A 57,671-nucleotide genomic window follows, 5' to 3' on the forward strand; every position below is an offset into this window, starting at 1 on the left:
GCGGGCCAGTTGGGCCAGTAACTCCCTGTGGGCCGGTTGGACCTGTATCTCCTTGTGGACCGGTTGGACCAATGTCTCCTTGTGAACCCATTGGACCGGTGTCTCCCTGTGGACCGGTTGGACCCGTTGCTCCTTGCAGACCAGTAGCTCCCTGCGGACCTATTGGACCCGTATCTCCTTGCGGGCCAGTTGGACCGGTTGCTCCCGTCGGACCTGTCACTCCCCTCGGACCTGTTGGCCCCGTTGGACCCATTGGCCCAGGGCAGCCCCTCGGCCCCATGCCCCCCAGCGGACCCGTTGGACCCGTTGGGCCCTGGCAGCCTCTGGGCCCCTGCATACCTGTTTCACCTTTTGGACCAGGACACCCCGTATTCCCTTTGGGACCTGTTGGGCCTGTAGGACCAACGGAACAGCAGCCACGGTTACATCTGCAGCTTTTCTCTGAACAATCCTGTTTTGTCAGCGCCGGGTTGTTTCCATAACTATCGCTGGCATTCTCCATATTATGACACCCCTTCTAAAAATCCCTAAAGGAACATATTCTAATGTCAGCAATAATACGCTCCATTTTTTAAGGAACATTTGATTTTTGTGCGGCAGAAACGATGTTAAAGTTGCTTTTTAGCCGTTCATTATCGGGAGCATATTGAAGAGCACTTTTTGCATGTTCCAGGGATTCCTTTGGCATACCCAGCCAATAAGCAGCTATGGAGCAAAAGTCATCCGGAGTATAATCCCAGGAATATCCCATATTGACAAAGGTCCTTGATTTCTCCTTGATCTTCAAAGCCTCTTTTGTCAAAAAATATGTCATTGCCCAGTCTTTTAATTCATAGCACATTTTAGAGAACTCCACATAGGGATCACGAATATCCGGTACTTCAGCAATCGCTTTATAATACCAGGCGTATGCCCCTTTTGAATCTCCTATTTTATAGCAGGATTTTGCAATCCAGCGCATTGCGGCACATCGTTCGTCTTTCCATACAGCAGCCGGCAAATCAAGATATTCCTTAAGTGTATCAATGCATTTTTGCCACTGGCTCTTATACATGTATTCTCTTCCAAGATAGTACCGCATCCTCTCATCCTCCGGATCCTCCTTCACAGCAAGCTCCAAGAGGGGAAGATAGGAACCCCGGGATTTTTGAATGTCCGGGTAATGGCTGAGAATCATTCCTTCGATGTATATGGTTTTAACGGGCAGATTGCCCGTATATTGGATAAATTCGTGAACAGGGCATTTCCAGCGGAAGCCTTGCCGGCTATGCACCTTAAAGTAATAAAATTGAATGTCAGGAGTACCGTCTTCCTTAAGACTCCAGTTATAAAGGTATCTTCCCATTCCTGCGGTCTGTCTGGAACTTCCCGGACCTTGATTAAGCCACGCTTCCTCCAGCTTCTTACGCCAGCCTGGCTCAAACAATTCATCTAAGTCCGTACAGACGCAGATGTCTACATCCTCCGGGACATGATCCAGGGAAATATTCCGCGCCACATCAAATCTCCAGGGCTTTACTATGTCCACATATACAACCGCGCCCCGCTCTTTCAACTTTTCAACAGTTCCATCATCCGAACCGGTATCAGTGACCACAATCAGGTCCGCCTCACTCATAGAGTCCATCCACTTATCTACAAACTGAACTTCGTTTTTACAAATGGCATAAACACAGATTTTTAGTCTCATGAGGATCCCTCCGCTTTTTTCTGTTTTTTGATCCTGTCCTCAATCATAAGCATGTTATTTTGCAGCCTTTTGTTGGATGGGTCCAGCCCCAAGGCTTTCCGGGCATAGTCCCTGGCTTTCTCATACATCCCCATGTTATAAGCACCGATGGCGCCGTAATCATACAAAGCAAATCCCCAGCATTCCTGTTCTACCAGATAGCTGCCTGAATTTCCCTTGATCGATAATCCTTTTTCTGCCATGCGTAGGACAGGGGCCAGTTTTTTTCCTTATAGGCTGATTTTACCAGTGCCAGATATGGTTCTCTGGCATCCGGGCATTCCGCCAAAGCACGGAAGAGCCATGATCTGGCTTCTTTCATATTTCCCTTCTCTTCATAGCATTGGGCTATAAAGCGCATGGAGGCACTTCGCTCCTCGTTCCATCTGCCGTTGGCAGGGAAAGATGTCTCTTCAGTGTTTCAATTCCCTTGTCATAATTTTTATGATATATATATTCTCTTCCAAGCCAGAACATAGACCTGTCATCAAGCGGATTCTCCTCAACTGATAATTCCAGAAGGGGAAGATACTGGCTTCTTGGCTTTGATAAATCCGGATAATGATTGAGAACGATTCCCTGAATCCATGCAGTTTGTTCCGGACCAGCACCGCTGTATTCCAGGACCTCATGAACCGGATGTACCCAGCGGTAGCCATGCCGGATGTGGATCTTTTCCATAGGATACTGTTTTTGGGGAGTGCCGTCAGGATTACAGGCAAATGTAAATAAGTATCGTGCACGGGTATATTCCGGCTTCCATAGGTCTTCCAGCTTTTGTCTCCAGCCTGGCTCAAAGACCTCATCCAAGTCATTCGAAACGCAGATGTCCGCATCCTCGGGGACATGGCTTAATGCCACATTGCGGGCCGTGTCAAACCGCCATGGCGATATGGTCTCTTCATAAACAATGGCTCCTCTTTCCCGAAGCCTTTCAACCGTATGATCGGTTGAACCTGTATCCGTCACAATGACGGCATCCGCTTCGGATACGGCATCCATCCAGCGGTCTACAAACTGCTCTTCGTTTTTACTGATTGCATATACACAAATTTTATATTTGTTCACTTCCACCGACTCCTTTAGACATTTTTATTCGCTATATTTATTCTACTAAATTCAGTATATGCATCCTGCAGCTTATCTTGTGAAGAAGGGAGGCTGCATCACTGCATCCCCCCCTAAGTAATTGTTTTTAATGATTCGTCTGACCATAGGTCTTGAATTTCTCCATCACTTCTTTCATCTGTTCCCCATTTAAGATAACAGGGTTTCCCAGACACATTGCTTTATATTGGACTTCTGCCAGAAACTCCAGATTGCACGCAAGCCCATAGGCGCTCTTAAGATCGCTGCCGCATACAATCTGTCCATGATTTCCAAGCAGTACTGCTTTGCCTTTTCCACAATACTTTATCGATTCCTCAGCCAGCTTCACCGTTCCGAATGTGTGATACGGCACGCACGGCACTTCGGCAGTGCCGGCATCACCTATGACGTAATGAACTGCCTTTACAGGCAGATTTAAAGCCGCCAGGACTGTACAATACATGGAATGGGAATGAACCACTGCGCGGGCTTCCGGTTTATCTCTGTAAAAAACCGAGTGAAGTGCCCACTCGCTGGATGGTTTACGGCTTCCATCAACGATATTAGCTTCCAGATCCGTAATCACCACGTCTTCCGGGTGAAGGTCCATATAATTTATTCCGGAAGGCGTAATAGCCATCAATTTTTTTTCTTCATTATAAATACTTAAATTACCACTTGTTCCCGGCGAAAGTTTCTCCTGGCTCATTCTCTTTCCATATTCAACAATCAATTCTCTTTCATCTTGTAATAACATTTTCATCCTCCTTAAATCAGCCCTCTCCCCGGTCTTTCTAAACTTTATGCCAAGCGGATATTCGCAATCCGCGACCCTGCTTACTCACAGCGTGCCCCGCTCCGCCGGGCATAACTGAATAGCAGCTATTGCTGCTTGTCAGGCGGGACTTATACTCCACCTGACTGGGGCAAGTCCCCACCCACCACTTAATAACCTCGTGTTCCCGCTTCTAAGGGGCGGGAACACTGGGTCACACTGTGCTTTTTGCACTTGCAGTGGGGGACTTACTTGATTTGGTTAAAATATGCGTTTAAATTCAACGGAGCAAAAATCCCCTTGTCCGTTACCACACCATCACAAAGCTTGGGCGGAGTAATATCAAAAGCCGGATAATACCCCTTCACACCCGGCATAGTGACCCTGGTTCCCATGGCTTCCAGAACCTGTTCCGGATCGCGTTCTTCGATCCTGACCGTATCTATGGTCTTATGAGCTTCATTAGGCTCTCCTGTCACATAATAAGGGATTCCCCAGTAATTTGCCATAAGTGCCATTTGAAATGTGCCCACCTTGTTGACTACATAACCATCCATGGTAATAACATCCGCAGCAGAAGTAAATACGTCAACCTTTTTTTCCTTCATAGCATATCCGGGCATATTATCAGACACAACCGTTACATCAAACCCCATATCACAGGCAACGCTGGCTGTCAAGCGCGCTCCCTGAAAATACGGACGTGTCTCTGCACATATCATTTTAATTTCATTCCCTCTGTTACGGCATTCCCGAAGTGCTGTTCCAATGACTGTTTCTGCAAAACAGATGGTCATAACCGTTCCATTTTGGGGAATCTGGTCGGCCAGATAAGAACCCACCTTACAGTATTTCAGATAGTTATTGTTTATATAATGAAACGCATACTCCTGCATGGCATCCACAAGCTTCTGCCCGGTTTCTCCTCCCCGGACTTTCTCCCTTACGATTGCCATGGCTCCATCCGTGATTTTCACCATAGCTTTCACGGTTGTCGGACGGGCATGAGAAAGCGTATAAGCAGCATGTTCCATATATTCTTCCACATCTGCCTGCCGCTCTTCATAACTTCATAAGCAGCAAGTGCCATTCCCATGGCAGCCGCAGTATAAGGCCTGCACTCTGGGTAACCATATCTGCAATGGCCTGAGCCACCTCTTCATGCTTTCTGCACACTACATATTCTGTTCTCACCGGATAAATACGCCGGTCTAATATGCGCACCATCCCGTCTTCATACCATGCAACATTTTCATAGCGCAGCATAAATGCCAAGCCTTCGTCTCCTCTTTTCATTACTTTCTCCTTTCTACTGCCAGTAAGGTCATCCTGCCAACAAAAACGCCGCAAAGGTTACATCTTTCCACTTACCTGATGTTCAATGATTTCATGAAACCGATGGGCAATTTCCTTTCCCTGTGAAAGCTTTTCCCGCTGCTTAATCAGAACTATACCGGTTAAAATCAAGGCCCTCTCTATTTCAATTCGTTTTTCCGCATTTTCCACGCCGCTTACTTCCTCTACCTTCGAATCTCCCACAACGCGGCGGATTATTTCCGTGCCTGCATATCCCAGGGTGTCAGCCATTATCTTACGAATATAATGATCTTTAAAACCGGAATTCCTGTACATATCAAACGAAACAACCTCATCATACTTTTTTTCCTATTTTATCCCTTACCATATCGTAGCACTGGATGATCGTTTCTTCAATCCACTTTAAAAATTCGCTATTTTCCGGTTCAAGATAAGCCCTGTTCGTCCATGCGAAGAAAAGGTTGCCAATCACATTTCCAATGTCATAACCCATAGGACCATAAAACGCAAATTCCGGGTCAATGACTTTTGTTCCTTCATTATTTACAAAAATCGAGCCTGAATGAAGATCCCCATGAATCAATGCCTGAGCATGGTTCATAAAGTCATCCCGTAATTTTCCCACCTCTCCCTTTAATTCCTCATCAGAATACAGGCAGGATTCCACAAACACTTCATTTCCCGGTGTAACAATATTGCAGTTGCGTCCTTTTAAGTCATAATAAGGCTGAGTAAAAACAAGATCCTCCGAAATATCACACAATTCCACATTGGTAAACAATTTAACCCATTCCTTTTTTAACCCTCTGTCCATAACAAGGTCCGTTGTAGGAAGCAGTGTATCCACCAAAAATGAAGAAATATCTTCTGCCAGGCGGGGAAATGTTTTCCCTAAAAGCATTTCTTTGCGAAGATTTTTATAAGCAGAAATATCTTCCATGGACAAAGCACACATAATTTCATCATACCGATAGACCCTGGGCACATAATCAGGTGCCAGTTTGCCTTGTATTTTCAGTATTTCCGCTTCTATTTTATTACGGTGTAAATCCAGGGGACGGCCTGATGCCCTTAACACCTTATCTGCCTGTTTAATAACCAGGGAACGGCCTGTGGCTTTCTCAGATACCCGAAAAACATAATTAATATTGCCATCGCCAATCTCAGACACTGTAAGCTCTGCTTCCGGTCCAAAAAAACAAATAACCTCCGCCGCATACTTCTTAACGTCTTCAAGCTTCATTAAAAAAATGTTCCGTATATTTTGTATTCATCCCTATTCTCCTCGTAAATTATTTGCTGCTGCCAAATTTTTGGGAAACCCGGTTACAATAAACAGCACACCAAAAACAAGCATCAGCAGGCAGTACCATACATATGGCATGATGGCGGTAGGACTGATCCCTGCCAGGCCACCTGCCACCAGCAGCTGTCCTGCATAAGGAAGCAAACCATTAAAAGCAGAAGAAAACAGGTCCAGAATACTGGCTACACGGCGGCGGTCGATTCCCTGGGCATCCGCAATATTCCTTGCAATCGGACCGGCAGCGATAATTGAAATTGTATTGTTGGTTGTTGATATATCAAGCAGTGAAACCAATGCCGCAATGCTCAGCTCCCCGCCACGGGCGCTTTTTGTTTTTTTCGTCAACTTCTCCAGCAGATAATCAATACCGCCGAAATACTTCATCAGCGCCACCATGCCTCCAACCAATACCGCAATCAAGGACATATCTTCCATCCATGTCATACCTTCATGCAGAATGCCAAGAGATTGTAAGAGGGTAAAATCACCATGCATCATGCCAATAACAAGGCCGCTTAAAATGCCCAGGCCCATAACCGGAATAACATTCATACCACTTAAAGATAAAACAATGATAACCGCATAAGGAACAATATTAATAACATTGAAATCATATACCTGGGCTGCAATTTCCCTCCCCATGGGAACTAAACTCAATAAGATCAGGTTAATAATGACAGCAGGAAGTACCATAAGGAAATTAGCCCTGAACTTGTCCTTCATGCTGACCTCCTGGGTACGGGTGGCAGCAATTGTAGTATCAGAAATAAAAGATAAATTGTCGCCGAACATAGCGCTTCCAACTACTACACCGCCGATAAGCGCAACGTTGACGCCTGTTTTTGCAGCAAGGTCAATCGCCACTGGCATCAGAGCCGAAACAGTTCCCATGGAAGTTCCCATGGAAAAGCTTAAGATACAGCCTATCAAAAACAATCCGGGAAGCAGCATTCTAGTCGGCAATATGGTAAGGCCGATGTTTACGATGGAATCCACAGCATGCATATTATTTGCCACACTGTAAAATGCGCCGGCAAGAAGGAAAATGATCACCATCAAAATCAGAGTATCATCTCCCCCGCCTTTGCAGAATATGGTAACCTTATCTGTAAAGCTTACCTTTTCTTCCCCTGGATTCTGCAGAAGAAATGCCACAAAACATGCGATGGAAATACCAATCATGAGCGGCATATTATCAAAACTGCCGGAGACAAAACCTGTAGCCAGATACAGCGACAAAAATACAATTAGTGGCATCAGACCTATAAAACTTCCTTTTTTCTTTTCAGACATAACTTTTCCTCCTACATATTAATGATTGTCAACTTTATGCGTACGCTTTTTCCGACCAGCCTTCCCATACATTTCCTCAAATCCAGGCGTATATTTTCCACACCTGATAAAAAGACCGTTTTTGTGTGGGATGTTGCTTGTCTCTCTTAAGATACATCACAAAACCACATATGTCAATAATATTTGCATATATTTTTTTATTATAAATCTATTTTTTTATACATTTTGTCATTAAACTACCTCAACGCCTCTCAAAACGTAGCTTAACACCTCACAACATTTCAAAAAAACCACATTTTACTTGCCTTCTGTTTGTATAGATGCTATAATGAAAAAATGATAACAAACTTTATGTTGCGTTTTTTACAAGGGCATAGCCCTCTATCAAAAAAAAGACCGGAGATTAATATGTTTAAAATTGAGCGACAAGCTTATATCGAAAATGAATTAAAGAAAAATAAAAGCGTTCTTATTTCTGATTTATGTCAGGCTCTTGACTGCAGCATGGAAACCATACGGCGGGATTTAAAAGAATTGGAAGCAGCAGGAAAAGCACAGCGCATTTACGGAGGAGCTTTTCTTCCAGAAGAAAATGATTTAGGAGTTCCCGCCAAATTAAGGGAAACCTTTTTTCCGATGGAAAAGCGGCAAATGGCAGAGCATGCTCTCAGCTTTATTTCAAAAGGAGATGTCATCATGCTGGATGCCAGCACTACCTGCTTAAAGCTTTCCCAGGCAATTCTGGAAGCAGATCTTCCCATTACCATTATCACCAATTCCTTAAGAATATGTTATATTTTTAATGAGCAGCCCAATGCTGCCCCGCGCATCATCTGCTTAGGAGGAGAACTTCATGCAAAGACGAACTCCTTCATCGGCTATAAAACTACCAATGAGCTTAACGAATACATTGCAGACAAGTCTTTTATAAGCTGCCCTGCCATCGACATGACCTTCGGACTGACCGATAACAATCTGGCATCAGCATGGTGCGGAAAGGGATGATCGATCACTCCAGAAAACGCTTTTTGATTGCCGACCATACCAAGTTCAGCAGCAATGCCTCTGTTTTGATCGCCGGCCTGTCGGTGGTAGACACAATCATTACAGACAAGCCTCTGCCGCCAACATGGGAAGCCGAATGCATAAACAAAAAAATTCATTTAGAGTATTTGTAAGTTGCCTATCAAAAAGGAGACTGATTATGCAAAACTTCAATTATCATAACCCGGCAAAAATTATTTTTGGCAAAGATTCCGAAAAAGAAGTCCAAGCTCTGCTTCACGATTTAAACGTTCATTCGCTCCTGCTTGTTTACAGCGGCGATTTCATCAAGACCCTGGGTATCTTTGACACGGTCAAAGATGCCTGCGAAAAAGAAAACATCGTGTTTTTTGAAAACGGATCGGTTGTTCCAAATCCAAAAATAGAACTGGTCCGCCAGCTTACCGCCCTTGGAAAAGAGAAAAATATCGACTTTATCCTTGCAGTAGGAGGAGGCAGCTCTATTGATACAGCAAAAGCCGTGGCCACAGGCATCCCATATGACGGAGATGTCTGGGATTTTTTTCGAAGGAAAGGCCCCTCTTCGTACTGCTCTTCCTATGGGCGTTATCAGCACCCTTCCTTCAAGCGGGAGCGAAACTTCCAACTGTTCCATTATTTCAAACGGACTTCACAAGCTTGGAATTGAAAGTGACGTCATCATTCCACGCTTTTCCATTATGAATCCTGCCTTTACTTTAACCCTTCCGCCTTATCAGACAAGCTGCGGAATCGCAGATATTTTGTCACATCTGCTGGAACGGTATTTTACCAACGTCCCCTTTGTAGATACCACGGATTTTCTGATTGAAGGAGCGGTACAGGCCCTTTTATTAAACGGAGAACGCTTAATGTCCCATCCGGATGACTATCATGCACGGGCCGAGATTCAGTGGCTCGCCTCCATTGCCCATAACAATCTTCTGGATACCGGGCGGGTGGCTGACTGGGGTTCCCACCGCATCGAACACGAAATAAGCGCTCAATACGGCATTACACACGGAGAAGGAATGGCAGTGGTGCTTCTGGCATGGTTAAAATACATGGAAAAAGTAAAGCCGGAAAAACCGGCACAACTTGCAAACCGTATTTTCCACACAGATTACCATGACCATTCCATGTCCGAAATGGCCATGATACTCCGCCGCCGTTTAATGGAATTTTTCGGAATTCTCAATTTAAGAACCTCCCTGACAGAGATGGGAATTAACAGTGAACATTTTGAAGAAATGGCGGACCGGGCGACTTCAAACGGTACAATCGGCCATTATGTTCCTCTGGGGAAAGAGCAGGTAATGGAAATCTTAGAGCTGGCGAAATAAAAAAATGAAAGCCAGAAAATATGATTTCCATGTAGAGTAACTTAGAATAAGTAAAGAAAAAAAGCCGGCATGATGCCGGCTACGGACTGCAGATAAGGTCAATTTTCGGATATAGCACTGAATATAGGTTATAAATATTCAGTGCTATATTTTTAATATTATCTTCGCTTTGTTTTATATACCAATTCAATATCTCTTTGAAACAAATACTTATATGCATATAGTAAAAAAACCGGTTGCAAAATCAATGTCCAGCCATATGAACCGGTTATTTTGATAATCTATTCAATAATCTTCTTTGTTTTCCTTATTAAAATAATATTCACAATCAGCGTACAGTTTAAAAGTTCTTTCCAGTTCATCCATCATGGCTGTACCGTATCCCTTTATGCTTCCCGTAATGATGATTTTTCCATCTTCCTGGAGCACATACACCGCCCTATCAATGATAGCTTTTTATCCATTCATCAGAATAGTCACAAAGAAAAAAATCAACGGCCCCTTGGGAATAATAATCAGGTGCACCGTTGAAGGCTTCTAACATAAATAAATTTACAGTTTGGCAAGTCTGACTCTGGATTTGGCTCATAAACCGACCTGCAAATTGAATTTTAGGGATCTTGGGCATTTCATAATGAAAATATAGATTTAATATCTCTCCATAACCTTTTAGAAATAATATTGATGATCAATTCTTCTATCGCCGAAATGCTTGCAATAAAACAAACCAAAATGATCGCTGTATATAATCCTAACCAAATATAGAGAAGGGGGAAACAAAATAAAACGATCCCCGCTGCCTTATTCCCATACGTATGTAAAAAGGCCAGCTGCCTGTATCGTATAAAACCAATCCCTAAGGATGCCAGGCGTATAACGGCAATCATAATTATCCAGCATATGCTCCACAAAGGCATTTTAAAGCTGGGAACAAATATGGATAACAAAACCGCAATCATAAATGCATCTGCAATGCTATCCAGAATCTGACCCTTTTTGCTTACCACATTCATCTTCCGCGCAATCATACCGTCCAAAACATCACTGATACCACATAAAAAGTATATAATAAAAAAAATTGTCCTGAAAATGGTTTAATGACCAATAAAACCAAAGTTCCTAACATTCTTGTTATGGTAATCAAGTTGGGAATGTTCTTCATTTGAACCTCCAGCGCTTTAATAAATAGAAGATTCCCTGCCGTATAAAGCCGGCAAAGCACCGGCTTTTCTGACAGTCCATTGCGGCGTTTTCAACCTTTACTCAGCATCCACTCCATATACCAGTTCATAGATTTCTCTCTTATATGGCTTAAATTCATCTTCCGCCATGAGCTTTCCATAACTCATAATCAACAGGGGAATGGCCTTGTCCCCAGGCTTTAAGGGCATTTGCTCATAGTAAAAGGAATTGGAGTGAAATCCCAGCCTTTCATAAAATCTTTCCCTGCTTCTGGTCATGGGATTCTTCTCAGTGATTGGTTCTATTTCCAGAAACACAGGCTTTTCTGACTCTTCCACAATCTCTTCCACCAGCTGTTTTCCATATCCCTTTCCCCTGCATACTTCCGTTGTGGCCAAATGCTCCATAAAACACAGGTTGGAAGATCCCAGTATCCCAGAAAGGCCACAATTTTTTCGTCCTCCTCTATTACCCGGACTTTATAACAGGGATTGCCGAAAACCCTTTTCTGATCGTCTTTTGTACGGCGCTCAATATCAGGAAATGATTCCTTATAAATCCGGTATATTTCCTCAAAACGGGTCTGCGGGTTCTTTAATAACATAATATCAATCTCCTAATCTTTTATCTATAATTGTTTCTTTCTTTAAGTGTAACACTTTCTGCGAAAAGAAGCAATGAAAAAGCCTGCTCCTTCTTACCAGAGCAGGCTGCTTTTCATTTTATTTAATGGTAATTCTGCCCTGACCTGTGAGATTCACATAATCAGCACCTACATTGCCGCCTAAATTGCTGCGGATGTAAGTGGAAAGTAAATCTACATCAGTCATGACATCATCCCGGATTACCTTGCTTCCCTTAAACATGGTCATGCCATCACCGCCAGACTTTAACATGTAATTATGAGAGGCTACGGTATAAGTCTTATTCACGTCAAGAGGAGCGCCGCCTACCATGATATCGGATACCCGGTATGCTCCATTTACCTTCACAAAATTATCTTTTTCATCCACCTGGACATTGGAGGTCTTGGAGGTATCGATGGTATAGGTAAGACCGGATACCTGCAGGAAACCGCCGTTCTCCTTCGGGCAGTTCCGGGAAGCCATTTCAAGGGCATCCTTGATCTGCTGGCCGGTTACCTCTGCAACGCATCCCATATTGCCAAATGGGAATACAGTAAGGGTATCATTGTAGGTAATGTTGCCGGCCTTAATGTTGGCTCTGATGCCGCCGCCATTGGAAAGGCCGATCTCTGCTCCAAGAACATAGCGGTATGCATCTGCAGATAGATCACCAAGGTTTGTCTCTGCGCTTCTGACCGCACGGTTTCCGGTCGCCGGATCATTGACCGTAAGTTCCACATCCGTATGGCCGATCACAGTCTTTAATGTCTCATTGTACTGAGCCTGGATTTCCTTAATAAACTTGTCTGTATCATAGTCAATGGCTTTTCCGTCAGCTGTGACAGCACTCTTTCCAGGAATCACCAGTTGGATACCAACAGCCAGGACATTGGGGTCCTTGATCTTGTCTCTGTTTGCTTCATAGATTTCATTCCAGCGGTTATAGGAGCCTAATTCCCTCTTTGCGATCCGGCTTAAAGAATCTCCATTCTTTACTGTATAAGCGCTGGTACCTGCTCCTGCCGGAACCTGGGTAACCAGTTCACTGGAAATCGTTCCATTTGTGTGAAGTGTCAGCTTTCCGATGTTCTTTAACTTTGTACCTGTCTGGGTAAGAAGCACATCCTGGCCATCCTTATTCTTTATGTACTTTCCATATTCCTCATGGGAATGGCCGTCGATTAATGCATCAATGCCTGTGGTATTCTTAATTACATTGTCAGAGGTCCAGCGGTCTGTTGTCCCGTTTTCGCCCAGATGGCCTACCAGGATTACATAATTAGCCCCTTCCGCTTTTGCACTGTTTACAGCTGACTGAATCTGGTTATAGAGTTTTTGTCCATTTTCATCTTCACAAAAACCGTATATGTAATTTCCGTTTCCATCCTGGAAATAAGCTGGTGTGGATTTGGTAAAGCTTTCCGGTGTGGTAGCACCCACAAACGCAACCTTGGTATCTCCATATGTAAACATCTTATAGGGAGCAAATACCGTGGAGCCAGTCCTTAAATCCATAAAATTGCTGGAATAGTAGCCGCAGCTTAACTTACCTGCCAGTTCCAGAAAACGGGGCATCCCATAATCATACTCATGGTTGCCCGGCACTGCAAAGTCATAACCGACCTTATTCATAATGTCGATCAGATATCCTCCGTCCGACAGCGTTCCAATAGGCGCGCCCTGAATGGCATCTCCTGCATCAACCAGCGTCACATAAGGTGTCTGGGCCTGCATCTCTTTCTTATAAAGAGCCAGTCCCGCATATCCTATGTTGCCGTCTACGCCGCAGTGGACATCGTTGGTGTAGAGAACCACAATATCCCGGTCTGCAGCCAGAGAGGAAAAGGATATGCCGGTTGTCAGGGAGAGGACCATGAGCAGTGCCAGCCATAATGACAGAAACCTTCTTGTCTTACTTCCTTTCATTTTTAAAACCCTCCTTTTAAAAAGTACATTTTCCTCTATTATATCAGATAAATGTAAAAATAGTATATAATTTTCTTGATTTCTTCAAATTATTTATTACTTTTCACAGGTTTCTTATTAATATGGAAATTGTAAACGTAAAAAAAGGGATGCCCTCTCCGCCTTAAGCTGACACTTTTGGCAGAGGGGCATCCCTCATGGCTCAATTATTCTTTTTCTTCACTGATTTCTATACCCAGTTCTACAAGCTGCTTGGAATCTACGGTTGAAGGCGCCTCTGTCATCAGGCAGGAAGCATCTTTTACCTTGGGGAATGCGATTACATCCCGGATGCTGTCTGCACCTACCATCAGCATGACCACACGGTCCAGACCGTAAGCAAGTCCTGCGTGAGGAGGAACTCCATATTTAAACGCCTCTAAAAGGAAGCCGAACTGATCCTGAGCCTGTTCCTTTGTAAAGCCCAGTACTTCAAACATCTTGGACTGGATATCACTCTGATGGATACGGACAGAACCTCCGCCAAGCTCCGTACCATTTAACACGATGTCATATGCTTTTGCACGGACCGCGCCAGGATCGCTGTCAATAAGCGCCCAGTCTTCATCCATTGGCATGGTAAATGGGTGGTGCATTGCAGTAAAACGGCCCTGTTCTTCGGAATACTCAAGCAGCGGGAATTCCGTTACCCATAAGAACTTAAAGTCATCCTTTTTCAGAAGATCAAGCTGTCTTGCCAGCTCCAGTCTTAAGCTGCCTAATACGTCAAATACCACTTTATCCCGGTCAGCCGCAAATAAAAGTAAGTCTCCCGGCTTTGCTCCATTGCTTCTGCCAGAGCGTGAAGTTCTTCCTCTGTCATGAATTTAGCAAAGGAGCATTTATAGGTTCCGTCTTCATTGACAGCTAAATAAGCCAGACCCTTTGCACCAAAGCCCTTTGCATATTCCACCAGGGCGTCGATTTTCTTACGAGGCATGGCTCCCTGTCCTTCGGCATTGATACCCCGGACAGAACCGCCGTTTTCAAGCGCGCCCTTGAACACTGCAAATTCTGTATCCTTTACTACATCGGAAACATTTTTAAGCTCCATTCCAAAACGCATATCCGGCTTGTCGGAACCAAAGCGGTCCATGGCTTCTCTCCAGGTCATTCTCGTAATTGGAAGCTGGATATCAAACCCACAGATTTCCTTAAATAATTTCTTTAACAGCCTTTCATTGACTTCCAGCACATCCTCCACATCCACAAAGGACAGCTCCATATCGATCTGGGTAAATTCCGGCTGTCTGTCGGCACGGAGGTCCTCGTCACGGTAGCATCTTGCCAGCTGGAAATAACGGTCATAACCGGAACACATCAGCAGCTGCTTAAAAAGCTGGGGAGATTGGGGAAGTGCATAGAAAGAGCCTGGGTGGACACGGCTTGGAACCAGATAGTCCCGGGCGCCTTCCGGTGTGCTCTTAATAAGGGTCGGTGTTTCGATCTCCAAAAAGCCTTCTTCTGCCAAAAATGCCCTTGTTAAGGTGGCAACCTGGCTTCTCACCCTGATGTTCTTCTGGATATCCGGTCTTCTAAGATCCAGGAAACGGTATTTTAATCTCAGTTCTTCCTTTGTCTTGCTGTTCTCTTCGATTGGGAAGGGAGGTGTTTCGGATTCGGAAAGGATCCTTAAGCTCTTTGCCCGCACTTCAATGGCACCTGTGGCCAGGTTCTCATTAACGCCTCCTGCCCTTGTCTCCACTTCGCCGGTCACTGCAATGACAAACTCGCTTCTTAATTTTTCAGCCTTTGCAAAGCTCTCAGCACCGCAATCGCTTTCCTCAAAAATGATCTGCAGAATTCCGGAACGGTCTCTTAAATCAACAAAAATGATTCCTCCCTTATTTCTGCTTTTCTGTACCCAGCCCATAATCGTTACTTCACTGCCTACATTGGCTTTTGTAACCTCTGTGCATCTATGGGATCTTTTTAAGCCTAACATTGACTCTGCCATAATTTCCTCTTTCCTGCCCCAAGCTTTCCGGCATATAACTATGCCCTTAGGGCGTTCCTCCTGATATATTTACTAAAGTGTATTGCTTATCGAACTTCCTTGTAAAACTCTTTAAACAGCGTATAACCTTCCTTCTGAAGGCTTTCTTTCTGGAATTTCTTATTTTTATTCATCTGGGAAACCAGAACGGTCACACCCTTTGCCCGTTCTTCCATTGCCTCTTTGACAGCTTCGTTCATCACATCATCACCGGCACCCTTTTCGATTAAAAAGGCAACCTTTTCTTCCTTTCCGGGAACTGTAAAGCCCTCATCCATCAGGATGGTGATGATCCGCTCAAATCCAATGGAAAAACCGCAGGCAGGCGTATCCATGCCTGTGAATTTGCCGATCATCTTATCGTAGCGGCCGCCGCCTCCTACGGAGCCGGGAAAACCATCTACCTGGATTTCAAAAATGGTTCCGGTATAGTAAGACATTCCTCTCACCAGGGTTGGATCAAATACGATGTGAAACTGGCTGGTGGTAATCTGGCTCACACTGTCAATAATAGCCGCCAGGTTTTCTGCCTGTTCCTGATCCATCGCCTCCTTTAAGGTGGTGCCCAGACTGCGCACTCCGGCAGCATCGGGTGTTACCGATTCAAAAAGGGATAGATATTTCCTAATTTTTTCTTCATCATAACCTGCTTCTGCCAGTTCCTTTGCCACGCCCTCCATACCGATCTTGTCCATCTTATCCAGAATGATGAACACCTGGTCATAAGCTTCTTCCGGGAAGCCGCAGAAGGCAGCCATTCCCTTTAAGATATTCCGGTCATTGATTCTTACGGTATATCCTTTAAATCCAATCTTTCCCAGTAAGGTTGTGGTAGCCAGGATAAGCTCGATCTCTGCAAGTCTGGTGGAATCTCCCAGTATGTCGATGTCGCACTGGACAAACTGTCTGAAACGTCCTTTCTGGGGACGGTCCGCCCTCCATACGCTTCCCATCTGAAGGGATTTAAAGGGAGCGGTCAGGGACGCAGCGTTATTGGAATAATATCTGGATAAGGGAACGGTCAGGTCATACCGGAGACCGCTGTCAACCAGATCATTTTCCGCCTGTGCTGTCTCCAGATTTAACTTTTCTCCCCGTTTCATGATCTTGAAAATCAGCTTTTCATTATCTCCGCCCTGTTTGCTGGTCAGGTTCTCGATGTGCTCCACACAGGGAGTCTCGATGGAATGAAAGCCGAAGCCTCCATAGGTTTCACGTATCTGGTTCATCACATATTCCCGTACCTGCATCTCGGCGGGAAGAATATCCTTCATTCCGGTAACCGGTTTCTTTTTTTAATGCCATTTCGTTCACTCCGTTATTTTCTTAATTTTATAGGGAAATACCCTGCGGGTATATAGGAAACACCCTTTAAGTATACCTTTATGCCCAAAAAGCATGGGCAGGACTTATGAAATCATGCCTCTATTGTAAATTACATTTCTAATTTTGCAAGCATTTTTTTCTTTTCTTTCCAGCATTTCATCGATTCTGGTGATATACTGTTCCACATCTTTGACATTTTCCACCCGTTCCAGACGGTTCTCTGACGGGAACACCACCTTTGTGGTGGTTCCTGCCCCACAGGCCATAATGGTCTGCTTTTCTTCCATAATTAAAATATTATAGATACAGGCTTTGCCTGGAAGGGAATAGCCCACGTTTTCAAAATTACCGGCCATGTTTTTCTGGCGGTAAAGGTAATACGGCTCCTGTCCCATGCTCCTTGCATAGGAGGCGGTTAAATCTATCATTTCCTGGGTATTGGTGATCTTTAAATCCCCGTATTTTTCCTTAAACATGTTAAGGCGGGCCGCACGTTTGATGGCAAGGGAATGAACGGTAATGCCATCCGGCCCAAGAGCCTTTATTTCCTCCATGGTACGGGTCACATCTTCCATGTCCTCTTCCGGCAGCCCGATGATTAAGTCCATGTTGATGTTGTCAAAGCCCAAAGACCTTGCCATAAAATACCGGTCCTTTACCATGTCCACGGTATGGCGGCGGCCGATGATGTCCAGGGTTTCCTGCTTCATGGTCTGGGGATTGATGGATATACGGGTCACACCGTGGTCTTTTAGAACCTGAAGCTTTTCCATGGTAATGCTGTCCGGGCGTCCGGCCTCCACGGTAAATTCCTTGACCCCGGTAAAATCAAAGGTCGCTTTCAGCCTGGTTATCAGCTTATCCAGATGAAGGGCGGAAAGGGAGGTCGGAGTACCTCCGCCGATATAGACCGTATCCAGGGTCCTTCCTGCCATTTTCTTTGCCGTATAATCCATTTCCTTAAATAAAGCTTCCAGATACTGTTCCATGCGTTTTTCCCATTGTCCTATGGGAAAAGAAGTAAAGGAGCAGTAAAGACAGGTGGTAGGGCAGAATGGAATGCCTACATACAAGCTGTAACCGTGACTGTAATCAATGGCGGAAATGAGTTCCATCTCCCGCCCGGCAATTTCCAGGCTTAAATCTATTTTTCCGTCACTGGTCAAATAGGTATCCTTCATGTATCTGCGGACGTCCCCGTCCGTATATCCTTCCAAAAGCTTTGTCATGGCTATTTTGGTTGGCCGGATTCCCGTTAAAGTCCCCCAGGGAAGTTCTTTCCCCGTAAGCTCCTTAACCATGACATAAAGCATCCGTTTGATCCGGTTCTTGGTTTCAAAACGGTCGGTAAAATCCACTTTTGTGGAGGAAGAGCTTTGAGTCTCCTTCTCAAAATCCTGGATCATCAGCTCAAAGACAGATTCCCCCGTCCTGCCCCGGACAAGAAGACGGTACGTCTCTTCTGGGCTTTCCTTGTGGACAAAGCCCTCTCCCGGATAAAACGCCATCAACAGCTCCCGGATATCCTGCTCAAAGGACTGGTCGTCTAATATTAATCCTATCATGTGTTTTCCTCATTTTCGTCCATGTTTTTTTGGACATACAGGGATACCCGCAGGGTGTTTCCTCATTTTCGCCCATGCGTTTTAATACTTCCTATCCTCTGTATGATGCCACCGGATTATATACTTTTTCATGGCCAATGGTGGTCGCCTCGCCATGGCCCGGATAAACAAGAATATGGTCAGGCAGGACAAAAAGCCGTTCCTTTATGGAGCTTAAGATCATGGACTGGTTTCCCGTAGGAAAGTCTGTTCTTCCCAAAGACTCCAAAAAGAGGGTATCCCCGCTTATAAGGATGTTTTCCGACTCGATCAGGTAGCAGACCGAACCAGAGGTATGGCCTGGGGTAAACAAAACCTGAAAGGTCATTCCTGCAAGAGAGAGGATGGCTCCATCCTCCTCATATCTGTCTGCATGAACCGCATAAGCCTTGCCAAAAGAAGAAGACAAATTGACGGACGGATCTGCCAGCATTTCTTTTTCCTTTTCCCCGGCATAAATTTTTATCTCAGGAAATGCCTCTTTTAAATCTTTCACAGCTAAAATATGGTCAAAATGCCCATGGGTCAGTAAAATCGCCTCAGGAACCAGTGAAAGCTCCCGGCACACCTCCAGGATATGTGCTCCGTCTGCGCCCGGATCCACGATCACTGCCTTTTTAAGGGACTCCCGGTATATGACATAGCAGTTGGTTCCAATCTGGCCCACAGGAAAGGTCTTTATTCTGAAATCACTCATGTTCTTATCTCCTAACTGAAATTATCTTTATGTAACTCTGGTACAAGCATATCCACCGGGCTCACAGCTGGCGCAAAAAGAGAAAACTGCGTTATCCCGCAGTCCTCTCAATGTCTATGACTCCTTCGATTTGTCTCAGCTTGTCAACCAGCTTCCTCAGCTCTTCCACGCCATGAGTATCAAAGGTCATGGTAATGGTGGCCTTGCCCTGCTTGTTGGTTCTGGAGTTCATGGAGGTGATATCGATCTGCCTCTCTGTAAACACCTTGGATATGTCCACAAACATTCCGATCCGGTTATTGGCAAATATCTTGATTTCCGCGGAATACCGTTCCTTGGTGTCCTCGCCCTCTGCTTCCTGCCATTCTGCGTCAATGAGACGGTTCCGTTCGTCCTCCGGCAGGTTTAAGACGTTGACACAATCTGTCCTGTGGATGGAAATCCCACGTCCGCGGGTCACAAAGCCTACGATCTCATCTCCCGGCACAGGGCTGCAGCACTTGGAAAAGCGGACCGCAAGGTCGTGAATTCCCTTTACCACGATACCGCTGCCGGAGCGCCTCTTGACCGGCAGCCTGTTGCCCATATCCTCTATGTCATTTAAAATACTGTTATCCGTAACGTCCTTCTTAAGCTTCTTATTCCGCTCATCCACCATCTTATTGATGACCTGGCCCTCTTTTAAGCCCCCGTGTCCGATGGAGGCAAGAACGGATTCCCAGTCGCGGAACGCATAGCGCTTCATGACCTTTTCCTGGTATTCCGGCTTGCTGATCTCAGAATAATTGATTCCCTTTGTCTTACAGTAGCGGTCCACCATTTCCTTGCCGCGAAGGATGTTATCTTCTTTCAGTTCTGTTTTAAACCACTGGTTGATCTTGTTCTTGGCCTGAGTGCTTTTCACGATGTTCAGCCAGTCCCGGCTGGGCCCCCTGCTGTTCTGGGAAGTGATGATCTCCACCTGGTCGCCGTTTTCAATCACATATTCAATGTTTACCAGTTTTCCATTGACCCTGGCTCCCACCATCTTGTTGCCTACCGCACTGTGTATGGAGTATGCAAAATCAATGGGCGTGGAGCCGGCAGGAAGATTCTTCACATCCCCTGAGGGGGTAAAGCAGTAAACACTGTCGGAGAATAAATCCAGATCTCCCTTTACCATGTTTAAGAATTCCTTGTTATCGGACATGTCCTTCTGCCATTCCAGGATCTGGCGCAGCCAGCTCAGCTTCTCTTCCTCTTTGCCTGCTGCCACTTGTCCGCTTCCGCTCTCCTTATACTTCCAGTGAGCAGCAATTCCGTATTCTGCGGTACGGTGCATATCATAAGTACGGATCTGGATCTCAAAGGGCTGCCCATTGTTTCCGATCAGAGTGGTATGAAGGGACTGGTACATATTGGGCTTTGGCATTGCGATATAATCCTTGAAACGGCCGGGAATAGGCTTATACATCTCATGGATCACTCCAAGGGCAGCATAGCAGTCCTTTACGCTTTCAACGATAATACGCACTGCAAACAGGTCATAAATCTGGTCCAGAGTCTTGTTCTGGTTCACCATCTTCTTATAGATACTGAAAAAAATGCTTCACCCGTCCATCTACCCTGGCTTCAATGCCGCCGGTCCTTAAATGTTCCTGTACCTCATCTACAATGCTCTTTACAAAGGTTTCCCTGGCATCCTTTTTTTAAAGATATTTTCTCAGCCAGCTCATAATATATCTCCGGCTGCAGATATCGTAAGGACAGATCATCAAGCTCGATCTTTATTTTGGAAATACCTAGGCGGTGGGCAATGGGAGCATAGATTTCCATGGTCTCCTTTGCCTTTTCCTTCTGTTTTTCCGGTTTCATGTACTGAAGCGTCCGCATGTTATGAAGGCGGTCCGCCAGCTTGATGATGATGACGCGGATATCCTTTGCCATAGCCAAAAACATTTTCCTTAAGTTTTCAGCCTGGATCTCCATCTTATCCATGGACCAGGATATCTGGGTCAGTTTGGTGACGCCATCCACTAAAAGGGCCACCTCTTCCCCAAATTCCGCCTTCAGCTCATCTAAGGACATGATGGTGTCCTCTACCACATCATGAAGGATCCCTGCGGCAATGGTTTCTTTATCCATCTCTAAGTCAGCCAGTATAATGGCAACACAAAGAGGGTGAATGATATACGGTTCACCCGATTTGCGTCTTTGGTCCTTATGCGCTTCATCCGCAATACGATATGCCTTTTCTATCATGGTGATATCATCGGAAGGGTGATATCTCCTTATGCTGTGGACCAGCTCTTCATAAAGCACATCCGGGCTGGTGAAATCAGCCGGAGCCTCCAGATCCACATCCACCTTCCGCTTCTCCGGACATTCGTTTTCCAAAGCCGCCAAATTATTCTTTTCCATTATTGGACTATCTGCCATATGCCGTCACCCTTTTGTAGCATTCCTGGTTTTCACCTATTTTTAAACGTAGTTATCATTCATTATAATTATTATTGTCGAAAAATGCAAATATTTTTTTCTTTCTCTCCTTCTTCAAGGAAAGCTCCTTCCAGTGCATACCGGTTCATCTGCCTTAAATCCGCCTCTGTAAATCCCATGTGTTTCTTAATAAGCTCAGCTTCTTTTTCCAGTGTGGTATCTGAAACAGTCATGTTATCCGTATTGTAGGTAACCCGGATTCCCCTGTCATAAAAGGCCTTTAAAGGATGCTCCTTAATGGATGGAACAGCCCTTGTCTGAAGGTTGCTGATCACACACATCTCTAAGGTAATCTTTTCCTTTTTTAGAAGGTCCATACATGCTTCCGACTTGATTGCGGCACATCCGTGTCCAATTCTTTTTGCTCCGTAATGAACCGCTTTTATGATATTTTCATAATCGCCGCACTCTCCTGCGTGTATGGTAAAGGGAACGCCGTTTCTGCCGGCCTTCTTAAATAAAGGCTCGAAATGCTCCATGGGGATCATCCCTTCCGGTCCTGCAAGGTCCACCCCAACAACGCCCTTCCCAAGATAAGCCCTGGCAATCTCAAAGGTTTCCTCATTTTCCCGGTCAGGCCCGTTTACCATGGCACAAAGAAGGACTCCTGCCTTTAAAGGAGATTTGCCTGCTCCCTTATTCACCCCTCTTATTACCGCTTCTACTGCCCGTTCCATTGTCAGGCCCTTATTTCTATGAAGCTGGGGTGCAAAGCGGATCTCACTGAGGATAAGGCCCTGGGAGGCCAGCCGCTCTGTTAAATAAAAGGCTGCCAGCTCCAGAGCTTCTTCCGTCTGAAGCAGCTGTCCCGGTAAGTCAAAGCACTTTAAATAATCCACAAGGCTCTCACAATTTTCTCCTGCTACCAGGCTTTTTCTTCCGCCCTGTCCTTCAAAATCATATCCGATCTGCTCGGCAAGCAGCCTTACCGTATCAATGGTCAAGGAGCCGTCCAAATGCAGATGGAGGTCTGTTTCCAGTAGTTTCATAACGATTCCTCCTTTAGTCAATAAAAATATCTTACCATATTACGGGAAAAGTAACAATTATTCTTTGAGCAGACTATTTTACTATCCTGCTCAAAATGAAGAACTTTCATGAAAAAAACGTGCCCCATTAAAAAAAGGGCACGCAAACCATACGTTAAAAAGGAGATCACCATGTCATCCATCTGGATGCCATATGCGGTTCCATGGAATTCCCCCTTTTACAGTCTCACTTCTTAAACAATGGCACAACCGCCTCAAAGGATTGTATGCTGTATTCATATGCCGCTATTTTATCAACCCCATCCCCGACTTCGTCCAGGTCATAGGGATTACGGAACGCTGCCATAACCATGGGTATCTTTAATTTTTCCAGTTCTTTTGCAAGGGAACTCTGTCCACGGTTTAAATGTCCATTGTAGGTGCCGAGCACAAGATTTGTATATTTCTTACTTCTTACTTTTTCCAGTATTTCGTTTATTTCTCCGGAATCCGGATCTATGGAAAAAGAATATGCATCTCCTCCAAACCTTTTCTGCATAAATGCGGCAAACAGCAGATCATCCATTAAGCGGCTGGAGGCCAAAGTGGAACGATAGGCATAACAGCTTAAAAATACAGGATTTTTTCCCAGCAGATGGCCATACCCTCTTTTCCGGTTTGTAAACCGTATGCTGTCGCGAAAGAGTGACTTTACAAACTGCTCCGGTTCTTTTCCTGATTTTTTTCCCGTATCTACATTGGGTGAAGCATGCCTTTTCTTGTATGCAAGGATCCGCTCCACAGCATCGTCTATCCGGGATATGGGAATCTCGCCGGATTCCACTGCTTTTTCTATTTCCCTTGCCGCTTCCGCCGCAAGGCCTGCCGTATGGGAAATGAATATTAAATCAACGCCTGCCATAATGGCCTTTTTCGCTCCGAAAGCAGTACCAAAATATTCTTTGATGGCATTCATCTCCAGGCAATCCGAAATCACCAGTCCCTGAAAGCCCAGCTTTTTTTCTCAGTATTCCCTGAATCATGGTCTCTGACATGGTTACCGGCAAATTTTCCTTTTCGATTCTTGGAAACAGTATGTGAGCAAGAGTTACCGCCGGAGCTCCCCTCCGGAAAGCTTCTTTAAACGGAATCAGTTCCTCCTTTTCCAGTTCTTCATAGGATTTTCCGATACAGGGCAGGGAAAGATGGGAATCCACCGCCGTATCCCCATGTCCCGGAAAATGCTTTACCGAACACATGATTCCGGAATCCAGATACCCTTTCACCATTTCACAGCCGTATTCGGTTACTATTGCGCTGTTTGGGCCAAAGCTTCGCACTCCGATCACCGGATTATCCGGATTGTTATTAATATCCAGAACCGGAGCCAGATTGAAATTGATCCCCAGCTCTCTTAATTCCTGCCCCGTAAGCAGTGCCGCCTCATATGCATTTTCCTTATCTCCGGTCTGTGCAAGGGCCATTGCTCCTGGTATGTTGACCGATCCTTCCGGAAGTCTTCTTACAACTCCCCCCTCCTGGTCAATGGTGATAAAGGCATATTCTCCGGTTTCTTCTTTTACCAGCTTTTGAATGGAATCACAAAGTACCCTCAGCTGATCCCTGCTTTCAATATTATGGGAAAACAATATAACGTTCCCTACTTTATACTCTCTTACCAGCCCTATCATTTCTTCACTTAATTCCCCGGCTGGAAAGCCTGCCACCATCATCTGTCCGATCTTCTGTTTTAATGTCATTTCCATCATACTCACATCACCCCTTTCAGCCATAAATGTGATATGCCTTTTTGCGTTCTGAAAACGCTTTTGAATCCCTTTCAAAACCAGCCAGCAATTCTTCCTTTGAAACTATTTTCTCTGTAAGCTGGTCTGAGCCGAACAAAAGATCTTCCATTGGTCTGGTGCTTCCCTCATAAGGATCAAGAAAAGCAAAGCGGTCTTCATAAATGGTCCTTATTGCATCAAGAAGCTCCAGGCCGCAGACCGTGGACCGGAAGGCCCGGCTGTCCGTAACGTGGATATGGATTCCTTCGCAGGCTTCTCCCTTAAATTTTGAAAAATACGGAGTAAAATAAGCGGTCGAAAACAACACACCGGGAAGCTTTTTCTCTGTCATATGCTTCACAAGCCTGCCTGCATTTATAAATGGCGCACCGATTATTTCAAAAGGCGCTGCAGTTCCCCTTCCTTCCGAAATATTTGTTCCTTCAAAAAGACAGGCTCCTGCATACACCAGTGCTGTCTCATATTTTGGCATTCCCGGACTTGGCATCACCCACACATGGCCTGTTTCCGGATGCATGGTATGCCTGCTTAAGCCTTCACAGGGAATTATTGTCAGCCGGCAGCCAAGGTTTTTCTCCGCATTTACCATTAGGGCCAGTTCTCCCACTGTAAGCCCATAGCGCATACACAGAGGATATGCCCCTACAAAGCTTTCAAACCCGGGCTTTAAGCAGTTTCCCTCCACCAGATCTCCCAGAGGATTATAGCGGTCCAGGATAATAAGCTCCTTTTCAAACCTTGCGCACTCTTCCAGTGCATAGATCATCGTTGATATAAAGGTGTAATATCTGACCCCCAGATCCTGAATATCATATACAACGGCATCTACCAGATCTAACATTTCCCTGGTCAGCCTCTTTGAATTTCTCCGGTACAGGCTATATACCGGCAATCCGGTATCCGGGTCCATGTAATCCTCAACATCTCCGCCTGCTCCTATATTTCCCCTGACTCCGTGCTCCGGACCAAACAGGGCTGTCAGCCGGTATTTTTTTATGAAGTATGTCGATGGTAGAATTTAAATACCTGTCAACGCCTGAAATAGAAGTGATCAGGCCCAGACGTTTCCCGTCTAAGACCTTATGCCAGCGGTCCACACAATCGATCCCGTTTTTTTACCATAATCTGCCTCCTGCCGGATTAAACGGATATGCCTGCATATCCAGTTAATCACTGCCATCCATACGATTATCGAAGTGGTTTTACACTTCCGATAATATAACCTTTTTTTGTTCCTGATCCAAATCAAATGCCTCCGCATACCCGGTTCTTGCCAGACAGCCGTTTACCCTCATGAGATGCTCATAATACTCTTTATAGGGAAATGAAGGGCTGTGTACGGCAAACCAATGGGTGTCAATGGCCTTTTTCCACAGTTCAAATCCTTCTTTTGAGACTTCCAGATAAATATATTTTTCAAAGCCAGCCGAATCTTCCCAGTTTTCCGCATAATAGGGTCCTTTTGCGAAATGAGCGCTGTTTTTCCTCTCAAGCCCGGAAAGTCCTGCAAAAAACTGGGCATCCTTTACGATCCTGTGGGTTGTTTCATGATCCTTATGGATGCTGTTCTTCCAATGGGTCAGCAATGCAGCGGGCCGGTATTGGCGGATTATATCACAGAGCCGAAACCTCACCTCATCATTATCCGGCAATTCTCCATCTGTGTAAGGAAATATCACAGCCTCCCCTCCAAGCATTTCGGCAAAGGAATGGGCTTCCTTTTCCTTTTGTATTCTGTATTCTTCCACCGGCATACCTGGCGGATTGCCTCTTTCCCCGCCGGTCAATGCTACGGTAACGATCTGACAGCCTTTTAATGCCATGGTCGCCAGAAATCCGCCGCTTGTCAGCTCTGCATCCCCCACATGACCGCCTATTGCCATGATGCACTTTCTTTCCCCGTTCATCGGTCCTTCCATTCCTTCCTCATATCCGCCCAGGTCCTTACAATACGGAATCCTGCGGCTTCATAAACATTTCTTGCGGGATTATTTTCCCCGGTAAAAAGACTCATAAAATCTGCGCCCTTTTCCTTCAGGCTTATGCATAGCCTGCAAAACAGGACCGTTGATATCTTTTTCCCCCGGTAATCAGGATCCACGCCGATTCCGCAAAAAAATCCCCTCCCGCTTTTTTCCACATCCAAAGGCCCTGTAAAGCCGATCACTTTGCCATTGTGTGCTGCGATCAGAATGGGGCGGCGGTTTTCTTTCTTTGCCGTTTCTCCCAGAATATCTCTTTCCCACAAAGGATTATGGAACTTATGTATCATTTCCTCCATGCCGTAATGCCTGTCAGAATCATAGACTTCTATTGTAATGCCCTCTTTTTCCAGTCCTTCTATGAGGTCTGCTGCAAAATCCGGCACCAGATAATTATCAAGGTCCAGATAATAGCTGTTCTGCATCGCATAATCACGGTACCTGCAATTTTTAAAGAAAAGATAGGCATTGCTCCCCACATCCACTCCCGGAGCATTGGGATGATCCGCCTTCTCTTTCCCTGGAATATACCAGGAAAACGCCATGGGATTAAAGAAAACAATTTCGATCCTTGAAACTTTGCTTTCCTTCCGGAGTCTGTCTTCCAGACAGGCAAGCATTGTTTTTCCGATTCCCTGGCCCTGCATTTCTTTTTTTACAACAATCATGGATAGATAAGCCCTGTCCTCGCCCCTTAAGAAGCAGCCGGATGCAAATCCCCAGCCATGCTCCTCCAGAATGGCGATCTTATGTACCTCATCTGCCTGGTCTTCCATAAAAAATCTACAAAAGGCACTCTGGTTTTCAAATGGCCGGAACAATACTTCTTTTGCCTTGACCGCATCTTCAAACAATTCATAGGCAATTCCTGCATTCTCTTTGTTCAGATCCAAAAATTTCATACAAATCACTCCTTATGGCCGAAGAACTGAGGCAGGTATTCTTTATGGGCTTCCAACAGCTCATGAAGCACGGCCTTTGCTTCTTTCTGGGAACCACCAGGGGATTGATCATAAGGGCCAGCAGGGCCTTCTGAGGGCTTCCTGTTACCGCCGCCTGGCAGCCTGCTATTTCAAAGGATTTGATCTGCTGCAAAAGACCGTTGACCGTCCACGGCAGTTCCACGCCATTTACCGGAACCGGCCCTTCCTTTGTGATCCTGCAGCTTACTTCCACGATCTCCTGGTCCTTGAAATTTTTTATGGCACCTCTGTTTACGGTGTTTACCACCTGAATATCTCCCTTGTCATTATAAATGGAATGGATCAGATTGCATGCCGAATCACTGTAATGGGCACCGCCCCGCTGTGACAGCAATTCCGGTTTTTCATTCAATTCCGGATCCTGATACAGCTCAAACAGCTTTTTTTCCACCTGTTCCACAAGTTCTGCCCTGGTCTCATGTTTTTCATATTTTTCCAGGGCTTCTTCCAGATAATCTTTTGCCATATAGTAATATCTGTGATAGGAGCATGGCAGCACTCCAAGCTCTTTTACAAAATCATTGTCCCAGGTGACTGCCTTTATGTTCTTCACAGTGCCGCCTTCCCCCCAATGGCTGATCACGTCTTCCGTCATGTCCTTTCCAGCCGCCTCCACTCTGGTCACGTAAACCATATGATTTAAGCCGCCCATGGTGACTTTCACCTCTTCCATGGACTTGCCAAGCTGATCCGCCACTGCCTTATGCATGCCGTAGGGTATGTTGCACAGTCCGATGAACCTCCGAAAGCTGCTGTATCGGTTCAATCCCTCCATGACCATGCCCACCGGGTTTGTAAAGTTGATCAGCCATGCTTCCGGGCACAGCTCCTCCATGTCTTTACAGATATCCAACAGGACCGGTATGGTTCTCATCCCTTTGAACAGACCGCCTGCACCATTGGTTTCCTGGCCAAGAAGCCCGTGCTTTAAGGGGATTCTTTCGTCCTTCACTCTGGCCTGGAGCAGTCCGACCCGCAGCTGGGTAACGACAAAATCAGCTCCGAAAAGAGCCTTTCTCCGGTCCAGGGTTGTATGAATTTCCATTGGAACTCCTGCTTTTTTTACCATGCGCTTTGCAAATTCAGCTACAATCCGTAATTTCTCCCCGCCCTCCGGGATGTCCACCAGCCATAGTTCCTCCACAGGCAGTGATTCGTACCGTTTTAAAAATCCGTCCACCAGCTCCGGTGTGTAACTGGACCCTCCTCCGATTGCCACGATTTTCACACCTTTTTTTCATGACTGAACGCCTCCTTCTTTGCTTTGCAGCAATAAATACAGGGCTCCGATTCTCCCTGCCATGTTTCCCTGCTCACAGGCCTCTATGGCCGTATACGGTTCCAAGTGGGGATACAGGGTATATACCGCTTCTTTCATATCCCTTATAAATATCTTATTTTCACTGATTCCCCCGCCGATCAGAAGTATCTGGGGATCCACCGTGACAGCAAAGTTGCCGATCACCATTGCACCCTTGTAAAGCCATTCCCGGTATATCCGGTTAATATCCGGGTGGTCCAGATGGTTGAAAATATACGCTCCGTCCACTTCCCTGCCAAGGATTTCCGATACCTTTCTCACCAGAAGAGAGGTCGCTCCTGCCCCTTCTGCCACCGGCTTTTTGTCCGCTTCCCGAAGACCTACTCTGGTAAACCCCACCTCACCGGATTTAAAGTGGCTGCCCCGGTGTAATTCCCGGTTTATAATGATGGCACCGCCGATCCCGGTTCCAAAGGTGACCATACAAATATCCTCATATCCCCTTCCTGCTCCCCGGACCATTTCTCCCAATGCAGCACAATTGCTGTCATTTTCAAGCACTGCGGGAATCGGATATTTCCTGTTTATCTCTTCGTTTAAACGATACGCCCTGAAATTGGCTCCAACACTGAAATCCGTATTTTCTCCTGTCACCGGATGGATAAAGCCGCCCATACAGATTGCAGCGCCGCTTATGTGATCCACATAGGTTTCCACGATCTCCATGAACTGCCGGAGAAACCTGGCCGGCTGTTTTTCCGTTGGCACGCTTCCTTCATGAAGAACCCGGTATTCCGGATCCATAAGGCTGTACTTTATGTAAGTACCTCCTATATCAATTGCCAGGTATTGTTTCATATCCGTTCCTTTCTCCTGTCTCCCGTAATATGATCCTGACGGCTCCCTGGGCAGCTCTCCCCTCATCTTCATGATTTCCAGCCGGGGAAATCTTTTTTTCGCATTTTCACAGAACAGGTGGTATATCTCATTATTTTTCATCAATACACTTCCGCTCACCACCAGGGAGACCGGAAAATCAAAATGAATCAGTACGGCTCCGGCCAGCTCCGCCAGGTCCCTGGCACAATACTCCAAAATCTCAATGGAGGCCTGATCCTTTTCCCTGATCCCTTCTTCTAACAGAGGAGCCAGGGCAGCGATCTCTTTTTTTGCTTCTCCCGGGCTTATACAGCCAGGTGATTAGATCTTCCACGGAACCCGCATTAAGAAAACGGAATGCTTTTTCCTTTAATACGGTCTGGCCCGCTCTGCCATCTTCTGCCCTCACCACTGCTTTTAATATATCTCTTCCAATGGCATAGGCACTTCCGGCGTCATCGATGATGTGGCCGTAGCCGCCGGCCCGGAACTTAACCCCGGATTCATTGACCCCGCAGCAGATGGAACCGGTCCCGGCAATTAAAATGACGCCGGCAGGTTCCTCCAGAGCGCCTGCCAGGGCTGTTTCATGGTCTCCCACCAGCCTGATCACTCCCTGCATCCCCTGTTCTTTTAAATTGCGGGTCAGCAGTTCTGCCGTATCCCGGTTGCTGATTCCGGCGGCGCCAATGCAGATCCCTCTGCAGTCACTCATATTCAAGCCTGACTTTTCCAGTTCTGCCTTTAACTCTGCCAAGGTATTTTCCGCTGCTTCCCGGGACTGTCCATTGATGTTTAAAGGCCCTAACCGGAATGTTGCCATAAGACTGCCATCAAGTCCGGCAGCCATTGCGGTGGTGGCGGTCCCGCCCCATCCATTCCTATCACAAATAGTTCTTTCAACTTATTTCCTCCATTCTTCCTTCTCTTATCCCTTCACCGCACCAACCGTTACTCCTTCCAGAAAATATTTCTGCAAGGCAAAGAACAGAATAAACATAGGCAATGCTGAGATGGTTGCACCTGCCATCATGGGTGAAAAGTAAGTGGTATTTGCAAAACTGAAATTTTTAAGCCCCACCTGAATGGTCTGCATCTGCTCATTGTTGCATACCAGAAACGGCCAGAAAAAGGTGTTCCAGTTGCCCATAAAGGTCATGATCGCCATAACCGATAAAATTGTTTTTGAAATAGGCATGACTATTTTTATCAGGATCTGAAACTGATTGCAGCCTTCTGTTCTTGCCGCTTCCAGAATGGAGGTGGGAAGAGAGGAAAAGAACTGCTTTGCCATAAATACGTTATAGCAGGTGACCAGAGACGGCACGATCAATGCGGTATAAGTATCTGTCAGCTTCAGTACATTGGCTACCAGTATGTAAAGCGGAACCTGTGTGACCTGATAGGGCACCATCATCGCAAACAGCAGCAGGAAAAATAATATTTTACTTCCGGGAAATCTTATTTTGGCAAAGGCATACCCTGCCATTCCGGCAAAAACCACATTGCTTAATGTGACGGTACTAGCAACGATCATGGAATTTACGATCCACCGGAATGAGCTTTTGCTGAATCCAAAAAAAGAATTTATAGGAATCCAATGTATAATATTTGGGGATCAGAGTATAACTGGCTGCCCCAATCTCATTTGGCGCCCCAAAGGAAGAGATAATCATGTAATAAATCGGAAACAGGGTCAGAAGACCTAAGATAAGCAGGATGGCTGTCATTATCACAGTTCTGAACACTAATTTATATTTTTGATCGTTTCCATATTGTCTGAATAAACCATACCAGCCTCCTAATACTCTACGTCTGCAGCCATTACCTTAAACTGGAAAACTGCAAAGACCGCGATGATTCCTGCTAATAATAACGCCTGGGCACATGCCTCCCCATAATTAAAATATTTGAAAGCATTGTTAAATATCAATAATCCCACCATGGTAGTTGCATTATCCGGCCCGCCCCCTGTCATTAAATACGACGTCTGAAATGCCTGAAATGCATTGATCACTCCTGTTATGGTGAGAAAAACAGTGGTCGGCTTGACCATAGGCCATACAACGTATTTGATTCTCTGTATAAAAGTCGCTCCATCAATATTGGCAACCTCATAATAGGTGGGGTCAATCCCAAGCAATGCGGCCACATAAATAATAACGGTAGAACCGATGCCTGAGAATATCGTCATAATGATCAGTGACAGCATGGCCGTTTGAGAACTGCCCAGCCAGTTCTGATTCTGGATCCCAAATGACCGGATCACGGAATTTAACAGACCGCTTGGCAGAGGATCAAATATCCATTTCCATACAAAGGAGAGGGCCACTCCCGATGCAATCCCGGGCAGATAAAATACTGCTTTAAAAAAATGACTGGCTCCTTTTCTTAAAGGGTACCAGAAGAATAGAGATGATGAACGCCACAAGGATGGAGACGGGTACCGTTACGGCCGTATACACCACAGTGTTCCAGATGGATTTAAAGAAAAGTCCGTTTTTTTTAATGTGTTACTGTAATTGGCTAATCCCACAAACTCCGTTTTTAAAGGCTTATAAGTCTGAAAGCTTACAATCGCTGCCTGTACAACCGGATATAACGTAAAAATAATAAATGACAAAATGGGCACGAGCACGAAGGCATACCCCCATTTGGCGTCATTGTTTAATCGTTTTCTTTTCTTTGCTGCTTGCATACTCATTACCCGCTCCCTTCTTTGCTAAAAACATAATGACCCTGCAGATAAAAATGGGCATTGGCACCTGTTACGATTACCAATGCCCGAAAAATCATGAGATCCTATGGACCTTATTTCCCATTAATCCATGACACAGCCTTCCTCGCCAAAAGCTTCCACTGCAGCCTTTTTAATGGCTTCATGCATCTCCTCCGGAGTAATTTCTCCAGCTAACAACCCCTGGAATTTTGGCAGAATGACCTCTTCCTCAATTTTTATGGCCTTTGCCCCTAAATCAGCCGGAATGTCGGGTCTGGCTTCCGCAACCTGGGTGGCAAGATTTTTAACTGCTTTTGTATTATTCTCGTTTTTGCCTTCCATGGGAGGAAGGGCTGCAAATGCTTCCTCTCCGGATTTGCAGATGGGGCTGATATAAAGTTCCTGACAGGTTTCTGCCGCTCTTTTTCCGCTTGCCAGGAAATAGGCAGCCTTTGCCACGTTCTTTAAATGCTCCGGACTTGGTTCATCCTTTCCGCGGAAGCACACATATCCATCTACCGCTCCCTGAGCCTGCTGGATATTTCCCTGGAACGTAGGAACCGGCAATACAATGTATTCCACCTCCTGGCTTCCTTCTACTGCACTTCCGTCATTTGCAGCCAGCTTTTTATTATTATCCGTAGCAGACTTTTCAAAAACTGACAGTCCCTTGCCGGTGATCATGGTCTGCCCGGTCAAGAACATGTTCCATCGTTTCCCCGCATCAACGGAGCTTAGTTCTTTCGGCATGGAGCCATCATCGATTAAGGCTCTGATGTCTTTTAAGAAGGGAACCAGCTGACTGCTGGTGTATGTATATTTCAAATCCTTATTAAAGGCAGAAGGCATACCTGCATTTTTTTACAAAGATCGAAAAATAATCCTTTGCCGCTACGCCTGAGCAAGCAAAAACAAAGCCGTACCGGGAATAGCTGTCTCCGTCCTTTACAACGCCCTTTTTGATGGCCTCCCGAAATTCTTCATAGGTCCAGCCATTTTCCTGGATTCCCTTCCAGTCGATTCCTGCTTCCTCCAGCATGGCTTTGTTTCCGCCGATCGCCTGTACCTCCACATAGGCAGGGAATCCATAAAGCCCGTCGCCGTTTTTGAAATAGTTTATAATGTCCGTGTTGTAATCTTCTATCATTTCCTTATCCGCATATTGGGAAATGTCCACCAGCATTTCCGTGTCCAGATATTTCGTGACACCGTTAGAACCGATGAATGCGATATCCGGCGGAGATCCGGCGTTTACCTGAACATCCAGCTTTTGCGTAATGTCTTCCCAGCTTGCCGTTGTGATCTGCAGCTCCATGTCAGGATTGGCTTCGTTGAATTCCTTTGCATATTCCACCAGTTTATCCTGATAGGATGCAGAAACAGGCGGCAGCAATGCCTTAACAATGTCTTTTTCATTGTTCTGCTCTACCGCAGTCCCCTTTGCGGCAGTTCCGCAGCCAGCCAGTGTACTGGCCATGATGGCTGCTGTCAATAGTACGGATAGTTTTCTTTTTTTCATGTTTTCCCTCCATTATTTTTATATCTGCTCTATGGCATAACGCACATGTCCACGTGCCTTTGCCAGCTTCTCCCTCGCCTCCTGTGCCCTGCATCCCGATAAAATGGATACAATCGCCGTCTTTGCATGGCCGTCTGCACAAGCCAGTGCTTCCTGCGCCTCATTCCTGCTGCATCCAGTGGCCTCCATTACAATGTTTTCCGCCCTTTTTATCAGCTTTGTATTTGTCTGTACCACATCCACCATCAGGTTCTGATATGCCTTTCCTGTTCCCACCATGCTTGCAGTGGATATCATATTACAGACCATTTTTTTCTGCCGTACCTGCCTTTAGCCTGGTAGATCCGGTCAGGATTTCCGGGCCCACCACCAGTTCAACGGTAATCTCCGCTGTTTCAGCCATAGCGGAGCCGGTGTTGCATACAATGGCAGCCGTCCTGCATCCGGTTTTTCCTGCATACCGCAGTCCACCTAATACATAAGGCGTCCTGCCGCTTGCGGCAATGCCGATCACCACATCATCTGCTGTGAGATGAATGTTTCTTAAATCCTCCTCTCCCAGGGTTTCGCTGTCTTCCGCACCTTCCACGGCTTTTATAAAAGCACTTTTTCCGCCCGCAATCAGCCCGACCACTTTTTCCGGTTCCACTCCAAAGGTTGGCGGACATTCTGCCGCATCTAAGAGTCCCAGCCTTCCGCTTGTACCGGCTCCCATATAGATCAGCCGGCCCGCTCCTTCAAAGCTTTTCGTGCACCATTCCACGATCCGGGCGATTTTCTCTATCTGGGTCTTTACTGCCTGAATTACCTTTTCGTCTTCTTCATTCATAATACGGATTAAATCCAGAGGGGGCATTTCATCCAGATTCATGGTCTTTGGATTTCTGGCTTCCGTTACCATATTAGACAGATCAATCATCCGTATCCTCCTTCCTAAGATATACTTCTCTTTTTCATGTATATCTTATTTGTTTTTCCCTTCCCTCCCGAGTTGATTTTATGATACATTTTGTGAATTTTTTTGTCAACGAATCTCCATTATTATGAAATTTCGTTTCATTATTTGAAATAAACCACCAAATAACGCCATTATTTTTAATTTTTTTTATGCATTTTTTTCTAATTTTTATTTCATTTATGCATTTTTATTACTGCAATCTGTTCCAATATCTTTTTCCATTACTAACATATCTGTTTTATCCGGATTTTGATCCACTATAAGCAATCACTGCCTCTGCTTTATCACTCCCATATTACAAAAAGGCAGGTCAGAAAGTCTGCAAATATAAGACATTTCTGACCTGCAAAAACAACAAGTTCTCAGGCAGTTACAGCCGTGCTTTTAGCAGGGACCATTTGTATTACCTGATTTGTACTAATCCATCCACGATCCACTCTCCATTTTCATTGACAGTGTATCCGTCTGGGGTGACGGCACTCTTAAGCATTGCGCCATATTTGTATTGCGTTGCATGAATATCCGGATTTAAGTAGTAACATTTTCCGTTGATCCATTTCCATCCGCTAACCATAGCGCCGAATGAGCCATCATGATTTTCGCTCATGTAGTACCAGCTGCCATCTCCATCCAGATACCAGCCTGAAATCATATACCCTTCTGTGTCGAAACGATACCAGGATACCTGGCCATTAAACAAACACTGATACCATTCATTTTTCGCATATGTTCCATCTTTTTTAACAGCCTGCCAGCCTCTGGCATTCTGTTTCCAGTTTACATAGTACTTTGTAAACGTGCTGCCGGAATCTCTATCTCTGTCTGAGCCGTTTGGACGGTCTGGTTTTTCGGGGATTTCCGGTTTTTCAGGAATTTCTGGTTTTTCGGGAATTTCTGGTTTTTCAGGATTGTCTGGTTCTTCTGTAAGCTTCACATCGTCTCTGTCGCGAACTCGTATACGTGCTACAGAATCCACAGAGTCACCTATGACAGTTCTGGATGAAAGTCCTACTGCAGACATATATGCACCGATTTCCAGATCCTTTATCACCTTATCCTTTGTAATATATCCGTCGATAAATATTCTTGCAGGCTTACCTGACTGATCCTGCAGCATAATCGTTTCTACCAGGTCATTTGGTGCATCAATGGAAATAACCTTGCCGCTTACAGTGACTAAACTGCCCAGGTTTTTGCCCTCATATGCTTCTTTCGTAGTTTCCTTAACAGGCTCTGGAAGTTCCCTTATATTCGTATCAGTTACCATAATCTTTTCTACTGCCAGCTGTCTCTCTCCCTGATAAGAAGAAGTTTTTCCAAATACCCTGATGGTCTGGCCCGCTCTTATATCGCCGGAAACAGGGAAAAGATTAATTCCGCCAGTCTTATCCTGCATATAGATGCTATCGAAGAAGGCAGTCTCTTTATCATAACCGGAAGCGTTTGATGTAGCTATTCCTTCGATTACAAACCGCTCGCCCTCACCGGCCGCCTGCACTTCCTTAATAGGAGTGATCTGCAGTTGATTCGTCTTATCTAACAAATTCTGCATAATCTGGTAGTTGCTGTAATCATTGGTGGCCGCGCTGTCAAATGTCAGCTGGAAATTGCTCATGGTCGAACATCCCGATAAATATAGTGTAGATGATTCACCATCGCTGAAGTAAAGCTCCTGAGTAGCTGCCAATACAAATTTGCCATCTAATTTCGTCAATGCGTCTCCTGATAATCCTACGCCGTCTTTATCCAGGCTTTTCGTATCTTTCGGTGCGTATACCAGAACTGCTGCACCTGAAGGAAGCATTGCGCTGTCACTGACTGGATTTCCATCTTTATCCATTGCATAAATATCCGCATTGCCATAGGTATTAAATTTAAGCCCTGTATCCACTCCGGCCATATATGGGTTCCGCTTATTATAATCGGTGCCCAGGATACCAATTACTCTGCCGTCATTGCTGGAATCGCACTGTAACTCATCATCGGCAAAACGGAATGCACTTCCAAGAGTTTCCAGAATCTTGTTCTGCTGAGCCGACATATGATCCTCTGCCTTAGACTCATCACCTTTGAAACCATCATATGCCTCATAGGTATCGCTCCAGCACAGACCATAATCGTCTTGCCGCCCTTTTCAGCAAAATCTCTGACTGCCTCCAGCTCATCCTCTGTATAGTTCTTATAATCCTCCCGCAGCTTCGTACCATCACGTCTGGAAGGCGCATTTAACAAAAGTCCAACATATTTGTCGTCCTTTAAAGCGGCTATCAGTTCCTGGCTGGTGTTAAGCGTGACCGTTCTGATATTGTAATCCCCCGCTAAGGTGGTGAAATTCCCCATACTGTCCTTATAGTTTCCATTCACATATTCATTATAGTGACTGGCGTCTATAGCAAAATATTTCATCTTCGAGCTGTCACGTACTTCTATTTCCAGAGCAAAGCTGAATGTCTTTTTTTCTCCTTCCAGTTCCATTTGGGCAGTGACTTCTATTTCATTTACTCCTACTTTATCAAGCATAAACTGTTTGTTTACAGTGTAAGTTCCAAATGACTTCAAACTCACGTTCAGATCTTCGCTTTCAAGGACCTTATCACCAGCTTTAAATGTCAGCCTGGTAAGTGTGGCATCTGATTCTTCATTATTGAAAGCTGAGACTGTAAACTTCACCGGTTCTCCTGTCACTGGTACTTCTGTATCACAAGTGAAGGAAGATATGCCTGCCTTTGCAGCGGAACCATACCATACAGGAGCTGTTACGGCGATATTTTTATCCGCCTGAGTCACACGTATGTAATAATATCCTTTCTTTGCAGGAAGCTCAAATGTGAACTCTCCGCTATTTCCAGTGCCTTCTTTTTTTTGCTGCGATTGCGCCGCCATTTGTCACCACTTCTACACTTTTAATAACATCGGACGGATCCGGATCATCTACGCTTACAGAAATATTCAGCGTTTTCACATCATCTGACACATCCAGGATACTTCCCATAAGCTCATCATTTAAAGTATACATAATATTTAAGTTCTTATCTTCTGTGGCGTATACACGCATGTCTTTAATTGCATTTAAAATCCCTGTCTCTGACAAATCATCTGTGAGGACGACTGTCCTGGCCGTATTGGCATTGCCCCAACGCCCTTTATGGTTATCCTGATTATTGGCGGGCGCTAAATGCCAGCCTTATCCAGTGCTTTCGTATATTCATTGTAGCTTGGGAAATATCCGCCTGAACCGATGGATCCTTCGCCATTGCCTACTTCTACTAAGACCATTTTAGCGTCTCTGGCCGGTGTATAGTATGCAAAATCTGAAAATGTACCAAAGGTCTTGCCCGGGTGGTTGAACTGTGAAAGATTCGCCAACGGGTCTGGATTCGCAGTCAGAATGTCATAGTATGCCTTCATGCCTGCATCATTTTTCTTGTCATTGAGCGTGGTATTATTTCGGCTTACCAGTCCTGATGAGCCAAATGTGTTGATGTGGCCGGGCCCGCCGGACCAGGTCATCTCGAAACCGGATAACGCTTTTCTGGAACTGGTTTCGTTAAACGCTGCGGTCTGCTCCCTGTATTCCTCCCATATCGCCCTGCTGGCAGGTGTCATAAGAGCCGGGTCATTAAGTGCCTCTTTTGGATTGGGTGCATCTTTTGTATCAAAATAGTTGGAATGATCTGTAAAGGATACAAATTGCACATTGTCTTCTTCCGGTATACTGGCAAGATAATTAAGACCATCTTTGACAGACCCGGAACCATCCGAATAATTCGTGTGTCCATGAAGCTGTCCGAAATACGCGGAAAAAGAGGACTTGCCTATGGTAAATTTCCAATTCTCGGTATGAGACACTTTGTCTTCCCGAATAACCGTCACCTGTGCGTTATAATTGCCGTCTTCCAGCACCTTGGGTGAAAAAGCATAGGTTGCGCTGTCAGCGGCTGTCTCTTTGAGATTCATAGCCTGGCCTGTATAAATGGCAGTGCCATCTGCCTTATTGAGAGTGAGGCTCACCGATGGGTTATTTCCGGTATTAGTCAGTCTGATGGAAATTTCAGGCGCTTTCACGTCTCCTGTTGCTTTATTCCTATCAGGAGTAACCGCCAGTACCTGCGGCTTGTCATTGATAACGATAGGAACAATTCCACTCTCTGCTTCGAGACCCGTTTTATCTTTTGCTTTGAATTTTATGTATAAGGCCTGCTGACCCTTAGCAAAATTTTCTGCCGGAATAACAGCCTCATAGTTGTTCGTATCCCGATTAAATGTCATGGACAGTGACTTGCCAAGCGCCCCCTCTGAGGGACCGAAAAGAACCTCCACACTTGCCACGCCCACATTGTCCCTGACCTGGACGGATATAGGATATTCCTGGTCCGGCCTTGCATCAATATAGGTGCCTAAGGTAATGACCGGTGGTTTGGTGTCATTTTTCACAAAATAGACTGGAAAACCATTTTTCTCTTCTGTACCGGTGTATAGCTGAATCGTCTGGTTAAATCTGCCTATCATGGCAGTCAGATCCACTGTTTCTCCTTCTTCGACGCCTTCCGGATACGGAGCTGCCTGATAAATATTAATCGTACCGGTTGCATCAGTTACAGGTGTACTGGCTGATGTATTGAGCTTGCCAAGTTTGACATCCTCTATCAGTACAACTCTGTTAATAAGTCCGCTTTTCTCTATATCAGCGGTATTTGCCATGGCTTTTATCTGATTGATGGTATACTTCACAGGCTGTATCGATGCCTCATCCTGCTTAGCAGCGACCTTTGCTTTATCTTTCGAGGATGTTATCTGAGGCATACCATAGCGGATCTGGTAATCTCCCGTGATTTCCAGTATATCACCGATCCTGGCGTCATCCGGCGCCGCTCCATAAATATAGATACTGTACTGGCTGCCATCTATCTCGGACTGGAGCACCGGATTTCCGTATGTAGTGGCCAGATATGACAATTCCCCTGTAACAGTCACATCTTTCGTGTTCTGTCCCAGCGCCAGCACGTCTTTAATCGTCATCACTTCACCGGCTTCACGGACTGTATAGGAGAACTCAGCGATTTCACTCTTCTCCAGCCCTTCCTTAACTGCACGCACATAGTATGTAACCGGCTCATCAATCACCAGCTTGTCATTGTTTGAATATGTTATCCATTCTTCGGCAGTCTTAGACTCCGTATTATACTCTATCTCAGCATCTGATGTTGCCGTAGAGAATGTAAGCTGCGTACCTTTCAGTACCAGTCCGGCTGACGGCGATGCAGCAGGCATCTTGCATTTCGTTTCTTCCGGCTCAGTTCCGCCGCCTTCCTCATAGGAACTGTTGTGCGCCTCAGGCTTTCCGATCTTAAAATCGGCGTAGTTATTGTCCGTATCCACTGACGGGTCCCTGCGGATAGCGGCGGTGGAATTTGACATTGCATCAGTGGGTTTGGTCTCATACTCCTGAGCTGTGTTGTTAATTCCTACCAGGTCAACGAAATTCTCATCAACTTTACTTGTCAGCTTCTCACTGCTCTTAGACAATGCCGCTGCCCCTTCTTTTGCAGCCATTGCGATATTACCTACAGCGTCGGGTTCCGGAAGTTCTGGCGCATTATCTTTATTCTCCCCATCTGCTTCCTTTATCAGATAGTAACCGCCAGCTTTGATCGTACCTGAAAGTTTCGTTAAGTCCTTGCCGTCATAGGTGCTGAACGATTTCTTAGCCAGCCACTGCACTGACCACCCATCCAGGCTCACATCTTCATCCGTGGGGTTGTACAGTTCAATAAAATCGCTCTTATATACAGCGCCGCTATTGCCTCCGCCACCGTATACCTGGCTGATCACTACGTGGTATGCCAGACCGCTGTCTCTGAGTTCGGGCTTATCTTCTTCCATATCCGTAACACTGGCTTCCTCTTTCGCATCGCCCATATTGGCCGTATCTTCCTTATTGCCTGCATCTCCCTTATTGCCTGTATCTCCCTTATCTCCCGTATCGCCCGTATCTTCTTCCATCTTTCCGGGAATGTCTGCATCCGTGTCCTTGTCCGCCTCACTGGGGCTGGCTCTATCCCCTCCCCTGCTGGAACGTTCTGCCTCATACATCTTTGGCGGGTTAAAGTCTGCCTCAATCGCAAAACCAGGTACGACTGACATATTCAGGCACATGGCGACTGACAGAAACAGACTTAACAGCTTCCTTGAGTTCATAATTTCTTTTTTTCTCCTTCCATTTTTGATGGTATCACTTAATTAAATCTTATTATTACCAACTGGAAAAATCACCAAAATCAGATATACTTTCAAAGTAAAATATGTGAAAATCGTCACTGTTTTTTTCTATGCTTTTTATGTTCTTCATCAACCTGCATGACCACTCTTTCCTCCGCATTTGTCCTGCTGCACATAAACGCGCTTAAAAATGCTACCAATGGCACAGTCATTACAATACCTATAGTACCTGAGATACCCTGTATAATCTCCAGCGCCATCATGTCACTGTTAAATATCTGCAAATATGGATAATTAAAGATTCTGAACAGTACCAGCATATTAAGTGCCGAACCAGCAAATGCCAATATCAGCGTGTTAGCCATAGTACCCATGGCATCCCTGCCTATATTAATACCCGACTGAATCAGCTTTTGTCTGTTTAGTTCCGGATTCAACTGATGCACCTCAAATACTGCAGACGTAATAGTCATAGCCACATCCATAACTGCGCCAAGTGCTGCTATGAGTACGGCACTGATAAGTAATCCGCTGATATTCAGGCTTGTCCCACCTGTACGGAGAATTAATTCTTCCGCCTCCGACATATTAAAACCGTTTATCGGCGTAGCGAGTGCCGTGAGAGCTGCGGCGGCCCCTGCTATGGCTACGCCGCCCACGCACCCAATGGTTGCACAGAACGTTTTCATGGATAAGCCATTTAACAGTACCAGTGAAACTGCTGTGGTTACGGCTGCTATGACAATGGATGACAAGATCGGATTGATGCCATGCCTGATCATGGGGATGAGCAAAAACCAGATACCCACAATAGTAAATGCAAGCCCCAGTATAGCGGCTATCCCTTTTCTTCCTCCGAATACAGCTAAAGACAGCACAAATACCACCGTCAGTCCAAGCAATGCCGGACCCCTGTTATAATTGGATATGGATGCTATGTATGAAAGCCCATTGGCATCTATATCCATTCTGACGATTACCTTCGTACCTGCTTTTAAGTCCACATTATTGTATACACTCATATAATTGACTGCCGGCAATATCTTACCTCTGTCCTCACCGCTGTCTATCTGTATATAGACTTCCTGCACTCCTATGCGCAGCCCCTCTGTCCACTCTTCTGCTTTCGCCTCGTCACTGATGAGTTTAGTCACATGTGCCTTGGCAAATCTTAACTGGCTTGCCGCTGTTGGTACTTCTCCTGGCAGCGGTTTATTGATCCATATGAGAATTGTTATAAATACCACGCAGAAAAGGAATGTGGCTAAAAGTTTTACGCAGAATGTTTTCTTATTTTTCATTTTTAAAGTACTCCTTTCTGCGAAAGGCATCAATGTGGTTATGAACTGCGCCCTTCGTCCTGTTTATTTTTATTATACTTAAGCTGCAATGTTACACACTGCAGAACCCGTGAAGGCGATGGCATGTACAAAACCATTCGCAAATGCTGCTTTGGAAGCGTTAAACTTGTTAAAAAACAGAATATAACATTCTATATTATTATATTGCGTTATTAATCACTTAAGTACTACTTATGAATAAAAATGATTGGTATAAATACTATGTGGTACTTACATTCCCATTTTGAATGTGATAAACGGTTAATATCCATATGGATTAACCTCCAATAATATAATTTATGCGGTTTTGGACCCAGATCATTATGTCATTGGAAGTTTTTTTCCTGAAGTTAAAGCTGCCGTGGTCACGCCTGCATACCAGGCAGTTCATGGAAAATCGCCATACAAAAAAAAGCAGGCCAGAAAGTCTGTAAATATAAGACTTTTCTGACCTGCAAAGACAGCAGATTCTGAGGCTGTTACAGCCGTGCTTTTAACAGCATTTAAGATATTTAGATTAAACTCAATAAAAAATGAATTAATGATGTTGCAGGGAAGGATCCCCTTCTTTCTCAGTACAACGCCTGCTGCCACTACCAGGAGAAACAGCAGCGCCTGAAAGTTTAGAAGGCGATTAAAGTCCAGTCTGACTCTCTTCTTTGGATTTCATATATTCATCCATGGCCAGAGCCACTGTCTTTGAATAGGCAACTGCTTCTACTACGGTTCTTGCTCCCAGAACCACATCTCCGGAAGCAAATATGCCCGGAATGGTTGTCTGGCCTTTTTCATCTGTCATCAAAAGCCCGTTCTGGCTGGCCAGCAAGCCCTTGGTGGTATTCACCAGCTTGCTCTTCGGCCCCTGGCTGATGGAAATGATGGTGGAATCTGCAAAAATCTGTTCCCGGTCTTCATCAATTCCGATCTGGTTTCCTTCCCCATCATACCGGATATTTTCAAACACCGGACCATCATCCGTAATCTCCACGATCTGTTTCCCAAACTGGAAGTCAGCCCCGTCAAGCTTTGCATAGGCTGTTTCGTGATCGCTGGCATTGCTGGATAAACCTCTGGCATAAAGGGTCACCTTCCTGGCTCCGTGGCGGATCACGGTCCTTGCCACATCCATGGCAGAATTCCCAACGCCAATGATGGCAACCGTCTCTCCCAGATCATAGGCATCGGGATTAGCAAGATAATCGATGGCATAATGGACATTTCCCAGGGATTCCCCTTTTACGCCCAGGGTTTTCGGCCTCCAGACTCCGGTTCCGATAAAGATGCTCTGATAGCCGTCACGGATCAGATCCTTGATTTCCAGGGCTGTTCCAATGGCCGTATTGGGGCGGATCTTCACCCCGATTTCCAGAAGCTTCTTTTTGTAGCGCTCTAAAATGGTCTTTGGAAGCCGGAACTCCGGTATCCCGTACTGGAGAACGCCTCCCACCTTATCCTTGGCATCGAAAATTGTCACGCTGTAGCCTTCCTTGGTCAAAAGAAAGGCAATGGTGATCCCGGCCGGACCTGCGCCGATTACTGCCACCTTCTTCCCGTTTTTCGGCTTTAACTCCACCTTCATCTTGTTAAAAATGGTATCAGAGATATAATTTTCTATGCTGCTGATATGCACCGGCTGCCCCTTTCTGCCCAGTATGCAATGGCCTTCGCACTGACTTTCATGATTGCATACAAGGGAACAAACCAGGGACATGGGATTGTTTTCAAACAACATTTCTCCTGCTTTATTTAAACCGCCTTCTTTAAAGGCCGTGATCATCTGGGGGATAGGGGTATGGACGGGACAGCCCTGCCGGCACAGGGGCTTCTTACAGTTTAAGCATCTGTTTGCTTCATCAATTACGTGAACAGCCATAATTTATCTTCCTCTCTTTTTCTGTGACATGATTTACTGAAGTATTTTATCTCTCAATAATTCTATATTTGCATATTGTATACAGTTTTATTTTTATTTTTCACATCATATCACACTCAAAATAATAAAATCAATAGCCAGCTTTTATGTACAGAAAAAAATAAATTTCGTCAAAAATATATCGAATTATGGTTGTTTTCCATTTCCATAAATAAAAAAAGAATCCGGAGGATATGGGCGGAAGAATATCTCCAAACACCGCTATCCCGGATTCTCTGTTTTAATAATTATTTTCCTTCGTAAGTAATCATGGCTTCCACATCATATCCTGCAAGCTTTTCCCTGCCATTTAATCCTGCAAGCTCCATGATAAAGCAGATTTTCACCACTTCGCCGCCAAGCTCTTCAATCAGCTTTATGATGGCTTCAATGGTGCCGCCTGTAGCGATCAAATCATCTATGATGACCACTTTCTGCCCTGGTCTGATGGAATCCTTGTGGATCTCAACAGTTGCAGTGCCATATTCCAGCTCGTAATCGGCAGACAGGACTTCCCTTGGAAGCTTGCCTTTCTTTCTCACCGGAATAAAGCTCTTATGCTCTGCATAGGCCACCGGAACGCCAAAGATAAAGCCTCTTGATTCCGGTCCCACTACTGAATCATATTCCACTCCTTTTAACATATCCCTTATGCCATCCACTGCCAGGCAAAGCCCGTCCGGATCCTCCAGAATGGTGGTCACATCCCTGAAAATGATTCCTTCCTCCGGAAAATCAGGAATGCTTGTGACATAGTCTTCTAATCTTTTCATTGTCATACCTCGTATTGTCATAGTCTGTATCCCATGGATACTCCCTTATCCTCTTGGATGGGCGCCCGTGTAGGCGCGGCGTAAGTTTTCTCCCTGAGTATAATTCATATACATCTGTGTCGTAGCCATATCAGAATGGCCAAGCATGGCTTGTACCGCATGAATATCCGCTCCGTTGCGGAGCAGATGTGCCGCAAAGGAGTGGCGAAGGGTGTGAGGTGTAATGTCAGCCTTGATCCCTGCCTTATCCCCATAGAACTTTATAATCTTCCAAAATCCCTGGCGGCTCATGGATTTCCCGTTGCAGTTGGTGAAAAGCCACTCTGATTCCTGGCCCCTCAGCAAGTATTCCCGGCCCCGTTCCATATAAGCCGAAAGGGCCAGCTTGGCCACCTTTCCAAAAGGAACCATACGTTCCTTGTGTTCATCCTTGCAGGTAATATATCCAATGGACAGGTTTATATCGGTTTTTTTTAGATGAATCAGTTCCGACACACGGATTCCGGTGGCGTAAAGCAGTTCCAGCATGGCACGGTCCCGAAGCTCCTTCGGATTCTCGCCGCCAGGCTGGCTTAATAAGCTGTTCACTTCATCCACCGTTAATATGGTAGGTGCCTTTTTTTCCACCTTTGGCGCCTTTAAAAGCTCTGCCGGGTCCTTCTGGATTCTCCCTTCCCTGCACTGGTAATGAAAGAATGCTTCATGGAAGCCAGACAACGTGAAATGGTAGTAGTAGCCTTCCCTTCTTTCTCAAGATGCAGGATATAGGAATTAAGACTGGTCTTTGTCACCTTGTCCACCTCTGTGATTCCCTGCTTCCCCAAAAAAGAAGCCAGCTGCATCAAATCCCTCTGATAAGATACCTCTGTGTTTTTTGATGTTTTTTTTATCTCTCTCAAATAAATGATAAAATGATTGATCTCTGCTACCATCTCCATATCCCCTGACCTTTCGGCTTCAAAAATGCCTTAAAATAAGGCTTCTTCCTAACATTATATAGACTATTTTCGATAAAATCAAACACATTTTTCCTGCCATAAAGACATTTTAGGGTTACTTTACATAATATGTACAAGATATTGGTAATGATTGACTTTTTTTTCGCAAGATATGGGGAAATAAATATTGTATTTTTTTTTAATATGTTCTCTTTAAAGGACCATTTTTAAGAAAATCGGGTTGATCCAGGCCTCGCAGGCGCTCCCAAGAGCAGCCAGGAACAAAAGCAGCAAAAAGGCCGGGATCCGGAAACGCCGTCCATTTTGCATGGCCCACAAAAGAAGGATACACCAAAGAGGAATATAACACAGGCCCTGAGGCGTGACTGTCATAAGAAATACGGGAAGCCCCATAAGCCCCTTTTGGACCGTTATAACGGAAAGGACAAATCCCATGGAAAAACCGATTCCTGCCGTCAGCAGGCAATACAAAGGAAGCGCATAAGCAGTCAGGCCCATGAGCCATGCGATCCATACCTCGATCCCCCGCTGTCTTAACACCTGATAAAAAAGCTGCACCCGCTCCCCTTTGTCCAGATTCACATTTCTGTCCAAAAGGCCCAGGTAATATACGGCTTCCTCCACAAAGGACGGATACCAGAAGTTTGCCATGACCGTACCGGCAATAAGCCCGGCAAAAAAGCAAATGAGATAGCGGTCCTCTGCCCTTAGGTTCCGCTCCAGGGAAGTGTACATTCCCCCTGGTCCCGGTCTTCTTCTCAAGCGGTAACGAAACGAACGAAACAATCCGGCCATTAAAAATCCCCTTACGTCTTTTTTTCAACCTTATGCCTGCAAAGGGACATTTATTCTTGGAAAGACAACGGGCCGGGACTGCTGTTTTACAGCTTTTCCCTATTTTACGCCGTACTTTCTCCCATAGGCCATGATTGCAGCAATGGTCTTACCGTCGGTAATCTCTCCCCGGTATATCTTTTGTTCCAAGTCCCTCAACTCCCATTCCTCCACCTCGATGTATTCGTCTTCATCTAAGTTCTGTTTGGAAGGCTCTAATTCCCTTGCAACAAAAATATCAATGGCTTCATCGCAGAATGCAACCGTTGTGTTGACGCTGATCAGATACTCCATCTTTTCCTTATCCGTCTTATAGCCTGTCTCCTCTTCCAGCTCCCTGTGGGCGCAGTCAAGCTTTGGCTCATCGGGGCTGTCAAGGGCTCCGGCCGGGATCTCCAAGGTATACCGGTCCAAAGCATTGCGGTACTGGCGCACCATGAGAAGCTTCCCGCTTTTTGTTACAGGGACCACTGCCGCGGCTCCGTTATGGTGGATGAAATCCCAGTGGGCCAGATGGCCGTTAGCATCTACCTGTCCTCATATACTTTTATAATATGTCCCTCATGCTTTAATTCCCTGTCAAGTCGTTTTACAGGCTTCTGTTCCATTGTCTTACCTCCATGTCCAGTATCATGAACCTGCAGTCCATGATCTGCATTCAACCTTCGCGTTGACGGGAGAGCTCATCTTCGCTCTCTACGTTCATTCTATTATAATTCCTCACATTTTTTTAAAGCAGGCATCCGCTGCCTTTATGACCGCATTGCGGAATCCAAATTCCTCCAGGGCGGATACTCCCTCAATGGTGGTGCCTCCCGGCGAGCACACCTTATCCTTTAAGGCTCCAGGATGCTCCCCTGTCTCCAGGACCATCCTGGCGCTGCCAAGAACTGTCTGAGCCGCCATCTCATAGGCGGCATCCCTTGGAAGGCCATACTTTACCGCCCCGTCTGCCAAAGCCTCGATAAACATGTAAACATAGGCAGGGGAGCTTCCGCTGGCACAGACCACCGCGTTCATAAGCCGCTCTTCTACGATCCGCATCCTTCCCAGAGAACGGAAAATATCACTGATTGTCTCCTTCTCCTCCTGGGAAAAAACCTTCTCATCGTAGCAGACTCCTGTCATTCCTTCCCCAAGGAGGGCCGGGGTATTTGGCATGGCGCGGACCACCCGTTTTTCTTGACCCAGCTTTTCCTTTAGCTGGGCTGTTGTGATCCCGGGCGCAATGGAAATGATCACATGGTCTTCTGTTACCTCATTGCGGATATCAGACAGCACCGGGGCAAAATACTGAGGTTTCACGGCCAGTACCAAGTATTTTGCCTGGGCAGCACATCCGGCATTGCTTTCTGCATGGGCCACTCCCATTTCTGAACTGATCTGTGCGCACCGTTCTTTATTCACATCAGTAAAAATGATGTCTTCCTTCCCATAAGTCTTTAATAATCCTTTTAATATTGCAAAACCCATATTTCCGATTCCGATGATTCCTATTTTCGCCATAATCTCTTCCTCCCGCTTATGTTTTGAAATCAGCAATTAATCAGCATCATTCTAACACCATTTTTTTCAAATGTCAATCATTGGATTCTTCCTGATTGACGGAAATGATCCGGACCCCCGTCTTCCGAAGGGCAGCCTTTTCCTGCTCTTTAAATTCATGATCCGTTATGATCCCGGTATAATCGGCCAGGCAGTTGATCCGGTTCATCCCCTGCCGGTTGAATTTGGAATCATCCACTGCCAGAAAGGACTGCTGGCACTGCTTTACAAGCTGGCGCTTTAAAAATGCCTTATCAGTGGTGGGCGTCAGCACATGGAAATCCCCGCTTATGGCGGCAGCCCCGAAAAATCCCGTATCAAACCGGAAATCCTCTATCATCTGGGTGGTGTAATAGCCTAAGGTACTTCCAGTGGACTTCTGGACATAACCCCCGCACAGGATCAGCTCTGCCCTGCTGTTCTTCATGAGAAGGGCGATCTCCAGGTCATTGGTAATGACCGTCATGTTTTCCTTATCCATGATCCGTTTTGCGATCTCATAGGTGGTTGTTCCGGCATCCAGATATACGGTAGTCCCTTCCCTGATGAATTCCACGCATTTTACTGCGATCAGCTCCTTCTGTCCATGATTTTTCACGCTTTTATCCGCATAGGCAACCTCGGTCTTGCTTACCGCTCCTCCGTGGCAGCGTTCGATCAGCCCCTCTTTTTGCAGCCTTTCCAAATCCCTGCGGATGGTCATAGGACTGACGTTAAGCTTTGTTGCCAGTTCCTGGGCCTGGACGCTTCCATCCTCCTGTATCATGTTCAGAATTTTAATCTGCCTTTCTGCCATCATCATGACCTATTCCTCCTGTTATGGAGCCTGTACCTGTTTCAGCATAAAAATCCCTGCCGCCGGAAGCTCCGGAGGCAGGGCATCTGTTTTTTCGTACAAATTCCCCTATGTATATCATAAATGATCACAGGAAAATACTCAATATCAAAACTTCAACAAATCCCACAGCCCGTGCTATGGTGGAAGTGATGGAATAGGTGGCAATCTGATCCTTTACTTCCCCAACTCCCAGAGTCCGGTTTACCACCCAGAAATAGCTGTCATTAAAGTAGCTGAAGAACAGGGAGCCAACACAGCACGCCAGGGCTCCCAGGATGGGATTGACTCCCGCAGGCAGACTGATTTGCTTATCATTACACATTGTAAAAAGAAAGACAGCATAACAGATAAAATTTTATAGTTTCGGTCTTCTTCTTTTTAACAAAACCGTAAGAATAACGATAATAAATAGATTGTTCACAATATAAGTGACATCTGGACCTATCAAAGCTGAAGAAAAACCAGAGTAAAGGATTCCCAATGGAACCAGCAGATTGGCACTAAATGCCAGTAAAGCAAAAAAAACGGCCTTGATATTTTAACGGAATATGAGTTTGCAGGTAGGAACTCAAAGGTACATTTACGCAGGTAGTAAAAAAACCAATTAAAAATTGAAGAAATAAAAACAAATAAAAATATAAAAATTTCATTTGATAGAAAATTATGGATAACCCGCCTGTTGCAATCATCAAACCACTGTTTGCAATAATAAAATAATACATATATTCTTGTAATTTTATTTTTTTATTTTTAAAAATGAAGATACCTGCAATAAATGTCCCAATAATTGCAGACGTTGATGTAAATCCAAATAATGCCTCGGATATGTGATATTTTTGAATTAAAATCCCAGGATTCATCACCTCTTCACTTCCACCTGCAAAAAAGTTCAAAGCCATAATTAAAATAAAAAGACTTAATATTTCCTTATTATTCCGAACAAAATATATTCCATCACCAAGTTCTTTAACCCAATTGGATCTTTCCTGTAAATCACGCTTACATGGAGTATACTGTATAAAACTTTCCTGAACAGCAGATACCATATACAAAATAACCATGATTACTAATATTAGTTTTAATCCCCACAGGCCAAATATGAGCGTCCCCGCTATCGGTGCAATTAATGTTGCCGCATTATCACCAAAACTCTTTACTCCATTATAATTTTCAATCACTTCCAATGGAGCGATTTCGGTGAAAATAACCTTGGAAGCTATCTCAAATATATTATTAATTATATTTATTATAATAGTAAGAAACAATAAAATTCCCAGGTAAATATCGTTTAAACTATTTGTAATAAATAAAATATAATATAAAATCGCTGTTATTAAATCACACAAAATAATAATTTTTTTTCTGTTAAAACGATCCACGACTAATCCCAAAAATGGAGTAACAATAATTGCTGGAATCGCAGTTAAAGTAAAGAATATCCCTGACCAGGCCAAGCTGCCTGAAATGTTCAGTATGAATAATGGTAAAACAATAAGATAAAAGGCTGACCCGAATCTTGAAGTAATTCTTCCTGTAATCAGCAGAATAATGCTTTTTTTATAATTTTTGTTTTCTTTCGCCAGCTGCTTATTGATGAACTTTTCTTTCAACCTTATTACTCCTTAATCCAATATTCAGAACCAGAATCTGTACGTTCTAAAAATCCATATTCAACCAGTAAGCGTCTAATATATGAGTAATCATGATAAATTGTTTTTAAAATTGTATTAATTTCAACTTCACTATAATGTATTTCAGCTGAAAATTTATTTACAATCTCTCCTAAAATTATAATTTTCCCTTTTTGTTTTGCTGGAAATTGTATTATGCTTCCATCTTGGTTTAAATATTTTTTAATTGTTTTTTTTCGTTCTTCTTCTGTTATATCGTAATCATTTTTCATTTCCATTCCTCTTTCTTTATTTATAATGATTTAACTTTTCCAATTCATATATCGAAAAAGTTTCTTTCTTCAATAAACATATCCTCATTGAAAAAAAGAACTTTTTCGAAAGCTTTATACCCTTAAAAGACATTTCCAAAACTTCAAGGTGAATATTTCATTACATAATCCTGATTTTCCAAACTCTCTGCAACTATTTCTTTTTCTTCAAGTTCATTAAGTTTTTCAAGTAATTGTTTGTCCATATTATCACCTCCACTCAATTATATTTATTCTAAAGGTATTAGAACCCTTGAATTAAGCATAATAAAAAACAAATTGTCCAGGTCCTTACCTTTAAAATTAAATTTGATTTTCTTTAACTCCTCTTTTAAGCATTCCAGAGATTGTCCGGTTTTGAAAAAAATCTAATAACAAAAGTGAAAAATCATTAATTTTACACATATCACAGGTAATTACATTTAATAAATATATACCTTCAGAATCATCTGCTTTTTTTACAACAAATTGATCATTTAATATACAATCAGTTTTTTCATAATCTTCAAAGTATTTATCTTTATGACTGCTATTACTGATATTAAGAAAATCAAAATATATCATTTTGTTTATCTCATCTATTAATTTTTCCTGATCATCACTTATTAAATTTTGTAAAGTCATTCCTTTTACCAGATTCTCTATTATATTTTTATATTTATAATCCACATAGAATACAAAATGATTCATACTGTTATATAAAACAACACCTTTGTTATATGAAAAAGCACAATCTTCAATTTCCTGAAAACTGACATTTTCATTAAAAAATATAAATGCATTTTTATTTTGTTTTCTTATGTCATACATTAATTTGGTTTTTGTACTTTTGTATTTTGTTTTATTTATAGAATCCAATATCCATGTTACCTCCGAAACATGCAATCGCTCCGGCAATAACATATATTGTGCAAATAACTTATCTGATTGATGTTCAAATTGATACTTGCTTACCAGCTTTTTACTTGCTTCTGTCGATAAGCCTTCCGCTATGTCAAAAGTAACATTTGTAGATAAATCCCCTCTGTCATCACGATATATTTTACTAATTCTATATTCTTCGGGATGATACCATACATCTGAGCCTATATCCAAACCAAATTCCTGAAATCCTCTCGAGGAATAAGGAACATGATACTTATGCTTTGATTCATGTAAAATCTTAGTGGTATAGTTAATTGACCTCAGAGCCTCAGCCTCTGTCTCGGTAGGAAAACCAGTCATAAAAAACAGATGAACCGGTATTCCTCTTTTTAGGCAGTTATGTATATTCATATCAACCCATTCAATTTTTATATTCTTTTTCATTTTATCCAAAACACGCTGGTTATAGGATTCCAAACCAAATTGAATTTGCCTGCAACCACTTCTATATATTTCATCGCATTTTTCTATTGTCAATGTTGGGCTAAATCTTGTTTCTCCGTGCCAAAAGAATTTTAACTGTTCATGATTTAACATTTCCGCCAGTTCTACCATTCTTCCTGACTCAAAAGTCTCATCAACAAACGAAAATATGCGTGAATGATATTTTGCATTAAGTGCTTTCATATACTAAATTAAACGTCAATTTATCCCGTCCTTTTAGCAAACTTTGTCTCTCTATAATCTCCAATGATTCTTTTACACGTTTGACAGATAAGAGTTCATCATAGAACTCAATATTCAAATCAGCAATGCTTATATCTATGTTTTCCCGTTCTTTTAAATATGATTTTAAAACAGGCAATGCTAAATAAGGTCCCACCGGAGTCCAACCAGGCGGAAAAATAAGTAATTTCTTCATTTTATCCACATATGATGTATTTTAAAGCAAATAACCATACTCTCCTCTCCCTAGTTAATAAAACTCTAAGTATTAGTTTTTAACAGAAACATTCCTAAACTTAAATATACGTTACCACATCCTTTCCTTTATAAAATATTTTTGCAATTTTCGTATGTTTTTTTCACCTGAATGTATAAAATATTTATTTTTATATAATTCCATTTATTTTTCCACCGGATTTAAAAATTTTCTCAAAGTTTGGGGAAACTGTAATTTAACATTTTCTGATTCAGATATAAAACTTTTTATGTTTCCGACTTTTCTGATATCTTATTGTACAATTTTTTTTCGTCAAAGTTCAAAAAAAGTATTGACATTTTAATTTTAATCTCATATACTGTAGCAAAACAAAATGATAAACTGTCGAGCAGGAGTAAGTAAGATTTTTTTCATCATGCACAGAGAGCTTCCGGTTGGTGCGAGGAAGCGTTGATGTCTGGTCTGAATGGACCTGCGAGGGCGGCTTGAAACCGGTTTTATGACCGGAAGTAGATGTCGACGGGTTTCCTATCCGTTATCAAGGGGAGGCACATGTTGGTGTGCTGTAAAGCGGGAGAAGTCTATCTTCTCCAATCAGGGTGGTACCACGGAACCGTAATTATCAGGCTTTCGTCCCTCTTATCCATAGCAGTATGGAGGAGGGACGGAGGCCTTTTTTTATTTCTGCAGACAATGAGCCAGACGCAGGAATACCTGCATTCCTGTATCCGGCAAATTCTGCAAGGGCCAATTACCTCACTGCCTGCTATGAGGTGTCTGCTGGTCAACAGCAAAAAACATGAGTGATAACTAAGAAAGGAGCGTAATAAACCATGAACATCACGCCGGACTGTAAGGAAATCGAAGCCCTTGCCGCTTCCTATCCCGTCATCCCGGTCTGCAGGGAAATATTTGCAGACATTGTCACACCCATTACTCTGCTGCGAAAGATCGCAGCAAACAGCAGCCGGTATTATCTGCTTGAAAGCATTGAGGGAGGCGAAAAGTGGGGACGCTACTCCTTTCTTGGTTATGATCCGGTCCTAAAAGTCACCTTAAAGGATCATGTGGTAAAAATACATCATTACAACCAGCCGGAGGCAGACCAGGTGATCCATACCAGGAAGCCCTATGATGTGCTGCGGGATATTTTAAAGGATTACCGCTCCCCAAAGCTTCCCGGACTTCCCCCCTTTACCGGAGGATTTGTAGGGTATTTTGCCTACAGCATGATCGGCTATGCAGAACCTGTCCTGTCCATAAAAAAAAGGTGCCTGCAATGATTTTGACTTAATGCTGTTTGATACGGTCATCGCTTATGACCATCTGAAACAGAAAATCAGCCTGGTGGTCAATATGAAAACTGACCGGGTCATGGAAAATTACGGGAAAGCCTGCACAAGGCTTCAAAGCATGGCTGCCATGATCGGAGAACATATCCCCCTAAAAAGATCGGCAGTTACAAGCCGTCCTAAGTTCCGGTGCAATGTGACAAAAGAGGAATTCTGTTCCATGGTGGAGCGGGCAAAGGATTATATCGTAAACGGAGACATTTTCCAGGCGGTGCTTTCCAGACAGTTCACAAGCGATTATGAGGACAGTCTTCTCAATGCCTACCGGGTCTTAAGAACCACCAATCCATCCCCCTATATGGTATATCTCTACATGGATGATACTGAAATCATAAGCACTTCCCCGGAAACCCTGGTCCGTTTAAAGAACGGGCGGCTCACCACCTTTCCTGTGGCAGGCTCCAGGCCAAGAGGAAGAGATGAGGAGGAGGACAACAGGCTTTCCAAAGAACTTCTGGCGGACGAAAAGGAGCTGGCGGAGCACAACATGCTGGTGGACCTGGGAAGAAATGATTTAGGGAAAATCGCAGCGTTTTCCACCGTAGAGGTAACAGGATATAAAATGATCCACCGTTATTCCCGGATCATGCACATCTGCTCCCAGGTGGAGGCGGACATTACCCCTGACCGGGACGCCTTTCATGCCATAGAGGCGGTCCTTCCGGCAGGCACCCTTTCCGGTGCTCCGAAAATCCGGGCCTGTGAGATCATTGAGAAGCTGGAAGCAGAGCCAAGGGGCATTTACGGAGGAGCTCTGGGCTACATTGATTTCACCGGAAACATGGATACCTGCATTGCCATACGCATGGCGGTAAAGAGCCAGGGAAAGGTATATGTTCAGGCAGGAGGCGGCATTGTGGCAGACAGCGTTCCTGAACGGGAATACGAAGAATCGGAAAACAAGGCAAAGGCCGTGATCCGGGCCATTGAAACTGCAGGGGAGGTAAATGACTGATGATTCTCTTAATTGACAATTACGACAGCTTTTCCTACAACTTAGTCCAGATGGCCGGCGGCTTAAATCCTGATATCAGGGTCATACGAAACGATGAGATGACCGTGGAAGAAATAAGGGAGACATCTCCCAGCCATATCATCCTCTCCCCTGGTCCCGGCTATCCAAAGGACGCAGGCATTTGCGAGGACGTGGTAAGGAAGCTTTCCGGAACAATCCCCATCCTTGGGGTATGCTTAGGGCACCAGGGAATCTGCGAAGTATTCGGGGCCGAGATCACCCACGCAAGAAAGCTGATGCACGGAAAACAGAGCCTCCTTACCATCGATGCTTCTGATCCCATCTTTCATGGGCTTCCGAAACAGATCCTGGCCGCCAGGTACCACTCTCTCATTGCCGCAAAAGATTCCCTTCCCCATTGCCTGACCGTAATCGGGACCGATGACATGGGGGAAATTATGGCAGTAAAGCATAAGGAATATCCCCTTTACGGGCTTCAGTTCCATCCGGAATCCATCCTGACGCCAAATGGGATTACCATACTTGAAAATTTCTTATCCATTCATATAAAGGAGGCAGATTAAATGATTCAGCAGGCAATCCATGAAGTAATCTCAGGACAGGATTTAAGCTTTGAGGCTGCAAAAGAGGTCATGAACGAGATCATGAGCGGGGAAACCACCCCGGCCCAGATGGCCGCATTTTTAACGGGACTGCGGATGAAAGGGGAAACCATTGACGAGATCACTGCCTGTGCCACGGTTATGCGGGAAAAGGCCTTAAGGCTGGAACCGGACTTTCCTGTCATTGATATCGTAGGCACAGGCGGCGACGAGGCCGGCACCTTTAACATTTCCACCACCACCGCATTTGTAGTGGCTTCAGGGGGCGTTCCCGTGGCAAAGCACGGCAACCGCAGCGTTCCAGCAAAAGCGGGGCTGCTGATGTGCTGGAGCACCTTGGGTGAAGTTAAACCTTACAGCGGAGCAGTCAGGGGAAATATTAAAGAAAACAGGCATGTGCTTTCTCTTCTCCCAGGCCTACCATTCTTCCATGAGATATGCCGGACCGGTGCGGAAAGAGCTTGGGGTGCGGACCATTTTTAATATCTTAGGCCCTCTCTCCAATCCGGCGGGAGCCACCATGCAGCTTTTAGGAGTCTACGACAGGAAGCTGGTGGAACCCCTGGCCAGGTATTAAGCAATCTGGGAGTAAAACGGGGACTGGTGGTGTGCGGAGATGACGGACTTGATGAGGCCACAGTCACAGGCCCCAGCCATGTGTGTGAAATCCGTTTCGGAGAACTGACTCCCTATGAGATCACACCGGAGCAGTTTTCCTTAAAGCGGTGCAGCCTTTCACAGCTGGTTGGCGGCACGCCTGCAGAGAATGCCCAGATCACCAGGGATATCTTAAATGGTAAGCTCCATGGGCCAAAACGGGATATCGTCATCTTAAACTCTGCCTTAAGCCTGTACCTGGGAATCGATGACTGCACCATTTCCCAATGCATCGAAAAGGCGGCTCACCTCATTGATTCAGGAAAAGCCGCAGAAAAGCTTGAAGAGTTTGTAAAAATGACCAGCGAGGTGGCATTATGATACTTGACGTCCTGGCAGCCGCCTCCAAAAAAACGGGCGGAGACGGCAAAAGAAAAAAATCCCCATGAAGACCATGGAGCAACTGGCATTTAAAGCCTTGGAGGCAACAAAGGATAGAGGTCTTTCCTTTCAGCAAAGCCTCTCCTCACCAGGCATTTCCTTTATCTGCGAGGTAAAGCGTGCCTCTCCCTCAAAGGGCCTCATTGCTCCGGTATTCCCCTATGTGGAAATCGCAAAGGATTACGAAGCTGCCGGGGCTGATGCCATTTCCGTTCTCACGGAACCGGAATATTTCCTCGGAAACAACAGCTATTTAACAGAGATCGGCCATGAGGTGAATATCCCTCTTCTCAGAAAGGATTTCACGGTGGATCCCTACCAGATCTATGAAGCAAAGGCCATAGGCGCGGCCGCAGTCCTTCTCATCTGCGCTCTCTTAGATACAAAAGCCCTGAAAGAAGGATTAAGGCTGTGCAGCAGCCTTGGCTTAAGCACCCTTGTGGAGGCCCATGACGAAGAGGAGATCCACTCCGCCTTATCGGCAGGAGCCAGGATCATCGGAGTGAATAACCGGAATTTAAAAACCTTTGAGGTGGATTTTAACAATTGCCTCCGCTTAAGGAGCATGGTTCCCTCTGACGTGCTTTTCGTGGCGGAAAGCGGGATCAAAAGCGGGACTGACATCAGGCTCCTGTCAGAAGCCGGGGTCAATGCCGTACTGATCGGGGAAAGCCTGATGCGTTCCCCTGACAAAAAAAAGAAATCTTA

52 protein-coding genes, 9 pseudogenes and 1 other annotated feature (1 of these 62 running past the window's edge) are annotated in these 57,671 nt (G+C 44.8%); of the genes and pseudogenes, 8 read left to right on the forward strand and 53 right to left on the reverse strand.

Going from position 1 to position 57,671, the window contains the following annotated elements; all coding sequences use genetic code 11:
• The 11 genes and pseudogenes from JCM10519_RS32660 to JCM10519_RS20965 form a co-directional block, all read right to left on the reverse strand.
• Positions 1–463, reverse strand: a pseudogene (locus tag JCM10519_RS32660) (collagen-like protein); the annotation flags it as partial.
• A 108-nt stretch (positions 464–571) separates the two neighbouring features.
• The gene (locus JCM10519_RS20940) at positions 572–1,690 is read right to left on the reverse strand and encodes a glycosyltransferase (protein ID WP_054741593.1); all 1,119 of its coding nucleotides are present in this window, start codon (positions 1,688–1,690) and stop codon (positions 572–574) included.
• Positions 1,687–1,932 carry a hypothetical protein gene (locus JCM10519_RS32665; RefSeq protein WP_347845023.1) on the reverse strand — a complete coding sequence of 82 codons (246 nt, stop codon included), beginning with the start codon at positions 1,930–1,932 and terminating at the stop codon, positions 1,687–1,689. The genes JCM10519_RS20940 and JCM10519_RS32665 overlap by 4 nt, the downstream gene beginning before the upstream one ends.
• Positions 1,881–2,090: a hypothetical protein gene (locus JCM10519_RS32670; RefSeq protein WP_347845024.1), complete on the reverse strand. Its 210-nt coding sequence runs from the start codon at positions 2,088–2,090 to the stop codon at positions 1,881–1,883. Before JCM10519_RS32670 ends, JCM10519_RS32665 begins: the two co-directional genes overlap by 52 nt.
• Positions 2,078–2,797, reverse strand: coding sequence for a glycosyltransferase (locus JCM10519_RS32675; protein ID WP_347845025.1), 720 nt, complete (start codon positions 2,795–2,797; stop codon positions 2,078–2,080). Before JCM10519_RS32675 ends, JCM10519_RS32670 begins: the two co-directional genes overlap by 13 nt.
• A gap of 127 nt (positions 2,798–2,924) precedes the next feature.
• Positions 2,925–3,575 (reverse strand): class II aldolase/adducin family protein, encoded by a 651-nt coding sequence (locus JCM10519_RS20950; RefSeq protein ID WP_054741595.1) that lies wholly within the window; start codon positions 3,573–3,575, stop codon positions 2,925–2,927.
• Positions 3,576–3,841: 266 nt separating this feature from the next.
• Positions 3,842–4,639: an S-methyl-5-thioribose-1-phosphate isomerase gene (locus JCM10519_RS20955; RefSeq protein WP_347845026.1), complete on the reverse strand. Its 798-nt coding sequence runs from the start codon at positions 4,637–4,639 to the stop codon at positions 3,842–3,844.
• Positions 4,640–4,655: 16 nt separating this feature from the next.
• A complete protein-coding gene (locus JCM10519_RS32680) occupies positions 4,656–4,889 on the reverse strand; it encodes a hypothetical protein (RefSeq protein ID WP_347845027.1) in 234 nt (77 codons plus the stop codon).
• A gap of 57 nt (positions 4,890–4,946) precedes the next feature.
• Positions 4,947–5,225: a hypothetical protein gene (locus tag JCM10519_RS32685; protein WP_347845028.1), complete on the reverse strand. Its 279-nt coding sequence runs from the start codon at positions 5,223–5,225 to the stop codon at positions 4,947–4,949.
• 19 nt (positions 5,226–5,244) lie between these two features.
• Positions 5,245–6,153 carry an S-methyl-5-thioribose kinase gene (gene mtnK / locus JCM10519_RS20960; protein ID WP_347845029.1) on the reverse strand — a complete coding sequence of 303 codons (909 nt, stop codon included), beginning with the start codon at positions 6,151–6,153 and terminating at the stop codon, positions 5,245–5,247.
• A 33-nt stretch (positions 6,154–6,186) separates the two neighbouring features.
• Positions 6,187–7,509 carry a Na+/H+ antiporter NhaC family protein gene (locus tag JCM10519_RS20965; RefSeq protein WP_054741597.1) on the reverse strand — a complete coding sequence of 441 codons (1,323 nt, stop codon included), beginning with the start codon at positions 7,507–7,509 and terminating at the stop codon, positions 6,187–6,189.
• Between the two features lie 408 nt (positions 7,510–7,917).
• Here JCM10519_RS20965 and JCM10519_RS20970 point away from each other — a divergent pair, with 408 nt between their 5' ends.
• The 3 genes and pseudogenes from JCM10519_RS20970 (at position 7,918) to JCM10519_RS20975 (ending at position 9,875) form a co-directional block, all read left to right on the forward strand.
• Entirely contained in the window at positions 7,918–8,514 is a 597-nt protein-coding gene (locus JCM10519_RS20970; RefSeq protein ID WP_347845030.1) for a DeoR/GlpR family DNA-binding transcription regulator, read from the forward strand.
• Positions 8,511–8,687, forward strand: coding sequence for a hypothetical protein (locus JCM10519_RS32690; protein WP_347845031.1), 177 nt, complete (start codon positions 8,511–8,513; stop codon positions 8,685–8,687). Before JCM10519_RS20970 ends, JCM10519_RS32690 begins: the two co-directional genes overlap by 4 nt.
• A 26-nt stretch (positions 8,688–8,713) precedes the next feature.
• Positions 8,714–9,875 (forward strand): annotated as a pseudogene (locus JCM10519_RS20975) (iron-containing alcohol dehydrogenase).
• Positions 9,876–10,160: 285 nt separating this feature from the next.
• Here JCM10519_RS20975 and JCM10519_RS32695 read toward each other — a convergent pair.
• The 42 genes and pseudogenes from JCM10519_RS32695 to JCM10519_RS21175 all read right to left on the reverse strand — a co-directional run bounded on the left by JCM10519_RS32695 (position 10,161) and on the right by JCM10519_RS21175 (position 52,974).
• The gene (locus JCM10519_RS32695; RefSeq protein WP_347845032.1) at positions 10,161–10,304 is read right to left on the reverse strand and encodes a hypothetical protein; all 144 of its coding nucleotides are present in this window, start codon (positions 10,302–10,304) and stop codon (positions 10,161–10,163) included.
• Between the two features lie 200 nt (positions 10,305–10,504).
• Positions 10,505–10,903 carry a CDP-alcohol phosphatidyltransferase family protein gene (locus JCM10519_RS20985; protein ID WP_347845033.1) on the reverse strand — a complete coding sequence of 133 codons (399 nt, stop codon included), beginning with the start codon at positions 10,901–10,903 and terminating at the stop codon, positions 10,505–10,507.
• A gap of 231 nt (positions 10,904–11,134) precedes the next feature.
• Positions 11,135–11,455: a GNAT family N-acetyltransferase gene (locus JCM10519_RS32700; protein ID WP_347845034.1), complete on the reverse strand. Its 321-nt coding sequence runs from the start codon at positions 11,453–11,455 to the stop codon at positions 11,135–11,137.
• A gap of 324 nt (positions 11,456–11,779) precedes the next feature.
• Positions 11,780–13,609, reverse strand: a complete 1,830-nt coding sequence (locus tag JCM10519_RS20995) for a 5'-nucleotidase C-terminal domain-containing protein (RefSeq protein ID WP_054741601.1) — start codon at positions 13,607–13,609, stop codon at positions 11,780–11,782.
• Between the two features lie 206 nt (positions 13,610–13,815).
• Positions 13,816–15,605, reverse strand: a pseudogene (aspS, locus tag JCM10519_RS21000) (aspartate--tRNA ligase).
• 86 nt (positions 15,606–15,691) lie between these two features.
• Entirely contained in the window at positions 15,692–16,918 is a 1,227-nt protein-coding gene (gene hisS, locus JCM10519_RS21005) for a histidine--tRNA ligase (RefSeq protein ID WP_054741604.1), read from the reverse strand.
• Between the two features lie 135 nt (positions 16,919–17,053).
• Complete coding sequence (gene hemZ, locus JCM10519_RS21010; protein ID WP_054741606.1) at positions 17,054–18,535, reverse strand: coproporphyrinogen dehydrogenase HemZ; 1,482 nt, start codon at positions 18,533–18,535, stop codon at positions 17,054–17,056.
• A gap of 91 nt (positions 18,536–18,626) precedes the next feature.
• Positions 18,627–19,271 (reverse strand): MBL fold metallo-hydrolase, encoded by a 645-nt coding sequence (locus JCM10519_RS21015; RefSeq protein ID WP_054741608.1) that lies wholly within the window; start codon positions 19,269–19,271, stop codon positions 18,627–18,629.
• A gap of 91 nt (positions 19,272–19,362) precedes the next feature.
• Positions 19,363–21,689, reverse strand: a pseudogene (locus tag JCM10519_RS21020) (bifunctional (p)ppGpp synthetase/guanosine-3',5'-bis(diphosphate) 3'-pyrophosphohydrolase).
• A gap of 71 nt (positions 21,690–21,760) precedes the next feature.
• Entirely contained in the window at positions 21,761–22,738 is a 978-nt protein-coding gene (add, locus tag JCM10519_RS21025; protein WP_054741610.1) for an adenosine deaminase, read from the reverse strand.
• Positions 22,739–22,964: 226 nt separating this feature from the next.
• Positions 22,965–23,693 carry a glycoside hydrolase family 3 N-terminal domain-containing protein gene (locus JCM10519_RS21030; RefSeq protein WP_347845035.1) on the reverse strand — a complete coding sequence of 243 codons (729 nt, stop codon included), beginning with the start codon at positions 23,691–23,693 and terminating at the stop codon, positions 22,965–22,967.
• Entirely contained in the window at positions 23,626–24,486 is an 861-nt protein-coding gene (locus tag JCM10519_RS21035) for a glycoside hydrolase family 3 N-terminal domain-containing protein (RefSeq protein ID WP_347845036.1), read from the reverse strand. Before JCM10519_RS21035 ends, JCM10519_RS21030 begins: the two co-directional genes overlap by 68 nt.
• Positions 24,487–24,502: 16 nt before the next feature.
• Entirely contained in the window at positions 24,503–25,522 is a 1,020-nt protein-coding gene (locus JCM10519_RS21040) for a DUF1343 domain-containing protein (protein WP_347845062.1), read from the reverse strand.
• Positions 25,443–25,622, reverse strand: a complete 180-nt coding sequence (locus JCM10519_RS32705) for a hypothetical protein (protein ID WP_347845037.1) — start codon at positions 25,620–25,622, stop codon at positions 25,443–25,445. The genes JCM10519_RS21040 and JCM10519_RS32705 overlap by 80 nt, the downstream gene beginning before the upstream one ends.
• A 105-nt stretch (positions 25,623–25,727) precedes the next feature.
• A complete protein-coding gene (locus tag JCM10519_RS21045) occupies positions 25,728–26,444 on the reverse strand; it encodes a PIG-L family deacetylase (protein ID WP_347845038.1) in 717 nt (238 codons plus the stop codon).
• Positions 26,429–27,409, reverse strand: a complete 981-nt coding sequence (locus JCM10519_RS21050; RefSeq protein ID WP_054741617.1) for a GNAT family N-acetyltransferase — start codon at positions 27,407–27,409, stop codon at positions 26,429–26,431. Before JCM10519_RS21050 ends, JCM10519_RS21045 begins: the two co-directional genes overlap by 16 nt.
• Positions 27,410–27,414: 5 nt before the next feature.
• A pseudogene (locus JCM10519_RS21055) lies at positions 27,415–28,718 on the reverse strand (6-phospho-beta-glucosidase).
• Between the two features lie 9 nt (positions 28,719–28,727).
• Positions 28,728–29,846 (reverse strand): ROK family protein, encoded by a 1,119-nt coding sequence (locus JCM10519_RS21060; RefSeq protein ID WP_054741619.1) that lies wholly within the window; start codon positions 29,844–29,846, stop codon positions 28,728–28,730.
• A 4-nt stretch (positions 29,847–29,850) separates the two neighbouring features.
• Complete coding sequence (locus JCM10519_RS21065; protein WP_347845063.1) at positions 29,851–30,522, reverse strand: BadF/BadG/BcrA/BcrD ATPase family protein; 672 nt, start codon at positions 30,520–30,522, stop codon at positions 29,851–29,853.
• Positions 30,523–30,558: 36 nt separating this feature from the next.
• On the reverse strand, positions 30,559–31,167 hold the full coding sequence (locus JCM10519_RS21070) for a carbohydrate ABC transporter permease (protein WP_347845039.1): 609 nt from the start codon (positions 31,165–31,167) through the stop codon (positions 30,559–30,561).
• Positions 31,168–31,431: 264 nt separating this feature from the next.
• Positions 31,432–32,061, reverse strand: a complete 630-nt coding sequence (locus JCM10519_RS21075) for a sugar ABC transporter permease (RefSeq protein WP_347845040.1) — start codon at positions 32,059–32,061, stop codon at positions 31,432–31,434.
• A gap of 390 nt (positions 32,062–32,451) precedes the next feature.
• Complete coding sequence (locus JCM10519_RS32710) at positions 32,452–33,174, reverse strand: hypothetical protein (protein WP_347845041.1); 723 nt, start codon at positions 33,172–33,174, stop codon at positions 32,452–32,454.
• A gap of 7 nt (positions 33,175–33,181) precedes the next feature.
• Positions 33,182–33,868, reverse strand: coding sequence for an extracellular solute-binding protein (locus JCM10519_RS32715; RefSeq protein WP_347845042.1), 687 nt, complete (start codon positions 33,866–33,868; stop codon positions 33,182–33,184).
• Between the two features lie 18 nt (positions 33,869–33,886).
• Positions 33,887–34,177 carry a hypothetical protein gene (locus JCM10519_RS32720; RefSeq protein ID WP_347845043.1) on the reverse strand — a complete coding sequence of 97 codons (291 nt, stop codon included), beginning with the start codon at positions 34,175–34,177 and terminating at the stop codon, positions 33,887–33,889.
• Positions 34,167–34,787 carry an N-acetylmuramic acid 6-phosphate etherase gene (locus JCM10519_RS21085; RefSeq protein WP_347845044.1) on the reverse strand — a complete coding sequence of 207 codons (621 nt, stop codon included), beginning with the start codon at positions 34,785–34,787 and terminating at the stop codon, positions 34,167–34,169. Before JCM10519_RS21085 ends, JCM10519_RS32720 begins: the two co-directional genes overlap by 11 nt.
• Positions 34,788–35,229: 442 nt before the next feature.
• Positions 35,230–36,867 carry a hypothetical protein gene (locus JCM10519_RS21090; RefSeq protein ID WP_347845045.1) on the reverse strand — a complete coding sequence of 546 codons (1,638 nt, stop codon included), beginning with the start codon at positions 36,865–36,867 and terminating at the stop codon, positions 35,230–35,232.
• Complete coding sequence (locus JCM10519_RS21095) at positions 36,768–37,709, reverse strand: hypothetical protein (protein WP_054741625.1); 942 nt, start codon at positions 37,707–37,709, stop codon at positions 36,768–36,770. The genes JCM10519_RS21090 and JCM10519_RS21095 overlap by 100 nt, the downstream gene beginning before the upstream one ends.
• Positions 37,666–37,917, reverse strand: coding sequence for a hypothetical protein (locus tag JCM10519_RS21100; protein WP_054741627.1), 252 nt, complete (start codon positions 37,915–37,917; stop codon positions 37,666–37,668). The genes JCM10519_RS21095 and JCM10519_RS21100 overlap by 44 nt, the downstream gene beginning before the upstream one ends.
• An 80-nt stretch (positions 37,918–37,997) precedes the next feature.
• Positions 37,998–41,024, reverse strand: a complete 3,027-nt coding sequence (locus JCM10519_RS21105; protein ID WP_054741630.1) for a lamin tail domain-containing protein — start codon at positions 41,022–41,024, stop codon at positions 37,998–38,000.
• A 116-nt stretch (positions 41,025–41,140) separates the two neighbouring features.
• Positions 41,141–42,346, reverse strand: a complete 1,206-nt coding sequence (locus JCM10519_RS21110; protein WP_347845046.1) for a YibE/F family protein — start codon at positions 42,344–42,346, stop codon at positions 41,141–41,143.
• A gap of 673 nt (positions 42,347–43,019) precedes the next feature.
• Complete coding sequence (locus JCM10519_RS21120; protein WP_054741636.1) at positions 43,020–44,258, reverse strand: FAD-dependent oxidoreductase; 1,239 nt, start codon at positions 44,256–44,258, stop codon at positions 43,020–43,022.
• Between the two features lie 287 nt (positions 44,259–44,545).
• The gene (locus JCM10519_RS21125) at positions 44,546–45,070 is read right to left on the reverse strand and encodes an adenine phosphoribosyltransferase (RefSeq protein ID WP_054741638.1); all 525 of its coding nucleotides are present in this window, start codon (positions 45,068–45,070) and stop codon (positions 44,546–44,548) included.
• 45 nt (positions 45,071–45,115) lie between these two features.
• A pseudogene (locus tag JCM10519_RS21130) lies at positions 45,116–46,002 on the reverse strand (site-specific tyrosine recombinase).
• Positions 46,003–46,221: 219 nt separating this feature from the next.
• The gene (locus JCM10519_RS21135) at positions 46,222–46,824 is read right to left on the reverse strand and encodes a stage II sporulation protein M (RefSeq protein WP_347845047.1); all 603 of its coding nucleotides are present in this window, start codon (positions 46,822–46,824) and stop codon (positions 46,222–46,224) included.
• Positions 46,825–46,923: 99 nt separating this feature from the next.
• A pseudogene (locus JCM10519_RS21140) lies at positions 46,924–47,471 on the reverse strand (NUDIX hydrolase).
• A gap of 112 nt (positions 47,472–47,583) precedes the next feature.
• Complete coding sequence (proC, locus tag JCM10519_RS21145) at positions 47,584–48,369, reverse strand: pyrroline-5-carboxylate reductase (RefSeq protein ID WP_054741642.1); 786 nt, start codon at positions 48,367–48,369, stop codon at positions 47,584–47,586.
• A 73-nt stretch (positions 48,370–48,442) separates the two neighbouring features.
• The gene (locus JCM10519_RS21150) at positions 48,443–49,210 is read right to left on the reverse strand and encodes a DeoR family transcriptional regulator (protein WP_054741644.1); all 768 of its coding nucleotides are present in this window, start codon (positions 49,208–49,210) and stop codon (positions 48,443–48,445) included.
• 121 nt (positions 49,211–49,331) lie between these two features.
• Positions 49,332–49,568, reverse strand: coding sequence for a hypothetical protein (locus tag JCM10519_RS21155; protein WP_054741646.1), 237 nt, complete (start codon positions 49,566–49,568; stop codon positions 49,332–49,334).
• Between the two features lie 178 nt (positions 49,569–49,746).
• Positions 49,747–50,856, reverse strand: coding sequence for an MFS transporter (locus JCM10519_RS21160; RefSeq protein WP_054741648.1), 1,110 nt, complete (start codon positions 50,854–50,856; stop codon positions 49,747–49,749).
• Positions 50,857–50,861: 5 nt separating this feature from the next.
• Positions 50,862–51,149, reverse strand: coding sequence for a DUF2087 domain-containing protein (locus JCM10519_RS21165; RefSeq protein ID WP_054741650.1), 288 nt, complete (start codon positions 51,147–51,149; stop codon positions 50,862–50,864).
• Positions 51,150–51,491: 342 nt separating this feature from the next.
• Complete coding sequence (locus JCM10519_RS21170) at positions 51,492–52,739, reverse strand: radical SAM protein (RefSeq protein ID WP_347845048.1); 1,248 nt, start codon at positions 52,737–52,739, stop codon at positions 51,492–51,494.
• Positions 52,726–52,974, reverse strand: coding sequence for a hypothetical protein (locus JCM10519_RS21175; protein WP_347845049.1), 249 nt, complete (start codon positions 52,972–52,974; stop codon positions 52,726–52,728). The genes JCM10519_RS21170 and JCM10519_RS21175 overlap by 14 nt, the downstream gene beginning before the upstream one ends.
• Positions 52,975–53,370: 396 nt before the next feature.
• Positions 53,371–53,636, forward strand: a binding site (T-box leader).
• 192 nt (positions 53,637–53,828) lie between these two features.
• On the opposite strand from JCM10519_RS21175, the pseudogene JCM10519_RS21185 reads away from it, so the two are divergent.
• The 5 genes and pseudogenes from JCM10519_RS21185 to trpC form a co-directional block, all read left to right on the forward strand.
• Positions 53,829–55,302: pseudogene (locus JCM10519_RS21185) on the forward strand (anthranilate synthase component I family protein).
• Positions 55,302–55,886, forward strand: coding sequence for a gamma-glutamyl-gamma-aminobutyrate hydrolase family protein (locus tag JCM10519_RS21190; protein WP_054741658.1), 585 nt, complete (start codon positions 55,302–55,304; stop codon positions 55,884–55,886). The pseudogene JCM10519_RS21185 and the gene JCM10519_RS21190 overlap by 1 nt, the downstream one beginning before the upstream one ends.
• Positions 55,887–56,408 carry a hypothetical protein gene (locus tag JCM10519_RS32725; protein WP_347845050.1) on the forward strand — a complete coding sequence of 174 codons (522 nt, stop codon included), beginning with the start codon at positions 55,887–55,889 and terminating at the stop codon, positions 56,406–56,408.
• A pseudogene (gene trpD / locus JCM10519_RS32730) lies at positions 56,320–56,903 on the forward strand (anthranilate phosphoribosyltransferase). Before JCM10519_RS32725 ends, trpD begins: the two are co-directional and overlap by 89 nt.
• Before the next feature lie 64 nt (positions 56,904–56,967).
• Positions 56,968–57,671: the 5' portion of an indole-3-glycerol phosphate synthase TrpC gene (gene trpC, locus JCM10519_RS21200; protein WP_347845051.1), read on the forward strand. The gene runs 1 nt beyond the window's last position; 704 of the gene's 705 nt are visible here — the first part of the coding sequence; it begins with the start codon at positions 56,968–56,970; its stop codon straddles the right edge of the window (only 2 of its three bases are visible, at positions 57,670–57,671).

This window comes from Clostridium sp. NkU-1 (assembly GCA_001312405.1).

Coding starts and splice junctions, on each gene's coding strand:
- JCM10519_RS20940 (WP_054741593.1), bottom strand. CDS start 1,690: ATGAGACTAAAAATCTGTGTTTATGCCATTTGTAAAAACGAAGTTCAG.
- JCM10519_RS32665 (WP_347845023.1), bottom strand. CDS start 1,932: ATGGCAGAAAAAGGATTATCGATCAAGGGAAATTCAGGCAGCTATCTG.
- JCM10519_RS32670 (WP_347845024.1), bottom strand. CDS start 2,090: ATGCGCTTTATAGCCCAATGCTATGAAGAGAAGGGAAATATGAAAGAA.
- JCM10519_RS20950 (WP_054741595.1), bottom strand. CDS start 3,575: ATGTTATTACAAGATGAAAGAGAATTGATTGTTGAATATGGAAAGAGA.
- JCM10519_RS32680 (WP_347845027.1), bottom strand. CDS start 4,889: ATGAAAAGAGGAGACGAAGGCTTGGCATTTATGCTGCGCTATGAAAAT.
- JCM10519_RS32685 (WP_347845028.1), bottom strand. CDS start 5,225: ATGTACAGGAATTCCGGTTTTAAAGATCATTATATTCGTAAGATAATG.
- mtnK (WP_347845029.1), bottom strand. CDS start 6,153: ATGAAGCTTGAAGACGTTAAGAAGTATGCGGCGGAGGTTATTTGTTTT.
- JCM10519_RS20965 (WP_054741597.1), bottom strand. CDS start 7,509: ATGTCTGAAAAGAAAAAAGGAAGTTTTATAGGTCTGATGCCACTAATT.
- JCM10519_RS20970 (WP_347845030.1), top strand. CDS start 7,918: ATGTTTAAAATTGAGCGACAAGCTTATATCGAAAATGAATTAAAGAAA.
- JCM10519_RS32690 (WP_347845031.1), top strand. CDS start 8,511: ATGATCGATCACTCCAGAAAACGCTTTTTGATTGCCGACCATACCAAG.
- JCM10519_RS20985 (WP_347845033.1), bottom strand. CDS start 10,903: ATGATTGCGCGGAAGATGAATGTGGTAAGCAAAAAGGGTCAGATTCTG.
- JCM10519_RS20995 (WP_054741601.1), bottom strand. CDS start 13,609: ATGAAAGGAAGTAAGACAAGAAGGTTTCTGTCATTATGGCTGGCACTG.
- hisS (WP_054741604.1), bottom strand. CDS start 16,918: ATGAAGGATATTCTTCCCGCCGAGATGCAGGTACGGGAATATGTGATG.
- hemZ (WP_054741606.1), bottom strand. CDS start 18,535: ATGATAGGATTAATATTAGACGACCAGTCCTTTGAGCAGGATATCCGG.
- JCM10519_RS21015 (WP_054741608.1), bottom strand. CDS start 19,271: ATGAGTGATTTCAGAATAAAGACCTTTCCTGTGGGCCAGATTGGAACC.
- add (WP_054741610.1), bottom strand. CDS start 22,738: ATGAAACTACTGGAAACAGACCTCCATCTGCATTTGGACGGCTCCTTG.
- JCM10519_RS21030 (WP_347845035.1), bottom strand. CDS start 23,693: ATGAATGCCATCAAAGAATATTTTGGTACTGCTTTCGGAGCGAAAAAG.
- JCM10519_RS21035 (WP_347845036.1), bottom strand. CDS start 24,486: ATGATGGAAATGACATTAAAACAGAAGATCGGACAGATGATGGTGGCA.
- JCM10519_RS21045 (WP_347845038.1), bottom strand. CDS start 26,444: ATGGAAGGACCGATGAACGGGGAAAGAAAGTGCATCATGGCAATAGGC.
- JCM10519_RS21050 (WP_054741617.1), bottom strand. CDS start 27,409: ATGAAATTTTTGGATCTGAACAAAGAGAATGCAGGAATTGCCTATGAA.
- JCM10519_RS21070 (WP_347845039.1), bottom strand. CDS start 31,167: ATGATCGTTGCTAGTACCGTCACATTAAGCAATGTGGTTTTTGCCGGA.
- JCM10519_RS32715 (WP_347845042.1), bottom strand. CDS start 33,868: ATGAAAAAAAGAAAACTATCCGTACTATTGACAGCAGCCATCATGGCC.
- JCM10519_RS32720 (WP_347845043.1), bottom strand. CDS start 34,177: ATGGTCTGTAATATGATATCCACTGCAAGCATGGTGGGAACAGGAAAG.
- JCM10519_RS21085 (WP_347845044.1), bottom strand. CDS start 34,787: ATGATTGATCTGTCTAATATGGTAACGGAAGCCAGAAATCCAAAGACC.
- JCM10519_RS21090 (WP_347845045.1), bottom strand. CDS start 36,867: ATGTCGGCTCAGCAGAACAAGATTCTGGAAACTCTTGGAAGTGCATTC.
- JCM10519_RS21095 (WP_054741625.1), bottom strand. CDS start 37,709: ATGGCGGCGCAATCGCAGCAAAAAAAAGAAGGCACTGGAAATAGCGGA.
- JCM10519_RS21105 (WP_054741630.1), bottom strand. CDS start 41,024: ATGAACTCAAGGAAGCTGTTAAGTCTGTTTCTGTCAGTCGCCATGTGC.
- JCM10519_RS21110 (WP_347845046.1), bottom strand. CDS start 42,346: ATGAAAAATAAGAAAACATTCTGCGTAAAACTTTTAGCCACATTCCTT.
- JCM10519_RS21120 (WP_054741636.1), bottom strand. CDS start 44,258: ATGGCTGTTCACGTAATTGATGAAGCAAACAGATGCTTAAACTGTAAG.
- JCM10519_RS21125 (WP_054741638.1), bottom strand. CDS start 45,070: ATGAAAAGATTAGAAGACTATGTCACAAGCATTCCTGATTTTCCGGAG.
- JCM10519_RS21135 (WP_347845047.1), bottom strand. CDS start 46,824: ATGGCCGGATTGTTTCGTTCGTTTCGTTACCGCTTGAGAAGAAGACCG.
- proC (WP_054741642.1), bottom strand. CDS start 48,369: ATGGCGAAAATAGGAATCATCGGAATCGGAAATATGGGTTTTGCAATA.
- JCM10519_RS21150 (WP_054741644.1), bottom strand. CDS start 49,210: ATGATGATGGCAGAAAGGCAGATTAAAATTCTGAACATGATACAGGAG.
- JCM10519_RS21155 (WP_054741646.1), bottom strand. CDS start 49,568: ATGTGTAATGATAAGCAAATCAGTCTGCCTGCGGGAGTCAATCCCATC.
- JCM10519_RS21165 (WP_054741650.1), bottom strand. CDS start 51,149: ATGAAAAATGATTACGATATAACAGAAGAAGAACGAAAAAAAACAATT.
- JCM10519_RS21170 (WP_347845048.1), bottom strand. CDS start 52,739: ATGAAAGCACTTAATGCAAAATATCATTCACGCATATTTTCGTTTGTT.
- JCM10519_RS21175 (WP_347845049.1), bottom strand. CDS start 52,974: ATGAAGAAATTACTTATTTTTCCGCCTGGTTGGACTCCGGTGGGACCT.
- JCM10519_RS21190 (WP_054741658.1), top strand. CDS start 55,302: ATGATTCTCTTAATTGACAATTACGACAGCTTTTCCTACAACTTAGTC.
- JCM10519_RS32725 (WP_347845050.1), top strand. CDS start 55,887: ATGATTCAGCAGGCAATCCATGAAGTAATCTCAGGACAGGATTTAAGC.